Raw genomic sequence first — 57,543 nt, 5'->3', positions numbered from 1 at the left:
TTGGCGGGGATCTTGGTATGGTAAAACACGTATCTTCATTTGGTCGTAATGGTGTACACGATTTCCTACTAATTCGTGCAACTGCAATCATTATGACGCTATACACGATTTATCTGATTAGCTTCTGTGCATTTTCAGATATCTCTTACGCATCTTGGACCCAATTCTTTGGTGGTACCTTCACTAAAGTATTCACCATGTTGGCACTTGTCTCGATCCTGATTCACGCTTGGGTTGGTTTGTGGCAAGTATTAACTGATTACATTAAGTGCGCGAAACTACGTGGCGCACTACAACTTGGTGTTATTGCCGTGCTATTCGGCTATGTCTTCTCTGGTCTATTTATTCTGTGGGGTGCGTAAGTGTCTATTCCAGTTCGTGAGTTTGATGCCGTAGTAATCGGCGCTGGTGGTGCAGGTATGCGCGCTGCACTACAAATTTCAGAGCAAGGCCTATCATGTGCTTTGTTGTCAAAAGTATTTCCAACACGTTCTCATACTGTGTCTGCACAGGGCGGCATTACCGTTGCTCTGGGTAACTCGCACAAAGACGATTGGCAATGGCACATGTACGATACCGTTAAAGGTTCCGACTACATCGGTGACCAGAACGCGATTGAATACATGTGTAAAAATGGTCCTGAGTCAGTTATCGAGCTTGAAAAAATGGGTCTTCCATTCTCTCGTTTCGATAACGGTACCATCTACCAACGTCCATTCGGTGGTCAATCTAAAGAGTTTGGTGGTGAGCAGGCTGCTCGTACAGCCGCTGCTGCAGACCGTACTGGTCACGCACTTCTTCACACGCTTTACCAGCAAAACGTAAAACACAAAACAACCATCTTCTCGGAGTGGTACGCTTTGGATCTTGTGAAAAACCAAGACGGCGCAATCATGGGTTGTACTGCGATTTGTATGGAAACGGGTGAAATCTGTTACTTCAAATCAAAAGCAACCATTCTAGCTACAGGTGGTGCAGGTCGTATTTACGCATCGACCACTAACGCGCACATCAACACGGGTGATGGCGTTGGTATGGCACTTCGCGCAGGCGTTCCAATGCAAGACATGGAAATGTGGCAGTTCCACCCAACAGGTATTGCTGGCGCGGGTGTTCTAGTGACGGAAGGTTGTCGTGGTGAAGGTGGTTACCTTCTAAATAAAGATGGTGAACGCTTCATGGAGCGCTACGCACCAAACGCGAAAGACCTTGCTGGTCGTGACGTGGTTGCTCGTTCAATGATGATTGAAATTCGTGAAGGCCGCGGCTGTGATGGTCCTTGGGGGCCACATATCAAGTTGAAACTTGATCACCTTGGTAAAGAAGTACTTGAATCACGTCTACCAGGTATCTGTGAACTGTCTCGTACATTTGCACACGTTGACCCAGTGAAAGAGCCAATTCCAGTAATTCCAACTTGTCACTACATGATGGGTGGTGTACCTACTCAAGTCTCTGGCCAAGCAATTAAGCAGAAGGCCGACGGTAGCGAGATGGAAGTACAAGGCCTTTACGCATGTGGTGAGATTGCTTCTGTATCGGTACACGGTGCTAACCGTCTGGGCGGCAACTCATTACTAGACTTGGTCGTCTTTGGTCGTGCTACTGGCTTGCACCTTGGCGAAACGCTAGCAGCGCAAGCGGAAGCTCGTCCTGCAACAGAATCTGATATTGAAGCGTCTCTAGCGCGTACTATGCGTTGGGAAAACAGCACTGGTGGTGAAGATCCAGTTCAGATTCGTAAAGACCTACAAGCATGCATGCAAAACAGCTTCTCGGTATTCCGTGAAGGCGATGCGATGGCAACCGGTCTAGAAGAGTTGAAAGTGATTCGCGAACGTTTGAAAGACGCGCATCTAGCGGACAAGTCTTCAGAGTTCAACACGCAGCGTATCGAGTGTCTAGAACTTGATAACCTGATGGAAACCGCGTTTTCAACTGCCGTTGCAGCGAACTACCGTACAGAGAGTCGTGGCGCACATGCTCGTTTCGATTTCCCTGAGCGTGATGATGAGAACTGGCTATGCCACTCTATCTACAATCCGGAAACAGAAGCGATGACTAAGCGTGATGTGAACATGACGCCAACGCATCGTGAAGCTTTCCCGCCGAAAGTACGTACATACTAAAGGGAGGATACGACTATGAAATTAAACTTCTCTTTATACCGTTACAATCCGGATGTGGATACTAAGCCTTACATGAAAGAGTATACCCTTGAGGTAGACGAAGGCTCAGACATGATGGTGCTTGATGCATTGATTCTGCTAAAAGAGCAAGATCCAAGCATCGCGTTCCGTCGCTCATGCCGTGAAGGGGTATGTGGTTCTGATGGTTTGAATATGAATGGTAAAAACGGCCTAGCGTGTATCACACCGTTATCTGCTCTACAAGGCGATAAGATAGTTATTCGTCCACTACCAGGGTTACCTGTCGTGCGCGATCTTATCGTTGACATGACGCAGTTCTATGATAACTATGCGAAAGTTAAACCATTCTTGATTGATGATGGTGCATTACCACCATCACGTGAGAATCTACAATCGCCTGATGACCGTGCGCATTTAGATGGATTGTACGAATGTATCATGTGTGCATGTTGTACAACGTCTTGCCCATCATTCTGGTGGAACCCTGATAAATTCATCGGCCCAGCTGGTCTTCTCGCAGCGTACCGTTGGCTAATTGATAGCCGCGATACGGCAACAGATGAACGTTTGTCTGATCTTGATGATGCATTTAGCGTTTTTCGTTGCCATGGCATCATGAATTGTGTAAGTGTTTGTCCTAAGGGATTAAATCCGACGAAAGCCATCGGTCACATTAAGTCGATGTTGGTTAATCGTTCGGTTTAATTTACTCGCTCTTAGGAATGTCGCAGTGTTGCGGATCACCCGATATGACCGCTTCACTGCTTCAGTAATATTCGAGTAAAGAATACAAAAATTGCCGACCGTATTTTTAGTCGGCTCTTATAGCTCGGCAAAGACCGAAGCAAACGTGAAAACTACTGGTTAAGGGAAAATATGCACAACGGCGTGATGAAGGCATGGCTCGAGTCTTCACACTTGGCTGGCGCCAATGCAACGTATGTAGAGGACCTCTACGAACTGTATCTAAGTGATCCCGATCTGGTAAGTGAGGAGTGGAAACGTGTTTTTGAAGGCTTGCCTAAGCCATCAGAAGAAGTGGCAGAACAACCACATTCACGTGTCCGTGACTACTTCCGACGACTCGCTAGAGAAACAAAGCATTACAATGTCCAAGTTAGTGACCCAGATGTCGATGCAAAACAAGTAAAAGTTCTACAGCTAATCAACGCATACCGTTTCCGCGGGCATGAAGCTGCAGAATTAGACCCACTAGGTCTATGGCAACGCCCAACCGTGGCGGAGTTAGACCCTGCTTTTCATAATCTTACCGAAGATGACTTCGAAGAAACTTTCAACGTAGGTTCTTTTGCTGTTGGGCAAGAAACCATGAAGTTGAAAGATATCTATGAAGCCCTCAACAAAACTTATTGCGGTTCCATCGGTGCTGAATACATGCACATGACTGACACAGAGCAAAAGCGTTGGATTCAGCAACGCCTTGAGTCTGTCGTAGGCCAGCCATCATTCAACAAAGATGAGAAGCGCACATTCCTAGAAGAGCTAACAGCCGCTGAAGGTTTGGAGCGTTACCTCGGAGCGAAATTCCCAGGTGCAAAACGTTTCTCTTTAGAAGGTGGTGATGCGTTGATTCCGATGACGAAAGAGTTGATCCGTCATGCGGGTACAAGTGGAATGCGTGAAGTGGTTATCGGTATGGCTCACCGCGGTCGTTTGAACATGCTGGTGAACGTACTTGGTAAGAAACCTCAAGACCTGTTTGATGAGTTCGCCGGTAAACACGACGAAACTTGGGGTACGGGTGATGTGAAATATCACCAAGGTTTCTCTGCTGATTTTGCGACTCCTGGCGGTGATGTTCACTTAGCACTTGCATTTAACCCGTCGCACCTAGAAATCGTAAACCCAGTAGTCATGGGCTCAGTTCGAGCACGTCAAGATCGCTTGGGTGATAATCAAGGTAGCAAAGTGCTTCCTATCACCATCCACGGTGATTCTGCAATCGCTGGTCAGGGTGTGGTTGCCGAAACGTTCAACATGTCTCTTGCTCGTGGGTTCCAAGTTGGTGGTACGGTACGTATCGTCATCAACAACCAAGTAGGCTTTACGACGTCTAATCCTCGTGACACGCGTTCTACGATGTACTGTACCGATATCGCGAAGATGGTGCAGGCGCCAATTTTCCATGTAAATGCCGATGACCCAGAAGCAGTTGCTTTTGTTACTCGCATTGCATTGGATTACCGTAACGAGTTCAAGCGCGATGTCGTGATCGATCTTGTGTGTTACCGTCGCCACGGTCACAATGAGGCAGATGAGCCAAATGCGACTCAGCCTTTGATGTACCAGAAAATCAAAAAGCATCCTACACCACGCAAATTGTATGCAGATGTTCTGATCGATAAAAATGAGTCAGATATCGAGACGGCGACTCAGTTAGTCAATGAGTATCGCGATGCATTAGATCGCGGTGAAGTGGTTGTTAAAGAATGGCGTCCAATGGCGTTGCACTCTGTAGACTGGTCCCCTTACTTAGGGCATGAATGGGATATGGAGTGGGATTCAAAATACGACAAGACACGCCTTGTTGAGCTAGGCAATCGTCTGTGTCAGTACCCAGAAAGCCATAAACTGCAAAGCCGTGTTAATAAGCTATACAACGATCGTCTAGCAATGATGACCGGTGAAAAAGCCATTGACTGGGGTATGGCTGAAACATTGGCGTATGCTACATTGGTTGACGATGGCAAGCGTATTCGTCTTTCTGGTCAGGACTCGGGTCGTGGTACTTTCTTCCACCGTCACTCGGTTCTTCATAACCAAACCGATGCAAGCACTTACATTCCATTAGCGAATATTCATGACAACCAAGGGCCATTCCAAGTCTTTGACTCAGTATTGTCAGAAGAAGCTGTGTTGGCGTTTGAATACGGTTACGCAACAGCCGAACCAGGTGGTTTAACTATCTGGGAAGCACAGTTTGGTGATTTTGCCAACGGTGCACAAGTTGTTATCGACCAGTTTATCTCGTCAGGCGAGCAAAAGTGGGCGCGTTTGTGCGGTCTTACTATGCTTCTACCTCATGGTTATGAAGGTCAAGGCCCTGAGCACTCATCTGCACGTTTAGAGCGTTACCTTCAGCTTTGTGCTGAGCAAAATATGCAGGTTGTGGTTCCTTCAACACCGGCTCAGGTGTACCACATGATTCGTCGTCAGGTTGTACGCCCAATGCGTCGACCTCTCATTGTTATGTCGCCGAAATCTTTGCTGCGCCACCCTCTATGTACTTCAACGATTGAAGACTTGGCGGATGGTACATTCCAATCTGCAATTCCAGAAGTAGATGATTTAGAACCAAGCAAAGTGAAACGTGTCGTGTTCTGTGCTGGTAAGGTTTACTTTGACCTACTAGAGCAGCGCCGTAACAACGAGCAAGACGATGTTGCTATCGTGCGTATTGAACAGCTTTACCCATTCCCAATGGAAGAAGTACAAGCAGCAATTGCTCAATACACTAACGTTGAAGACTTCGTGTGGTGTCAGGAAGAACCTCAGAACCAAGGTGCTTGGTACTGTAGCCAACATAACTTCCGTGCCGCTATTCCTGCAGGTGCAAATCTTAAATACGCAGGTCGCCCAGCTTCTGCTTCGCCAGCAGTTGGCTACATGTCGGTGCACTTGAAACAACAAAAAGCGTTGGTTGAAGACGCTCTGAACGTGAACTCAAAAACTTCGAATTAAGAATTAGAAGTTAAAGGAAGAAACAGATATGACAATTGAAATTCTGGTTCCAGATTTACCTGAATCAGTTGCTGATGCAACCGTAGCGACATGGCACAAACAACCAGGCGACGCAGTAGAGCGTGACGAGGTTTTGGTTGACATCGAAACAGACAAAGTTGTGCTAGAAGTTCCAGCTCCGGAAGCTGGCGTTTTAGAAGCTATTGTTGAAGCAGAAGGTGCGACAGTACTTTCTAAACAAATCATTGCTAAATTGAAGCCAGGCGCAGTTGCAGGTGAACCAACTGCAGACAAAACAGAAGGTACTGAAGCATCTCCTGATAAGCGTCACAAAGCTGCGCTTAGCGAAGAAAGTAATGACGCATTAAGCCCAGCAGTGCGCCGTTTGTTGGCTGAACATGGCTTAGAAGCAAGCCAAGTGAAAGGCACTGGTGTTGGTGGTCGTATTACGCGTGAAGATATTGAAGCGCATCTTGCGAACGCTAAATCTGCGTCAAAAGAAGACTCGCCAGCAGTGGTTGACGTGCCGGCAGCGGCTCGCAGTCAGAAGCGTGTTCCAATGACTCGCCTTCGTAAGACAGTCGCTAACCGTCTGCTAGAAGCGAAGAACAACACGGCAATGCTAACGACGTTTAACGAAGTGAACATGAAACCAATCATGGACCTTCGTAAGCAGTACAAAGATCAGTTCGAAGAGCGTCACGGTATTCGTTTGGGCTTCATGTCTTTCTACGTGAAAGCAGTAACAGAAGCGCTTAAGCGTTACCCAGAAGTAAATGCTTCGATTGATGGCGATGACATTGTTTACCACAACTACTTCGACATTAGCATGGCGGTATCAACTCCACGTGGTCTAGTTACACCTGTCCTAAAAGACTGTGACAAGCTTGGTTTCGCTGATGTTGAAAAAGGCATCAAAGAGCTGGCTATTAAAGGTCGTGATGGCAAGCTAACGGTAGACGAGCTAATGGGCGGTAACTTCACTATCACAAACGGTGGTGTGTTCGGTTCACTAATGTCTACACCAATCATCAACCCACCTCAATCAGCGATTCTTGGTATGCATAAGATCCAAGAGCGTCCGATGGCAGTGGATGGCAAAGTTGAAATCTTGCCGATGATGTACCTAGCGTTATCTTACGATCACCGCCTAATTGATGGTCGTGAATCAGTTGGCTTCCTAGTAACGATTAAAGAGTTACTAGAGGACCCAGCACGTCTCCTATTAGACGTTTAATATCGCTAAAACGTCTAGTTATCGTAGGTAGCTAGACGTTAAAAATTTCAATGGCTAGACTAGCTCAACGTTTGGCCTTCATTTGAATCCTTCAGTATGAGAACTCATGATGAAGGATTGATTTGAGAAGACCCTACAGACGTACAAGCAGCCAAGACTGCAGCGTTATGGAAATAATAAATCCCTTAAGGGAAAAACAAACGGAATATCGAAATGAATTTGCATGAATACCAAGCCAAACAGCTGTTTGCAGAATTCGGTTTGCCTGTGCCAGAAGGCTACGCGTGTGATACACCACAAGAAGCTTTTGAAGCCGCAGGCCGTATTAGTACAGCCAAGAAAGTAGTTAAATGTCAGGTTCACGCTGGTGGCCGTGGTAAAGCGGGTGGCGTAGAGCTACACGATACAAAAGAAGGCGTTAAAGAGTTTGCACAGAAGTGGTTAGGTAAAAACCTAGTGACTTACCAAACTGACGCTAACGGTCAGCCAGTAACAAAAATCCTTGTTGAAGAAGCTTCAAATATTGCGAACGAACTATACCTAGGTGCGGTAGTTGACCGTGCTAGCCGTAAGATCGTTTTCATGGCTTCTACCGAAGGTGGTGTGGAAATTGAAAAAGTTGCGGAAGAAACGCCGGAACTCATCCACAAAGCAGCAATTGACCCACTAGTAGGTCCACAAGCTTACCAAGGTCGTGAGCTAGCGTTCAAACTTGGTCTTGAAGGCGACCAAATCAAACAATTCGTTAAGATCTTTATGGGTCTTGGCACTATGTTTTCTCAGTACGATCTTGCTCTGCTAGAGATCAACCCACTTGTGATTACTGGCGAAGGCAACTTGCTATGTCTTGACGGTAAGATCAACATCGACTCAAACGCACTGTATCGTCAGCCTAAGCTTCGTGAAATGCACGATCCTTCACAAGAAGATGAGCGTGAAGCACACGCAGCTCAGTGGGAGCTGAACTACGTAGCACTAGACGGTAACGTTGGCTGTATGGTTAACGGTGCAGGCCTAGCAATGGGTACGATGGATATCGTAAACCTACACGGCGGCAAACCAGCTAACTTCTTAGATGTAGGTGGCGGCGCGACGAAAGAGCGTGTTGCTGAAGCATTCAAGATCATCCTATCTGATGACAATGTGAAAGCGGTACTTGTTAACATCTTCGGTGGTATTGTACGTTGTGACATGATCGCAGAAGGTATTATCGGTGCGGTTAAAGAGGTAGGCGTAAGCGTACCTGTTGTTGTTCGTCTTGAAGGTACTAACGCTGACCTAGGTCGCGAAGTTCTTGCTAATTCTGATGTTGATATCATTGCTGCTGAGTCGCTAACTGATGCTGCTCAGAAAGTTGTTGCTGCTGCGGAGGCTAAATAATGTCTGTATTAATTAACAAAGACACTAAAGTAATCTGTCAGGGGTTCACTGGTGGTCAAGGTACTTTCCACTCAGAGCAAGCTATCGCATACGGTACGCAAATGGTTGGCGGTGTGTCTCCAGGTAAAGGTGGCCAAACTCACCTAGGTCTTCCTGTATTCAACACAGTTCGTGAAGCAGTAGAAGCGACTGGTGCAACAGCGACAGTCATCTACGTACCAGCACCTTTCTGTAAAGATGCAATCCTAGAAGCGATTGACGCGGGTATCGAGCTAATCGTAACGATTACTGAAGGTATCCCTACAACAGATATGATCGACGTGAAAGTGAAGCTAGAAGAAACTGGCGTTCGCATGATCGGTCCTAACTGTCCGGGTGTTATCACTCCTGATGAGTGTAAGATCGGTATCATGCCTGGTCACATTCACAAGAAAGGTAAAGTAGGTATCGTATCTCGTAGCGGTACTCTAACTTACGAAGCAGTTAAACAAACCACTGACGAAGGTTTCGGCCAGTCTACTTGTGTTGGTATCGGTGGTGACCCAATCCCGGGTTCAAACTTCATTGATATCCTAAAACTGTTCCAAGAAGACCCTGAGACAGAAGCGATCGTTATGATCGGTGAGATCGGTGGTACTGCAGAAGAAGAAGCAGCAGCATACATTAAAGAAAATGTAACGAAGCCAGTGGTTTCTTACATTGCTGGTGTAACTGCACCTCCTGGTAAGCGTATGGGCCATGCTGGTGCGATTATCTCTGGTGGTAAAGGTACTGCTGAAGACAAATTTGCTGCACTAGAAGCGGCTGGCGTTAAAACTGTGAAATCTCTAGCAGAGATTGGCCAAGGTCTACGTGAAGTGACGGGTTGGTAATCGACCACACTACTTAATAAGTATTAAAAAGCCTGCGATTTCGCAGGCTTTTCTTTTTCCGTTTCCGTGGGTTTATGTTTGTTGTTAGCAAGGTCTTTCGCGTTTAATACTCAATGCGATTATGCTTTGCTTTTAATCAGCTGGCTCAGCATAAATAAGGATGTTGCGCTGATCACTACGGAAGGGCCGGCCGGTGTATCGAAGTGCCATGATAGGCTAAGCCCCATCAGTACTGCCACTGAGCCAATAATGGATGCGAACAATGCCATTTGCTCTGGTGATGAAGAGACTTTACGTGCTGTTGCTGCTGGGATAATTAGGAGCGAAGTCATGATCAACGCGCCAACGAACTTCATACCTACTGCGATTACTACACCCACCATTAGCATTAACACCAATCTAACTAAGTCTGTATTCACGCCCTCAACAGCGGCAAGTTCTTCACTAACAGTGCTAGAAAGCAGTGGGCGCCAGAAGACGTACAAACACGCGCTTACCGCAACAACACCTGCGTAAATAAACATCAGATCTTGTGGAGAGACGGCAAGTAAGTCCCCAAATAGGTAGCTCATTAAATCGACGCGCACGTTTTCCAAAAAGCTAACCGATACTAAACCGATAGAGAGTGCACTGTGTGCCAAGATACCTAACAACGTGTCTGTAGCCACAAGTTGTTGCTTTTGCAGAGTGACAAGCAAAACGGCCAGAGCTAAACAGCAGACGAGTAGCGCAAGGTAGAGATTTACGTTGAGCAAGAAGCCCAGCGCTAGGCCCATTAACGATGCATGAGCTAGGGTATCTCCGAAGTAAGCCATTTTACGCCAAACGACAAATGACCCAAGTGGACCGGCAATGATCGCGATACCAATACCAGCAAGAATAGAAGGTAGGAGAAACTCAATCATGATGGTGATGTCCGTGTTTATGGTGGGAGCATGATGTCGCATCACCGCTTACTGGCGTTCCGGATAAATCGTGATGATGGTGCTCATGGTCGTGATGATAAAACGCGAGAGATTCTCTCGCTGCATTGCCAAATAGCGCGATGTAAGAAGGGTGCTGAGTAATAGTGGCAGGTGAACCTGAGCAGCAAACATGGTGATGCAGACAAATAACATCGTCCGTTTTCGCCATCACTAAATGTAAGTCATGCGATACCATAAATACGCCACAATCAAAGCGGTGACGAATGCTCTCAATTAAGTCATAGAGATCGATTTGACCTTGGATATCCACCCCCTGAGCTGGTTCGTCTAATACTAATAGCTGAGGACGCTGAAGCAGAGCGCGCGCCAGTAACACTCGTTGGTTTTCACCACCGGATAAGCGATGCATATTACTATTAAGTAAATGTTCAGCGCCAACAAGCCTTAATGCATCAATGCACTCCTGCTTACTGCATTTTCCTGCTAAATTTAGGAAGCGGGTTACATTCAATGGAAGGGAGTCATTGAGCTTCAACTTTTGAGGAACGTAACCAATTTTCAGTTTTCTTTGTCGGTTCAACTTGCCGCTAGTCGGCTTTTGAAGACCTAAGATAACTTTGACTAACGTTGATTTTCCCGCTCCATTGGGACCAATTAGGGTAGTTATTTTGCCCTTTTCTAATTCCATACTAATGTTATCGAGAACTCTGCGGCCATCGAACTCGACGCATAACTGCTCAAGATGGACTAAGGAAGACATGAATGAAACTCATTTGCAAATCAATAATGTTATAATGTAACATTATCTCACTTTCCACGCCATATCCCAAGTAAAACTATGAAAAGAGCATTAATTCTTGCTGCCTCAGCAATGTTAACACTGCCAGCACAGGCGGTAACGGTACTGACGAGTATCAAACCTATTCAGTTGTTAGTAACAGAGCTTACTCAAGGAGTAACTTCACCAGACGTGCTATTGCAGTCTAACACATCACCCCATGACTATGCTTTGCGTCCATCGGATGTTAAAAAGGTCGCTTCGGCTGATTTGGTTATCTGGTACGGACATGATCTTGAACCGTTTCTAGAGAAAGTTGTTTCGGATAGATCGAATACTTTGACTATTAGTCAAATTCCAAATCTAGAATTGCGTGAATTTGATAGTGAGCACAACCATGACCATGATGGGCACGATCATGGCTCACATGATCCGCACTTTTGGCTAGGTGTAAGCCAAGCACAACAAGTGGCCAAGGCTGTTGTGAATCAACTTGTATCACTTGATCCGGAAAATGCAGCTCAATATCAAGCGAACCTCAAAAAGTTTGAACTCGAGCTAAAAGACACTGACCAACAGATAAAGCAGAAGCTGGCACCAGTAAAAAACAAAGGTTACTTTGTATTCCATGATGCTTACGGTTATTTCGAAGATCGTTATGAACTAAATCAAATGGGGCATTTTACTGTGAGCCCAGAACGCAAGCCAGGAGCGAAGACCTTAATTCAAATTCGTCAAAAGCTAAGTGGTGGAGATGTGGCTTGTGTATTTTCTGAACCTCAGTTTACCCCGGCTGTCGTTCAGAGCGTAATGAGAGGCAGTGATGTCGCTAAAGGCGAGCTTGACCCGTTAGGGAGTACAATTGAAGCAAAACCTGGCAGTTACTTTACTTTTCTCAACAATATGGCGAATAGTTTTGAGCAATGCTTGAACAAAAAGTCAGATTAAGTGCTGTCGTAATGTAGGAGTAGTCTTTTTAACGTGATCCAGTAGTAAGAATTACAACCTTTGGTAAGGCGAGCCTTTTCTCAGAAAGTAATTGAGATATCATTACCAATAATTATCAGCTCAAAATAACCGTATCAATCCATGTTTTACAAACGATGAACGGTCACTTTCAGAGCACAAATTGATACAAAAGGTTTTCGTCTTGCTACGCCAATTAGCCCTTGCTCTGTTGGGCTTTGTCTTATCCTACCAAGCATTTGCGCTTCATAATGCAAATGCAATCTTTTACCCTTTGCCAACTCAGGCAAAGGGTACTTTTATCGCGGCTAAAAAGTTGTTCTTGGGTGAAAAGGGCGGTTTGTGGATTCATGACGTACACGGGAGAGTCCTGTTTTACGATGGTCAAACTATATTGCCTAAATCAGGTAGCTTCCTACAAACGTCGGCTAAGCAGTTGGCTTATCATAAAGGTGCTTTTTGGACCTTTATTGAAAATGAGGTCTATCGAACCTATCCAAATCAGGAACGACGTTTAGTCTTTAGTTTAAATCCAGGCTCACAAATAAGAAAAATAGGGTCTTCAAAGAACTATATTTGGGTGAGTGATGGCGCGCATTTCTATACCTACAATATCGACACTAGCGAGTTAAACTCTTTCTCTCTATTGCAGCTCTATCAACATAGTAATAATAGCTACGTTTACATTAATGATGCGGTGCTAGTTGAAACCAAGTGGGCACTAGCAACGACTTCCGGCTTCTATCTTTCTGAAGGTGATAAGTTTGACCATGTCGCTGCCTCAGGTCAAAACTACATTGAGAAAGTCTATTATTCACACACGCGAAGAGAAATTCTGATAGGTACATTGCGTGGCGCTTTAATTTTCAACATTTACCAGCCTGATAAAGAAGTGATTAGAATTGGCGGCTCACATGTTTTGACATTCGCAGAGACAAATCAAGAGTATTGGGTGGGGACCGAGCATGGTCTTTATTTGTACTCATTTTTTTCAGGTGAGGTCACCGAAGTCGCGCCTGCAAGTTTTCTTGAGTTAGAGTTAGATAACACGAAGATTTATTCGTTGTTGAGCGACAATATGGGAGGGATGTGGATTGCGACTAACCAAGGTATTCGTTATTACTCGCTATTTAGTAAAAAATTTGAACGAGTGACCTTTAGTAGTTATGACTCACACACCCTATCAGGACGAATTCGGCAAACTATTGAAGGTCCTGATGGTGCGCTTTGGTTTGCTGATGACCGAAAGATTTATCGTTCAGGAAAGAGTGGGATTAACCAAGTCTTAGAGTTGGAGTCGCAGATCAATGAATTTGCGTTTCAAAACGGTATGCTTTGGCTTGCGACCTCAAAAGGGCTGGAAATATTTGAGCTAAATGGTCTCAACAAGATTACATATCCTTATTTACAGGTTATGGCCGGACATGCCGTAGAGCATGTGACCGTTGATGGTGATGACCGTCTTTGGGTATCAAGCGGATACCATCTTTACAATGTTGATACTGCTGCACGAAGCGTACGAAACTTTGGAAGTGAGTGGCTAGTAAGTCAGTATTTGCCTGCTAAGGTTACGCGCCTATATGATACTGAAGATGCCCTATTAATAGGCACCGATCATGGCGTATACCAATACAGTAATGACAACATCCAGTTTATCCGTTTTTCAGAAAAGTTTGGTGAATCATTAGACATGACCACGGCGGTTGATGGCAGCCAGTGGTTTGCTTCATCTTATGGTGTGTTTAAAACTGATACACGAAGCGATGAAAAACGTGTTGTTGAAATGAGTGAGCCCAACGCCAGACCTGCTTGCTTGATCAGAGACAGGCAAGGTGTATGGTTAGCTTCCTCTGTCGGTTTAAGCTATTACCACCTTTCGGGTGAGTTAGTGAAACATTACTCATCGTCATCAGGCTTAATGAACAATGAGTTCCTCCCTGGTATTTGTAGCGTTATACAGCAGACAGAAGTTGGTGAGCGAGAGCTTGTTCTGGGGTCGAAGTACGGACTCGTAAAAGCAGAAGCATCCAAGCTGCTTGTATCTAATCCCCCAGAGTCTAAGTTTATTGTTAGCCAAGTTGTGCTTGAAAATGAAGTTCTGCAAGTTGGTAGTGCCGATCTGAATGGGCTCACACTGCCATATGGATCTTCGCTGAGTTTTTTATTCGGTGTGATGCCAAAACCAGACAGTCAAAACTTGTACTATCGATTGAACAACGATGACCCATGGCAAACGTTAGAGGGGGGCCAACTGACACTCGAGCACCTTAGTTCCGGTGAATATCACTTGCAGGTCAGCAATGAGTCTCAAGTTGCCGCTGGAGTCGTTGGTTTAGAATCTCACTTTATCGTCCTTCATCCTTGGTATCTATCGCGATTTGCTATTTTAGGCTTTGTCGTAGCTAGTATTGCGGTCGTTGCAGTACTCGTATTCTGGCGCTCGCGCTACGTTGTACAGGCTAACCGTGATCTAGCAGCTCAAGTGACTCTCAAAACGAATCAGTTAAGACATCAAAGTAGAGTGTTGCTTACGAGCAACCAGCAATTACGTAAACAGATTCAAGTTAGAAACCTACTCGTAGACCATGTAGCTCTATCCATAAAATCAAGCGTCGACTTTATTGTGGCGAAACTACCTATGCCTCTCGATACTGCGACGGAGGATCATTTGGCTAAAACGAATTGGCAGTTAAATGAACTCAAAAGCGTTCCAAGTGATGTAAGTGGTGGGAGTCAGAACTACAACTTGAGTCAGATAACTCAGTCAGTGGTTGATGTATGGCAAGATGACTTTGCAAAAGCGGGTATTTTGGTAGAGCTAGAAGATGAGAGTAAGCAGAGCCGGGTTGCTCTGGAAAGCTTTAATCTTGATGTTATTTTCAATAGCATTTTTGCCAATATCATCAAGCGCTCTTTCCGAGGTCAAACGGTTAGAATTATGCTAGAAGAGGGGCATGATATTGTGTCATTGAGCTTTCTTGATTACGGGACGCAATTACCTAATAAAGTCGCGACTGGGCTTCCATCTAACTTAAATCACTCTGAGTTGAGTATTGACCACCTTGCCCAACTAGTGACAACGAGTGGTGGTTATTTGGCTGTCTTCTCTTCTGATGCTCAAAACAAAGTCGAGATTACATGGCCATCTGCGAAGGAAAGGAGTTATCTGGATGAACCGCAGCAAGAACTCAATCCTGTAACTATTGCAGAAGATCAAGTCACACCAGAGAAAGAGTGGTTGCAAAAAGTCTATCAATTAGTGGCAGAGCATTACCATGATCCTGAATTTGGCACTGCGTCAGCCGCTAAAATGCTGTATATGTCTGAACGCTCTTTGCAGAGACGTTTTAAATCTGCCTCGTCAAGAACGTTAAAAGACTATGTCACAGAGGTTCGTTTGGAAACGGCGTGTGAAAAGTTATTGGCGGGTGAGAAAATCAGTGAAGTCGCCTTTAACTGTGGCTTTAATGATCCATCTTACTTTAGCCAAAAGTTTAAGCTACATTTTGGTTTGCCCCCTTCCAAGTTTGCTTTGACTCAAGAAAGCCAAGAAATTAACTAGAAAACCTTCATTATAAGCTCCCTAGTTAATAGTTAAGATGCTGGGGAGCTGCATACAGTGCTCTATTATTGCTGCAGTTGCTAACGCAGTGAGTTTCATTGTTTCTTCATCACATCTAGCCTACAAATCCATTCTCAACACGTAAGCACGATCACGTTCTATCTGTTAGTCGCGATGTTCATAGCAATAAGCATAAATGGCTTCAAGAGAATGATTTACTGATAGTTGCAACAAATAAATGACAGTTGTATTGCTGTATCAAAAGAGCGTTGTTCATTTGGGGGAGTGATGGCATGCGACATTCGTGAAAACGAAAACTGTGTTGAAAAGATGGATAAGGTAAAGAAGTTTTGAAAGAGGTGAAAAAAATATCGTGGTATAGCCGGGGGGACTATACCACGGGTGTCAAGGACACCTTCGCTTGCTGCCGGAGTGACATGTTGCCATGCCACCTCTGGAATTTATTAGAGAGGTTGCCCTCTCGATGGAGTAACTATACGAGAGGTTACTTATTTTTCTTATAAAAATAACGCCATGTTTATATGAGAAAAGCGACAACGTTTTGTTTTTTAATTAACCCACTGTTTTAATTTGCATTTTTTGTTTTCTATCTTGGTTTGTGACATTTTTGTTTCGTTAGGTGTCATTTTTAATTGTTAATTTTGACGTAAATAACGAGAGGAAATTTACGAAGTTAACGTTTGAAAGCGTGAAAACATTTACGGAATCTTTGATTTCACACAAGGATTGAAGGGGTATAGGGGAGTAATATTGGCAACCTAAACTTATTAAATAATAATATTTCTCATTAGCAATACTCTTAAGGGCCACTATGAAGTTATCAGAGATTAATCCTGGCGATACGGTGACGATTCGGTTGTTAGATGGTCTTTCATCAGATATCAGAAAGAAACTCATGGTAATGGGGCTGCTTCCCAATACAGAAGTCAAAGTGATTCGACGTGCGCCAATGGGCGATCCTTTACAAGTCGAAGTCCGTGGTGTGTCTGTCGCATTGCGAGAAACAATTGCTCAGAAAATTGAAGTGGAGCGAGTGTAATGCAATATCAAGTGCTAACCGTAGGTAACCCTAATAGTGGTAAAACGACGCTATTTAATGGTTTAACTGGCGCAAAACAGCAAGTTGGTAACTGGGCAGGCGTCACGGTTGAAAAGAAAACGGGACAATTCAAGCATGCTGGGGATGAGTTTTTGCTCACTGACCTTCCGGGTATTTACTCATTAGACAGTGGTAATGATAGTAATAGTATTGATGAATCCATCGCATCGCGTGCGGTTCTAACTCATCCTGCTGATCTCATTATTAACGTGGTGGATGCTACAAGTTTAGAGCGCAGCTTATATATGACGCTGCAACTTCGCGAACTTGGTCGCCCTATGATTGTTGTCCTCAACAAGATGGATGCGCTAAAGCGTGAACGTCAGATGATTAACGTTGCAGAGCTTGAGAAAACGTTAGGTTGTCCGGTTGTCAGTTTATCTGCAACCAATAAAACTCAAGTGGCAGAGTTTAGAGAAAAGCTCCATAAATCCATCGTTCAAGGAGTGCCACTTAAAGAATTGTCTTTGCATTACGGTGAGAAGATGGAGTCGGCAATTCAAACGGTTTCCGCACTTTTTAACGACCAAAACGTCGCTCATCGTGCACTAGCGATTCGTGCGCTTGAAAAAGACACAATGGTGCTCAATAGTCTTTCTGATATTGATAGAAGCAAAGTCTTGGAAGTCATTACGACGTTAGATTTGGATATCGATTTGCATGTCGCGGATACTAAGTACACGCATCTGCATGAACAGTGTAAAAAAGTTCGCCGAAGCGAAGGCAAGTTAAGTCGTAGTGTGACTGAAAGACTCGACCAGTTTATTTTGAACAAGTGGATTGGAATTCCTTTCTTCTTTGTTGTTATGTACCTGATGTTTATGTTCTCGATTAACATCGGTAGTGCATTTATCGACTTTTTTGACATTGGTGTGGGCGCATTGTTGGTTGATGGTGGGCATCACTTGTTAGACGGTCATTTGCCTGTGTGGTTAGTGACGGTTCTTGCTGATGGTATCGGTGGTGGTATCCAGACGGTTGCAACCTTCATTCCGGTTATCGCGTGTTTGTACCTGTTCCTAGCGGTACTTGAGAGCTCAGGTTACATGGCTCGTGCTGCGTTCGTGCTCGATAAAGTCATGCAGAAAATCGGCCTACCGGGCAAAGCATTTGTACCGTTGGTTCTTGGTTTTGGCTGTAACGTACCATCAATCATGGCGACTCGTACTCTAGACCAAGAACGTGAGCGTAAACTGGCTGCATCTATGGCGCCATTTATGTCATGTGGTGCTCGTCTGCCTGTATACGCGCTATTCGCTGCGGCATTCTTCCCAGGTTCTGGCCAGAACATTGTATTCGCACTTTACCTACTTGGTATTGTGGCAGCGATCTTCACAGGTCTTTTCCTTAAGCACACGCTTTACCCAGGTAGCAGCGATAGCCTAGTGATGGAAATGCCAGATTACGAGCTTCCGACGCTACAAAACGTGGTGATCAAAACTTGGCAAAAGCTAAAGCGCTTTGTACTTGGTGCAGGTAAAACCATCGTTATCGTTGTTGCTATTCTGAGTTTCTTCAACTCATTGGGTACTGATGGCAGTTTTGGTAATGAAGACAGCGAAAACTCGGTGCTTTCTAAAGCTGCGCAAGTTGTAACTCCAGTATTCGCGCCAATCGGTGTTCAAGAAGATAACTGGCCAGCGACGGTTGGTATCATTACCGGTATCTTCGCAAAAGAGGCGGTAGTTGGTACGCTTAACAGTCTATACACCACGCCAAGTGACGGTGAAGACGCAGAATTTGATCTAATGGGCAGCCTAGAAGAGGCAGTAATGAGTATCCCTGAAAACTTAGCCGGTTTGAGCTACTCAGATCCACTAGGCATTGAAGTGGGTGACTTAACTGACTCAAATGCCGTTGCAGAAGAGCAAGAAGTCGATGCTTCTATCTTCGGTAACATTAAATCGCAGTTTGCTTCTGGCAATGCCGCATTTGCTTACCTAATCTTTATCCTACTGTACACTCCTTGTGTGGCGGCGATGGGTGCTTACGTACGTGAGTTTGGTCATAAGTTCGCACGCTTTATCGCGGTTTGGACAATGGGCTTGGCTTACCTATGTGCGACGTTCTACAACCAATTGACGCATTTCGCAGATAGCCCAGTAACAAGTGGTATTTGGATGGCTGTGATCGTAGCTATCTTCTTTGGCACATACCGTGTGTTCAAACAAGTTGGTAAGAAACAAAACGGTGCATTAGAGGCGCAAATAGCATGATTTTAAAAGAGCTTTATCAATACATTGCAGACAAAGGAACCGTCTCCCAGTCAGATCTGGCTAAACAGTTTGGGATGAGTGAAGATGGTGCTGACGCGATGTTAAGTGTGTGGATTAAGAAGGGCAAAATTAGCCGCCTAGTTGACACCAATAAAGCTCATGACGTGACTCGAGTTCGCTACTCAGTGACTAAACAAGATGGTTTGTCTCTGACAGTCACCATGTAGCGACTATCAAAATTAGTCACCTAAAAATTATCACGTAAAAACGACAAAGCCGCATCAGCAATGATGCGGCTTTTATTTTGCTGGTTATTGTTTGTGAATACAGCGAAATTAATGTTCTTCAGAGTGTTTAGTTGCGCCTAACCCTAGGAACTTTAAACCAAGACTTAAAACTAAAATCGAAATAGGTAATGTTAAGATCGTCCAATCTAAGCTGTCGAAGTTAATCAGCACGAGCTCTAAGAACTTCACAAACAAGATCACGATGATGACTTCAGCCAAAATGTTTTTTAGATGGCCGATGTTTGGGGTTCTGATCCAATGCAAAACCGACTGCTCTTGTGTTTTCGCTTTAGCTTTGTTGGAAATAAATAGTGTGTAGATGCCGTGAGCAAAGATGAACAAAACTAGTGCGACAAGAAACGTATCCAGTGACTTGATCAAATAAGCGATCGCGATGTCTGCTTTATCTAAATGTGCGAGTGCTTCTGGAGGTGTTTGATTGAGAATGAAGACCGCAAATGCTGAATAGGTTTTTGCTGCACCCATAAGAAAAAGCAAGAATGAAGCAGCCATAGAACAGATGATGGCGATCCAGCTGACGTATCGGAATGTGTTGAAGACTTGTTTCATGATGACCCTCTCTAACTGAGCTGGTAGTCTAAACAAGTTTTATTTTAGTGATAATCCCAGAAAAATGAGAAAGATTGTTACAAATACGTATTAATCTTTCTCTGTCTATTTCAGCCGTATTCAAAGGCGAATTATTTTCGCTAGCAGTGCTTATGCTTTTTGGAAAATAGAGCTCAGTGACAGCACATTTTTAATGCGACCAAGCAATTCGTTTTGCTCTTCTTCTGTACGGAATTCACCTTTGGTGTTCCCCCAAACCGGTCCCGGCCATGCTACGTCATCTTTGAAGCGAGCAATATGGTGAATGTGCAGCTGTGGCACCATATTACCTAGTGCGCCAAGGTTTAGCTTGTCTGGACGGAATGTTGCTTCCAGTGCTTGGCTTACCGCTTGAGACTCTAGCAAAAACTGTTGCTGTTCTTGCATTGGCAAGTGGTGAAGCTCTTTTAGGTTTGCACGTTTAGGTACCAAAATAACCCATGGCACGGCATTGTCTTTATGCAGAAGTGCCACACTCAGTGGGAAGTGACCGATAACGGTAGTGTCTTTTGCCAATTGAGGGTGCAGTTCAAAACTCATTATATTATCCGATTTGAATTGAATGACATCAGTATACGCCAGATAAAACAAAAGGTTGACGCTTTCACGCCAACCTTTCTAAATCGTCTCGATTCTAGAATCGCTTACATACGCTCTAGAGTATCGATACCTAGTAGAGACAGACCTTGCTTGATGGTCTTCGCTGTTAGCGCTGCTAGTTTCAGACGGCTTTGTTTCACAGCTTCGTCTTCAGCAACTAGGATAGGGCACGCTTCGTAGAAACTAGAGAACTGACCTGCTAGTTCGAATAGGTAGCTACACATGATGTGCGGTTGGCCTTCGCGAGCGACAGATTGAACCGCTTCTTCGAACTGCATAAGTTTAGCAATAAGTGCTTTCTCTTTCTCATCAGTGATTTTGATGTCACCTTGGAGAGCGTCCATAGCAACACCAGCTTTAGCGAAAATAGAAGCTACGCGAGTGTATGCATATTGCATGTATGGTGCTGTGTTACCTTCAAACGCTAACATGTTGTCCCAATCGAACACGTAGTCAGTCGTACGGTGTTTAGATAAGTCAGAGTATTTAACCGCTGCCATTGCAACTGTTTTAGAGATCTTCTCTTTTTCTTCCGCATCTAGTTCAGGGTTTTTAGATTCGATCAGTTGTGCTGCACGAACTTCTGCTTCATCTAGAAGGTCGGCAAGACGAACGGTACCACCCGCACGAGTCTTGAATGGCTTACCATCTTTACCAAGCATCATGCCGAACGCGTGGTGCTCAAGAGATACTGACTCAGGTACGTAGCCTGCTTTACGAACAATTGTCCAAGCTTGCATTAGGTGCTGGTGTTGACGTGAGTCGATGAAGTAAAGCACACGGTCTGCGCTTAGCTCTTCATAACGATATTTTGCACATGCGATGTCTGTTGTTGTGTATAGGAAACCGCCATCGCGTTTTTGAACGATAACGCCCATTGGTTCGCCATCTTTGTTCTTGTATTCATCTAGGAATACAACTTGCGCGCCATCATCTTCAACGGCAAGACCTTGTTCTTTTAGGTCTGCAACGATCTTAGGAAGCATGTCGTTGTACATGCTCTCGCCCATTACGTCGTCACGAGTCAGTGACACGTTTAGACGGTCGTAGTTGCGCTGGTTTTGGATCATGGTTACATCAACGAGTTTTTTCCACATTTCTGCACAGTACTCGTCACCGCTTTGCAGTTTCACAACGTAGTTTCGCGCCTTTACTGCGAAGTCTTCATCTTCATCGTACAGCTTTTTCGATTCGCGGTAGAAGCCTTCAAGGTCCGCAAGTTCCATAGAAACTTCGCCAGACTCTTGTTGTACACGTTCAAGGTTTGCGATAAGCATACCGAACTGAGTACCCCAGTCGCCGATGTGGTTCGCACGGATCACTTTGTGACCTAGGAACTCAAGAGTACGTACTACCGCATCACCGATGATGGTTGAACGTAGGTGACCAACGTGCATTTCTTTAGCAACGTTTGGTGCAGAGTAGTCAGCAACGATAGTTTGAGCTTCGTCTGCCGCAACGCCAAGACGTGAATCAGCCAGTGCTGCTTCCGCTTGTTTTGCTAGGAACTCTTCGCTTAGGAAAATGTTGATGAAACCAGGACCAGCGATTTCTGTCTTGCTCGCAATACCATCTAGGTCTAGAACATCCAGTACTTTCTGTGCAAATTCTCGTGGGTTAGTACCCAGTTTTTTAGCAACGCCCATTACGCCGTTTGCTTGGTAGTCACCAAATTGTGGCTTTGCTGATTGGCGTACTGCCGCAGGACTGCCTGCAGGTGCGCCAGCGGCTTCTAGAGCCTGAGATACTTTGTCATTAATAAGTGCTTGGATATTCACACGCGTTTCCTTCAATTCAAGGACGAAGAACTCGGCGAAATAAGTGCCGAGTTCTGTTGGAGTTCACAAAAATGGGGCTAATGATAACAACTTTATTGCTTTTCATACAGAGAGGAATTGGGGAAATTTATACTTTTTCGATTGAATGGAAATGTGGCTTAGTTTGCGTTTACTATTGCGCTCAGAGTAATGAGATAAATCGCCCCATAAGAGAGCCACAATGACGACTCAACTAGTTGAAAAACGCCTAGCGCCTAAATTGATGATCCAAGATCTGGATGAATTTATGGCGAAGATTGAAGAGCTTGCATCCCTGTTAAAACTGGATCTGAGCTTTGCTCAAGCTGACCATATTGCGCTGCGAATTAATGATACTGAAACAGCAAAAGCCGCGCATGAAGCATGGAATCAATACGGTAAGGTGATTTCACAAGCGAAAATCAACGGTCGTCCAATCATCGTTATCGAATTCGACAAAGCGTTGGAAAGCCGTGGTTGGAAGATTGAGTGTCTGGAACTGCCATACCCTGCGGAAGGCAAAATCTACCCAAATGAAAGCTGGGAACATGTGGAGTTTGTGATTCCGTCTCATGCCGAAACTGCAGACGAGTTTCTTGCTGATTTGAAACACACTTACCCAGCGTTTGGCGCGCGTTTTAATGAGTTGGAAGAGCTAGGTGTGAAGATCAAACTGTCGAGCCCGAAAGGGGATGGCGAACGCTTGAATAACCCAACAGTGGCGTTTAAGTACCAAGGCATTTGTATCAAGCTGCACCCGCATTCACTTAAGCGTATTGTGGAGTCTGAGCAGGCGTAACTTGCTTTACGTCGTGCGCTGTTAGTCAGAGGGGTCACTTAAACTCACAGTGTGCGGATATGAGATTCCTGATCTCGCTTAAGCTCGTCGGAATGACGCGCTTGAGTTGTTTGCGTTTGGTTAAGTGATGCGTACTAATTAGCTTTCATGCTCATGCCTCATTTACGTCATTCCCGAAAGCGACGAAGGAGCGTAGTCGGGAATCTCTTACAAGCACTTCAATAAAACATCCACCGACAGATAAAAAACGCGTAACGAAAAGACAATGCCTTCTCAAATTACGCGTTTTTAGCAGCTAGCAATCAGCTGCGAATTTAAAGAATAACCGTCTTATTGCCGTAAACAAAGACGTGGTCATTGATCACTTTATTCAAAGCCTTACTCAATACGTTCTTCTCTACATCGCGTCCCGCTTGCGCCATATCTTGGGCATTGAATGTATGGTCGACAGGAATTACGTCTTGCTTGATGATCGGCCCTTCATCTAAATCATTAGTCACGAAGTGTGCTGTTGCACCGATGATTTTCACACCGCGATCGTAAGCTTGTTGATATGGCTTCGCGCCAATAAAAGCAGGTAAGAAGCTGTGATGAATATTAATGATTTTGTGGTGATATTTCTCAACAAACGTCGGCGTTAATACGCGCATGTATTTAGCTAGCACCAAAAAGTCAGCATCGTATTGATCGATCACTTCTAGCATCTTCTGCTCGTGTTCTTCACGGCTAAGGTTTTCATGGGTCACATGGTGGTAAGGAATGTCGAAGCGCTCAGTGAGAGTTTGCAGTTTGTCGTAATTCCCCACCACAGCGGCGATCTCAACATCTAGGCTTCCATCGTAGGTTTTCATCAGAATATCGCCTAAACAATGCGCTTCTTTTGTGACGAGAATGACGATGCGCTTACGGCGAGAGCCAACCAATTTACGCTTAGCACCTTGCGGGAGAGCTTGGTCCAAGTCGGCAAGAAACGTTTGATCGTTGAAGTACCCCTCCAACTCCGTTCTCATGAAAAAGTGGCCACTGGTATTATCAACAAATTCGTTATTGTGAACGATGTTGAGTTGGTGCTTGTAACAGATATTAGTAATTTTCGAGATGAGACCCGGGGCGTCAGAACAGTGGGTCAACAGTGTTTTCTTTTCCATAAATCAGGTACTTCCATGCATTAATATTTTAGCGTACGAATTTGTTATTATTCCCTGGCGGGTGTAACTGTACTGCCATGTTTCACCATAAATAATCTATTCTTACGTTGGTTTCAACAAAATATCCGCGTGTCGCCGCAAGCTGGTCAGATTGTGGGCTGATGTCACTCCTATTCCTCTGATATACTCTCGATAATTTTTCAAACTCAATACCAAGCATGATCGCAAAAACTTTTTCCTCTGATGGCGCGTTAGGTAAGGCCATTCCTGGCTTTCAAGCTCGTCAGCCACAAATCGATATGGCGGAAGCCGTCAGCTGTGCGATCAAAGATCAAACCCAGTTGGTGGTGGAGGCAGGAACCGGAACCGGTAAGACCTTCGCCTACTTAGTCCCTGCGCTGTTAAGCGGTAAAAAAGTGATCATCAGTACAGGCTCGAAAAACTTGCAAGAGCAGTTGTACCATCGTGACTTACCGCTCATGGTCAATGCGCTTGGTTTTTATGGCCAAGTGGCGTTATTAAAAGGGCGTTCTAATTATCTGTGTTTGGATCGTTTGAGCCGCCAAATGGTCGAAAGCCACACTAATGAATCTGACCCGACGTTATTAACTCAACTGGTTAAAGTGCGTGCTTGGTCATCAGAAACCAAAACAGGTGACCTTGGTGATTGTGATGATCTGCCAGAAGACAGCATGATCATTCCGACTATCACCTCAACCAATGATAACTGTTTAGGTAAAGAATGTCCGAGCTACACTGATTGCTTTGTATTGAAAGCGCGTAAGCGAGCCATGGATTCCGACATTGTTGTAGTGAACCATCACTTGTTTCTTGCTGATTTAGCGATCAAAGAAACAGGATTCGGTGAACTGATTCCAGAAGCCGATGTGTTTATTTTTGATGAAGCTCATCAGTTGCCAGATATTGCGAGCGAATATTTCGGCCAGTCAGTTTCAAGCCGCCAAATTCACGATCTTGCCAAAGACATTGAAATAGCCTATCGCACCGAAGCCAAAGATATGCGTCAATTGCAAAAAGTGGGCGACAAACTCATGCAAAGCGCAATGGACATGCGGATTGTATTGGGTGAGCCAGGCTTTCGTGGCAACTGGCGTGAGGCGTTGCAATCAGGTTCTATTAAGCGAGAATTATTGCGCTTAACTGACAGCCTCGAATTGGCGATTGATGTACTCAAAATAGCTTTAGGGCGCAGTCAATTACTGGATACGGCCTTTGAACGAGCCAATTTGATCAAAGGCCGTATCGACCGGGTATGTGATGTCGATATTACCGGTTACTCATACTGGTACGATACCTCACCTCGTCATTTCGCTCTGCACATTACGCCTCTTTCTGTCGCGGACAAGTTCCATGAGCAAATAGAGATTAAACAAGGCGCGTGGATTTTCACGTCAGCAACCCTAGCTGTATCGGGCGACTTCAAGCACTTTACTGAGCGCCTTGGCCTCAAGCCTACAAAGCAATTTTCTCTGCCGTCCCCCTTTGATTATCAAAAACAAGCGCGCCTTTGTGTGCCAAGGTATTTGCCAGAGCCAAACAGTAACGGCTTAGCGGATAAGTTAGTCCGAATGCTTGCTCCGGTGATTGAAGAAAATGATGGTCGCTGCTTCTTTTTATGTACCTCGCACAGCATGATGCGTGAACTAGGTGAGAAGTTCCGAGAAGTACTTGAGCTGCCTGTGTTAATGCAAGGGGAGATGAGTAAGCAGAAAACCTTGGCGGAGTTTATGGAACTGGGTAACGCTTTACTCGTGGCGACGGGCGCTTTCTGGGAAGGGATTGATGTTAGAGGTGATGCGCTGAGCTGTGTTATTATCGACAAATTACCGTTTACCGCCCCTGACGATCCGTTACTCAAAGCCCGTATCGAGGATTGTCGATTACGTGGCGGTGAACCATTTGCTGAAGTACAAATCCCGGATGCAGTGATTACGTTAAAGCAGGGAGTCGGGCGATTAATTCGAGATCAGAAGGATCACGGTGCGTTGATCATTTGTGATAATCGCCTTGTCACGCGAGACTATGGTGGTATTTTCCTCGGAAGTCTACCACCTATCCCAAGGACGCGAGACTTAGATGGAATCAAAGCATTCCTGAAAGCAGAACAATCTGTCACAGACGCAAGTGCTGAGGCATAACCCAATAAATGAGAGTTGTAGAGAGTTAAATGAGCGCAAAAATTCTTGCTATCGATACAGCGACTGAAAACTGTTCAGTTGCGTTGTTGGCTAATGATCAAGTGATTTCACGTAGCGCGGTTGCACCACGCGATCACACCAAAAAAGTACTGCCAATGGTTGATGAAGTACTCAAAGAAGCTGGCCTGACTCTACAAGAGCTGGATGCGTTAGCGTTTGGACGTGGTCCAGGTAGCTTTACTGGCGTTCGTATCGGTATTGGTATCGCACAAGGTTTGGCGTTCGGTGCTGACTTACCTATGATCGGCGTTTCAACGCTGGCTGCAATGGCTCAAGGTAGCTATCGCTTACATGGTGTGACCGATGTCGCTGTGGCTATTGACGCACGTATGGGTGAAGTTTACTGGGCACGTTACACTCGCCAAGCAAACGGTGAGTGGGCAGAGATGGATGCAGAGTGCGTAATTCCACCAGCACGTCTCGTTGAAGAAGCACAAGCAGACGACAAAACGTGGACGACAGCAGGTACTGGTTGGGATGCTTACCAAGAAGTATTAGCAGACCTACCGTTTAATTTGACGCATGGTGACGTTCTGTACCCTGATTCACAAGACATTGTGATTCTTGCTGAACAAGAATTTAAAAAGGGTAATACCGTGCCGGTCGAAGATTCGAGCCCTGTTTATTTACGTGATAATGTGACATGGAAAAAACTTCCTGGTCGCGAATAGTCCGTTTTTCATTAACCTGACAAAAAGCAGGGCGTTTGCCCTGTATTTTTATGGAGTGCTATGGCGTCGATTAATGGCTTGCCTCCTTCTTTGATTCCCGGTGCAAATCGCACTAATAAAGCCAGTCAAAAGAAGCCGGTAAATAAATCACAAACAAAGCAGCCTGTAGGTCAGCCTTCAAAGGTTGCTAACGCCGTGGCGCACTCCATAAAACACGTGGATGAGTCCCAAATTCACCGAGCTCAAGTGCAATATGACCTTCCTGAAGGGGGCGCACGTAAAGCAATGGAGCAGTACATGGATGTCATGAATCGAGCTAAAAAAGAGGAACTGGCTCAATTACTTGGTGTCGATATTTACGTGTGAGATCTCCCCAGCTTGGGGTTACTAATATTGAAAGGTGGTTTATGAAGGTTTTTGGACGGTTTTTTCTCGCATTATTTGCTACGGTTGGTTTGTCTGCGTGTAGCTCGTTGCCAGAGGAGCTAAATGCAAGCACAGAATTGGTCGTTACAGACTATAAAGCTTTTGCTGAGTCTCAGGGGCAAGTGAGTGAAGATGTTCGCCTTGGTGGAATCATCGCTAAAGTGGATAACTTTAAAGATAAAACGCGTCTAGAGATTGTAAACCTTCCTATCAGTAAGTCTGGTAAACCTGATATTGATGAAGAGCCTACGGGGCGTTTTGTCGCCTATTTTGATGGCTATTTAGAGCCTGTCGCCTTTAGTGAAGGCCGTTTGGTGACGGTTGTAGGCAAAGGAGCAGGGGAAGAAGAAGGAAAGATCGGTGAGCACGGTTACATCTTCCCGGTAATTAAGGGGGAAGGGTACCGTTTATGGAAAATTGAAGAACGTGTACGCATGTATGACTCGCCAACCTACTTTTACCCATGTTACTCGATTAACTGCCGCATGTGGCGTAATGATTTCCCACAAGACGGTAAAGTGATAAAACAGGTCAAATAATCTGCGATGCATGAGCGTCAATTCGAGCTTCCTGCCGGCAAAATGGCAGCCCTTGAGATAGGGAACGAGAAAACGGCTGACTTGTCAGTCGTTTTTCTTCATGGGTGGTTAGATAATGCGGGCAGCTTTAAAGCGCTCATGGAGCAGTTGAACCAACTTAATCCTCACTTACACCTCCTCGCCATCGATCATTTTGGTCACGGTTTATCGAGTCATAAATCTCACGATAATTATTACCCCTTTCACGACTATATTGCCGATTTGTATCAGTTTTTGGACGAATTATCACCAAACAGACTGATATTAGTAGGGCATTCACTTGGTGCTTTAATCGCAAGTTGCTATAGTGCTGCGTTTCCAGAGCAGGTCGAAGGTCTTGTGCAAATTGAGGGAGCAGGACCTCTTACTGAAGAGCCTATTAACAGTTTGCCTCGTCTTCGCGATGGCGTTTTAAGTCGAATAAGACAGCAAAACAAGCCAGAGCGAGCCATTGCCTCCTTCGATCTGGCGTTAAAATTACGCATGCAAGCCAACCAATTAACCGCTGAGCAGCTTCTACCGATAGTCGAGCGTGGAACAGAGCAGCGAGGAGATAAATGGTATTGGCGGCATGACGCCAAGTTAAAATGTGCGTCGCTTTACCGAATGGCGCAAGCGCATGCTAACTCGATTACCAGCCAAATACGTTGTCCTCATTTGATTGTATTAGGCGATCAAGGATTTCAGAATTTACCATCTAACCAAGCTGATTGGGGAGAGAACCCACCGCAAGTGGTTTCTGTCAAGGGTGGTCATCACTGTCATTTAGAGCAAATACTCGAGGTCGCAACGCGAATTCTTGGTGTAGTTAACAAAATTTAAACAAGTGTTTGAGAGTTGCGTGCTCAAGCACGTTCGCTGTGCTGTAATAGCTTTCAAAATAAAAAGGACGCTATTTTTTAGCCAGTTATAAACGAGGAGTAACATCGTGGATAAACCATGGCTTTCACGTTATCCAAGTGACGTACCTGAAACCATTAATCCAGAGCAATATGAGTCTTTGGTAGAAATGTTTGAACAGTCTGTACAAAAATATGCAGACCAACCAGCATTCATGAACATGGGCTCGGTTATGACCTTCCGTAAATTGGAAGAGCGTAGTCGCGCATTCGCAGCGTATCTGCAAAACGAGTTAAAACTGCAAAAGGGTGACCGCGTTGCTCTGATGATGCCAAACTTACTGCAATACCCAGTAGCATTATTTGGTATTTTGCGTGCAGGTTGTATCGCCGTAAACGTTAACCCACTTTACACTCCTCGTGAACTTGAACACCAATTGAATGACTCAGGTGCGACGACGATTGTGATTGTGTCTAACTTTGCGAATACACTAGAACAAATCGTCGATAAAACACCAGTCAAACACGTAGTGTTAACCAGTCTTGGCCAAATGCTGCCACGTGCGAAAGGTACGATTGTCGATTTCGTGGTGAAATACGTAAAAGGTATGGTTCCTAAGTACGATCTACCGGGCGCAATTTCAATGCGCAAAGCACTGCGCAAAGGTCGTCGTCTACAATACGTTAAACCGTTTATGTCTGGGGATGACATTGCATTCCTGCAATATACGGGGGGGACGACAGGTGTCGCGAAAGGTGCGATTCTGACTCACCGCAACATGATTGCGAACGTTCTACAGGCAAAAGGCGCGTACGGACCGGTTTTATCTCCGGGGCGTGAATTAGTCGTGACAGCGTTACCGCTGTATCACGTATTTGCTCTTACCGTAAACTGTCTGCTGTTTGTCGAAATGGGTGGTCGTAACTTACTTATTACCAACCCTAGAGATATTCCAGGGTTCGTGAAAGAGCTACAAAAGCATCCGTTTACTGCGATTACGGGCGTGAATACCTTATTTAATGCATTGGTCAATAATGAAGATTTCCATGAGTTGGATTTCAGTAATCTACGTTTAGCTGTTGGCGGCGGCATGGCAGTGCAGCGCTCAGTGGCGGAAAGATGGCAAAAGACCACGGGTTGCTACTTGCTCGAAGGTTACGGTCTAACAGAGTGTTCTCCGTTGGTGGCGGCATATCCGCATGATCTTGTTGAATACAATGGCTCTATTGGTCTGCCGGTACCATCAACAGAAGTTCGTATCGTGGATGAAGAAGGCAACGCTCTTGCGAATACTGAAACTGGTGAACTTCAAGTTCGTGGTCCTCAGGTTATGCAAGGTTACTGGCAACGACCTGAAGCAACGAAAGATACGATTAACGAAGACGGCTGGCTATCAACTGGCGACATCGTTAAGTTCGATGACGAAGGCTTCCTGCATATCGTTGACCGTAAGAAAGACATGATCTTAGTATCAGGCTTTAATGTTTACCCGAACGAAATCGAAGACGTTGTAGCACTACACGGCAAAGTACTTGAAGTTGCTGCTATTGGTCAGCCGCATGAAGTGTCTGGTGAATTAGTGAAGATTTATGTCGTGAAACGCGATCCGAGCTTGACCAAAGACGAAGTGATCGCGCATTGTCGAGAACACCTAACTGGCTACAAAGTTCCGAAGTTGGTTGAATTCCGCGAAGACTTACCTAAAACCAATGTCGGTAAGATCTTGCGTCGTGTTTTACGCGAAGAGAATGACGCTGAACTTGCGAAGAAAAGCGCATAAGCCGATTTCGTCGAGTCGAGAGATTTAAAAAATGATAGAATGCCAGCGTTTTGCTGGCATTTTTTATAGCGAGAAGTATGTGAACTATCAAATTATTACTAAAAACAAAGACCTAGAAGAGGTTTGCACTCATGCCCGAGAGGCAGACGTAGTGATGCTGGATACCGAATTCGTTCGTATTCGCACTTTCTACCCGCAGTTAGGTCTGATTCAGCTTTTCGATGGTAATCGCCTCTCGCTGATTGATCCGACTGAATTAACGGATATGACGCCGTTTGTAGCGCTATTAAAAGATACTTCTGTGCTAAAAGTGCTGCACGCATGTGGTGAAGATTTAGAAGTTTTCCAAAACGCTTTTGGTTGTACACCATTCCCTATGGTGGATACGCAGCTGATGGCCGCTTTTCTCGGTCACGGCCTATCGACAGGCTTCGCATCGCTGGTGGAAGAATATTTAGGCGTAGAGCTCGACAAAAGTGAATCACGTACCGACTGGATGGCTCGTCCACTGACACAAAAGCAATTAGATTATGCTGCCGCAGATGTTCATTACTTGTTACCGTTATACGAAAAGCTGTTCGATAAGGTGACGCAAGCAGGTTGGTGGGAAGCTGTACAGCAAGAAAGTGATTTACTCGTTTCGAAACGTATTCGCGTAACCAATGAAGAGAATGCCTACCTTGATATTAAGGGCGCTTGGCAATTAAAACCTTCTGAGCTGGCGATTTTAAAGCCATTGGCGACGTGGCGTTATCGTGAAGCAATCAAACGAGATTTAGCGCTGAACTTTATCTTCAAAGAAGGTGATCTATTAACGGTCGCTCGTCTTGGTTTAACGAACTTTAAGAAGATGGAAGCAGAAGATATTGATATCCGAGCGATTAACCGCCATGGCGCGAAGATTGCCGCGATTGTTAAACAAGCGAAGCAAACACCTTCTGAAGAGTATCCTGCGAAAATTGAGCGTTTAATGGACTATCCGGGTTACAAGCAGGTCTTCAAAAATATGAAAGACTTGGTGAAATCGGCTTCGCAGAAGTCAGGTTTAGCCACGGAGTTCCTTGCCTCTAAAAAGCAGATCAATCAGTTGATCAGTTGGGTTTGGAAAAAAGATCGTGACCCAGAAGTATTGCCTGATTTGATGCAAGGGTGGCGTTTGGATTTACTCGGCGACAAGATGAACAAAGCATTAAAGTAATGAAAGATGAAAAAGGTTGGCCTCGATGCCAACCTTTTTCGTTCTAATTAGAGCATTCGTCTTGCGAGAGAAACTGATTACTTTTCTTCGTCTGGTAGCTTCACATTCAGCTCAAGAACTGAGATATCGTCGTCTTTGTGCTCAAATGTTAAGTCAACCATATTTGGATCAATTGCCACGTACTTGCTGATCACCTTCAAGATGTCTTCTTTTAATTGAGGCAAGTAAGACGGCGCAGGATCATTTTGGCTGCGGCGCTCTGCGACAATGATTTGCAAACGCTCTTTAGCTAGATTCGCAGAAGTTTTCTTCTGTGGACGGAAAAATTCTAATAATGACATGTCTAGCCTCCAAAGAGTCGTTTAAAGAGTCCTTTCTTCTCCTCAGTAAGGAAACGAAATTCAACCTGATTGCCTAATAAGCGATCAACGGTGTCAGAATAAGCCATACCCGCATCGGTGTTATCGTCAAAAGTGACTGGCACACCTTTGTTTGACGCGTTAAGCACGGCTTGGCTTTCTGGAATCACGCCCAGTAGTGGAATATGTAAGATCTCCTCTACGTCTTCAACGCTTAGCATTTCGCCTTGAGTGACGCGAGATGGGTTGTAGCGAGTCAGTAACAGATGCTGTTTTACTGGCTCTAGCCCTTGTTCTGCACGCAGTGACTTAGAATCTAAAATACCGAGAATGCGGTCAGAGTCACGCACAGAAGAGACTTCTGGGTTCGTTGTGACAATGGCTTCATCGGCATAGTACAAGGCCATTAACGCGCCTTGTTCGATACCTGCTGGTGAATCACAAATAATGAAATCAAAGCCCATTTCATCAAGTTCGCCGAATACGCGCTGAACACCATCTTTTGTCAGTGCGTCTTTATCACGAGTTTGAGAAGCAGGAAGAATAAATAGGTTGTCCGTGCGCTTATCTTTGATCAGCGCTTGGTTTAATGTCGCTTCACCGTTAATGACGTTTACAAAGTCATACACGACGCGGCGCTCACAGCCCATGATTAGATCGAGGTTACGCAAACCGATGTCAAAATCGATCACCGCGGTCTTTTTTCCCTTAAGAGCTAGACCAGAGGCGATGGCTGCGCTTGAAGTGGTTTTACCAACGCCACCTTTACCAGACGTTACTACAATAATGCGTGCCATTTTTTTTCCTTTTTAGATTAAATCGCGAGAACTTCTAAATGTAATGATTCATCGGCTTTACTGATCATTACTTTCTTTTGCCAGTACTCGCTTTCAATTTGATCGCTTAACCAGTAGTCACCCGCAATGGATACCAGTTCTGCTTGTAAATCGTGGCAAATAATACGCGCTTCCTGCTGACCACTTGCTCCTGCAATCGCACGACCTCGAAGTGTGCCATGGATATGAATAGAGCCGTCAGCAATGACTTCAGCACCTGCACTTACGTGCGCTAGCACCACCAAATCACCATCTTTTGCGTAGATCTGTTGTCCTGAGCGGACAGGCGTACGAACTACTTTCGTTGGTGCCATTTTGGCAGGTGCTTGGCTTGGCGATTTGCTCGCCGACATAATGGCGAAGCCAGCTTCGGAAGCAAGGTTTTGTACACGCTTGTCTTTACAGCCCGTTACACCGACCGGAATAAAACCGGCATCTGAGATGCCTTGTTTAAGCTTAGGGAAATCAATGTCGCCTTGTACTTTTGCTATATTGATTACCAAAGGCGCGGATGCAAAAAAAGAAGGTGCTTGAGAAACTTTTTCTTGCAAAAATTCGACAGTCTTTGCGATCTCATTGTCAGAAAGGTGTAAAACTGACAATGTAAAACTGCTACCTTTAAGGTCTGGTGAATGGGTCATCGTGGACTTCTTGCCTTTATTGAAAGAGCGTTGCCTTAAACTAGGTATGTCATGTTATATTTCATCCTTTGACGCAGCAAGTTCTCTCGTGGGCAAATAGGTGAATTAATCTCAAATTTGCTATTAAGTTTGCGAGAATTTGACGTTTACAACCTAATCCGCACTCAACGCGGCTAAATCAGCATAAAAGGCGTGTCATGCTTTGTTCTATTTATAAAAGCTCGAAAAAAGAAGGTACTTATCTCTATATTCCGAAAAAGGATGATTTTTCACAGGTTCCTGACACCTTAATGCAGATGTTCGGTAAGCCTATCGCTGTCATGACGATTAAACTTGATGGCCGTAAATTGGCACAAGTTGATATCGAAAAAGTGAAGGCTTCATTACAAAATGATGGCTTCTTTCTTCAGGTTCCACCGCCGCCGGAGAACCTATTAGAAAAGTACAAAGAACAAAAAGCCCAGCAGAAAGGCGAATAACGTCATCGTTTTTCATCTGGGATTTCTGCCTTGCTCAAGGAGGGCAATATGAAAAAGATACTGGCTACCATGCTTAGCGTTGGTATGTGTACCTCGGCTTTTGCAAGTAGCGAGGGTTTTGATGAATACTTGAATAAGCTGCGTGCTGAAGCTCGTGATAAAGGTATCTCAGAGCAGGTCATTAGTGCTGCTTTTGCTAATGTTGAGTACAAGCCGCGAGCAGTAAAAGCGGACCGAAACCAACCAGAAAAGAAACTGACATTGGATGAGTACATTCCTCGCGCGGTGCCTGAATGGAAGGTGAAGCAAGCCAGACAACTCTACAAAGAGCATTACACCGAGCTAAAGCGTATAGGCGATGAGTACGGTGTCCACCCGCGCTTTATTGTGGCGCTTTGGGGAGTTGAAAGTAACTTTGGTAAGTTTACCGGCAACTTTAAAGTGATTGATGCACTATCCACAATGGCATTTGAAGGCCGTCGTGAAGAGTTTTTCCGTAAAGAGACTATGTCGGCACTTCAGATCCTCGATCAAGGCCATATTGAGCTAGAGAACTTTAAAGGCTCATGGGCTGGTGCGATGGGTCAATGCCAGTTTATGCCAAGCTCTTTCCTTCGTTTTGCTGCTGACGGCAACGGTGATGGTAAAAAAGACATATGGCAATCTGAAGCGGACGTGTTTGCATCAACCGCTAACTATTTGAGCAAGTCTGGTTGGGATGATAAATATACTTGGGGTCGCCAAGTTAAGGTTCCTAAAAATATTGATCGCAGCCTAGAAGGGCGCACGGCTGAAAAAGGCAAATACCTTCAAGAGTGGAGCCAATTAGGTATCACAAAATATGACGGTAGCCCGTTGCCAAAACTGGATGAAGACATCAAAGCATGGTTGATCATGCCGGACGACGAGAATGGTCGTACGTATCTGGTTTACAATAACTACAACGTATTGATGAAGTGGAACCGCTCTTACTACTTCGCACTTGCTGTGAGTCACTTGGCTGACCGCATTAAATACTGATCTGCCATCAAACAATTTGGCATTCAGTCTTCAATACAAGGGCTCTTCGGAGCCCTTTGTTTTTTCTATAACCAAATCGAGGTAAAGCGTGTTATCTGAACGTGCCGCACAAATGGTGATTTTCTCCGCTCTTCTTAAACACAAAAGCTTCACAGCTGCTGCAAAGAGCTTAGGCGTGTCGGTGTCTCATGTGAGTAAACAGTTGAGTCAGTTAGAAGCGTCTCTTGGTATCAAGCTTGTTCAACGCACTACGCGAAGCTTTACGCCGACTGAGGCAGGGAAAACCTTTTTTCATCACTGTGAGCAAGTGGTACAAGCGGTGAGCAGCGCCACATTAGAGATGGAAACCCAGCGGGATGAAGTGGCAGGTTTGGTACGTCTTGGGTTGTCGCAATCATTTGGTACCTTACACATTATTCCAGCGATTCAAGAGTTACGCGAACTGTATCCTCAACTTCAAGTGGAAGTACATCTGTTTGACTATAAGGTCGATATGTTAGCCGAAGGGCTCGATTTATGGGTAACCAACAACGAGCATTTGCCTGAAGGTTACATTGCGCAGCGTTTGACGGATTGCCAGTTTGTTGTTGCGGCATCGCCAGATTACTTATTGAAACATGACACGCCAGCAGAACCGGATGACCTATCTGCTCACAACTGCCTCATATACAGAAGCTGGGAGCGTGACTATACGGGGTGGGCGTTTACCAAAGATCAGCAAGAATTGAATGTAAAAGTCTCGGGTAACTATTCAGTGGATCTGGCAGAAGCCGTTCGGGATGCGGCTATTGCAGGTTGGGGTATTGCCTACCTTGCCACTTACTTGCTGGGGGATGAGTTTAGAACGGGTAAGTTAATACAGCTGTTACCTGACTGGAAAGCCAGCCAGTCGATGCCGTTTTATGCGGTATACCCAAGCCGCCAGCATATGCCAAAAAAAATATCCGCAGTGATTAACTTTATCAAACAGAAGATCGGCAACCCTTGTCATTGGGACCAACGTTTGGCGCCTTACATCTCTATTCCTAAATAACAGGATCAATGACGTTGTAGAACGACACATAAGGTGATTCACTTCACAAAAATTTTTCCTGAATCAGAAACATATTTTCCATATGGAAACAATTAAAATAAGCAAACGTTTATCTTCAATAAATTCAATTGGTTATTTTGTTGGTCAGTTATTGGTCGCTTAAACTTTTCACACTGTTAACATCCTCAACTTGCAGCATTTTGAGTCCGCTATACAATCCAGTGCCTTCCATATCCCCCTTCTGTCGGATTCATTTTATGAACTCAATTATTGGTATCGTAGCCATACTATTCCTAGCATGGCTACTTTCTACAAATAGAAAAAATATAAAGCTGAAAACGGTGTCGTTTGCGTTTGCTTTGCAGGTACTGTTTGCGTTGTTGGTTTTATATGTACCAGCAGGAAGAGATGCGCTGAATTCAGTGAGCAGTGTTGTGTCGAATTTGATCAACTATGGTCAAGAGGGCATTGCGTTTTTATTCGGTAATTTGGCGACAGGGGGCTTCACCTTTGCGATCAATGTTCTGGGTATCATCGTTTTCTTCTCCTCTCTTATCTCAGGTCTTTATCACATTGGTGTGATGCCAAAAATCATTAACTTTATCGGTGGTGGTATTCAAAAGCTGCTGGGTATCGGTCGTGCTGAGTCTTTGTCTGCTACGGCGAATATCTTTGTTGGTACCATTGAAGCACCATTAATGGTAAAGCCTTACCTAAAACACATGACTGACTCGCAGTTCTTTGCAGTTATGACAGGTGGTTTAGCGTCAGTTGCTGGCGGAACGTTGGTTGGTTACGCATCACTGGGTGTCGACCTCAACTATCTTATTGCTGCTGCATTTATGTCGGCACCTGCCGGCTTGTTGATGGCAAAAATTTTAATGCCAGAAGATACGGATAAAGTAGCAGATATCGACATTAGCCAAGTTGAAATTCCACGTGCAACCAACGTAGTAGAAGCATTAGCCGATGGTGCCATGGCGGGTGTACGCATTGCTGTATCGGTCGGTGGTACGTTACTGGCGTTTATTAGTGTCATTGCAATGCTAAACGGCATGTTAGGCTGGATAGGTGATCTTATCGGGACACCATTAAGTTTTGAGCTCATCCTAGGTTTTGTGTTTGCGCCAGTCGCTTGGTTGTTGGGTATACCATGGCAAGAAGCAACCACAGCAGGCTCGCTGATTGGTAACAAGATTGTGGTGAATGAGTTCGTCGCTTTCATCCAGCTTGCAGAAGTGAAGTCTCAACTTAGTGAACACTCACAAGCAATCGTGACGTTTGCTTTGTGTGGCTTTGCAAACATCTCAAGCATGGCGATGCTGATTGGTGGGTTGGGCTCATTGGTACCAGAAAAGCGTGCATTTGTTTCTAAGCATGGTTTCCGTGCGATTATCGCTGGTGTCATGGCGAACTTAATGAGCGCTTCGATTGCGGGTGTGATTTTAAGTCTGTAATTGAAATAGATATCAACAATTAGCAAAAAGGCTCCTTGCGGAGCCTTTTTCGTATCTGAAGCTTTACGTTATTTGTCTGTGTGGAACTGTTCGCAAGCGAGCATCGTGTTCTCAATTAAACTTGCGACGGTCATTGGGCCAACTCCACCAGGAACAGGAGTAATAAAGCTCGCACTTTCACGTGCTTTGTCGTATTCCACGTCGCCAACTAGTTTGCCTGAGTCAAGACGGTTAATACCGACATCGACCACCACTGCGCCTTTTTTAATCCACTCACCAGGGATAAAGTTAGGCTTACCAACCGCAACCACGACAACGTCAGCTTGACGCACATGACTCTCTAGGTCTTTGGTAAAACGGTGACATGTTGTTGTTGTGCAGCCCGCAAGCAGCAGCTCAAGTGTCATTGGACGACCAACAATGTTTGATGCGCCAACCACAACCGCATGTTTACCACGTAGCTCAATGTTGTAACGGTCGAGTAGGGTAATGATGCCCTTTGGCGTGCAAGAGCGAAGCTTTGGAATACGTTGCGCAAGACGGCCAACGTTATAAGGGTGGAAGCCATCCACGTCCTTCTCTGGGTGAATGCGCTCTAAAACATGTGTTGTGTTTATACCTGCAGGAAGGGGTAATTGCACTAGAATGCCGTCAATTTCATCATCGTTGTTTAATTCATCAATCAGCGCTAGTAACTCTTCTTCTGAGCTAGACGCAGGAAGGTCAAAAGACTTAGAAACAAACCCAACTTCTTCACATGCGCGGCGTTTGCTACCGACATAAACTTGAGAAGCAGGATCTTCACCAACTAGAACCACTGCTAAACCAGGAGCACGTAGCCCAGCTTCAACACGTGCTTTAACACGTGCAGCCACTTCGGATCGAACAGTTTGGGAAATGAGAGTTCCGTCTATATTTTGAGCAGTCATGACTTTCCTTATAAATTAAGAAGGCAGATTATCTGCGGCGCATTGTCGCAGAATTTCTTATCAACATCCATACGCAAACGTTTGCTTTGTGGTGTTTTTGAACATTAAGCGTTTTAATGGACTTTTTTTAGGCATTCAGATCAGAATGTTATGAAAACCCGTTGATTTACCCGTTTGAACTCGTATAATCCTGTCCCTGTAGCGCGCCCTTAGCTCAGCTGGATAGAGCACGTCCCTTCTAAGGATGTGGTCATTGGTTCGAATCCAATAGGGCGTGCCATTTATTCAAAAGCCCCGATAACTCTTTGAGTTGTCGGGGCTTTGTCGTTTTTAGGTTTTTGGCTGTAATTGCCACTCTATCTACAACTTTTGAATGGCATTCTAGCCATTGCAATTTCTAGCAATCTGGATAGCCACCAACAAAAAAGCGCTGGTTAACCAGCGCTTTTGCATTTACTAAGGGCATTACATCTTTTTAAAGATGATGGAGGTGTTGATGCCGCCAAAGGCGAAGTTGTTACTCATCAAATATTTCACGTCCAGCTCTCGGCCTTGTCCGGCGATGTAGTCTAAATCACCACATTGCTCGTCGAGGTTTTTTAGGTTGAGCGTTGGGTTGAACCAGCCTGTGTGCATCATTTCTAAACCTAGCCACGCTTCAATCGCGCCACAGGCGCCTAGTGTGTGGCCAAAGTAGCTCTTGAGTGAACTTATTGGCACTTTGCCCAGAGCATTCGCTGTTGCGTTGCTTTCCGCAATATCGCCGCGGTCGGTGGCAGTGCCGTGAGCAGATACATAGTCGATCTTCTCAGCAGGAATCCCCGCGTTTTGCAAAGCCATTTCCATACAGATTTGCATGGTTTCCATCTGTGGTTGAGTGACGTGTGCGGCATCACAGTTGCTGGCAAAACCGATGATTTCTGCATAGATTTTCGCGCCACGAGCGACGGCGTGTTCGTACTCTTCCAGAACTAGCGTTCCCGCACCTTCACCAATCACCAAACCATCGCGATCGGAGTCATAAGGTCTTGGTGTGCTTTTCGGGTCTTCATTCTTCAGACTGGTGGCAAAAAGGGTATCGAAGACAGCAGATTCCGTTGGGCACAATTCTTCAGCGCCACCAGCAACCATCACCGTTTGGTAGCCGTGTTTGATCGCTTCGTAGGCATAGCCGATTGCTTGGCTGCCAGAAGTACATGCACTGCTGGTTGGGATCACTCGGCCTTTCAAACCGAAAAATAGACCAACGTTCACTGCCGTAGTATGCGGCATCATCTGCACGTAAGTCGTTGCGGTGATCGCTTTAGTGGTTTTCTCATTTAGCATGACACCAAATGCACCGATTGCGTCGGTACTGCCTGTTGATGAGCCGTATGCGATACCCGTTTGACCGTTGGTTAGCACGTCGTTACCAATCAAACCTGCTTGGCTTAGTGCGTTTTCTGTTGCGACGGTCGCCAATTTGGAAACACGCCCCATGCCGCGTACTTGCTTGCGCTTGTAGTGCTTTGGCAGTTCAAAATCTAAAATTGGTGCCGCGAGCTTGGTGTTCAAACCATCATACTGTTCGTAAGAAGGCATGTATTGCGTCGCGTTCTGGCAGTCACGCAGTTTTGGTTCGACAGATTGCCAATCGTTACCAAACGCAGTCACGCCTGACATTCCGGTTACAACAACTCGACGGCTCATACTAGGCCTCCGTTTACCGAAATGACTTGGCGAGTTACATAGCCTGCGATGTCAGACATAAGGTAACTGACTAAACCAGCAACTTCTTCTGGCTCTCCCATGCGGCGCAAAGGAATTTGCGGCATCGCGTGTTCTTTCACGTGTTCGTCTACCATGCCTGTGTCGATAAGCCCTGGAGCAACGCAGTTTACGGTAATTTTGCGTTTTGCCAGTTCAAGAGCGAGTGATTTTGTTGCACCAATTACGCCCGCTTTCGCTGCGCTGTAGTTAGTTTGACCACGATTCCCCATTAGGCCAGAGACTGATGCAAGGGTAACAATTCGGCCTCCTTTGCGCTTTTGCACCATTGGCATAACACAAGGGTGAAGAACGTTGTAGAAGCTATCTAAGTTGGTATGAATCACACCATCCCATTCTTCTTCGGTCATCGCAGGGAAAGCGGTATCTTTTGTGATGCCAGCGTTGTTTACGACGCCATAGTAAGCGCCGTGTTCGGCGATATCGGCTTCTAGCTTCTCACGACAATCTGCACGGTCACTGATGTCGAATTGGATAAGACGACCGCTACCACCATGCTGTTCGATGGTGTTTAGGGTGTCTTGCGCGCCTTGTTGATCGCCCATGTAATGGACAATGACTTGGAAACCATCTTTGGCTAATTGAACGGCAATGGCTTTACCGATGCCTTTGCTGGCACCTGTAACGAGGACTTGTCGGGTCATTGTTGACTCCTGATTTTCATTTCTTGTAATTTTTCTTCTGATGGAACGTAAACGTTCAATTGGCAAGTCGCTACAACAGTTCCTTGTAGCTCAATACGGGCTGAAAAAACCGCCATACCGTTATCTTCCATAACTTTTTCAGCATACACATCGAGCACCTGTCCGCGAGAAAACGCATCGCATTCAGACGTGTATCGACGGCTACCAAGCAAAAAGCCAATCGGTGGCGCTTGTTCTTTCATTAATGCGTGGTAACCAGACCACGCCGCGACAGATTGCGCCATAAACTCAATGCCAACGTAAGCTGGCACAGTTTGAGAGGCTGAGTCGAAGAACGGGTTGTGTTCTACGATATCAACCTGGCAGTGAATCGTATCTTGTTGAACATCCAAAGCACGATCAACCAAGATCATTGGTTTGTCGTGTGGCAAAAGTTGTTCGATGGGAGGAAGTTTAGTCATGAGCGTAACCAAAAATAAGACTAATATTATTGCCACCAAAAGCAAAAGAGTTGCTGAGAATCGCTTTGTTACCCAGTTTGGTTGGCGTCTCAACTAACGATATATGGATATCGTCTGCCTTGGTTTCGCAGTGTTGTATTGGCAAATCAAGGTTGTACTTGAGAATATGCCAAGCGATCGCGGCTTCCGTTGCACTTGCTGCGCCTAATGTGTGTCCGGTAAGTGGCTTTGTCGAGCTTACGGGAACGGAGTCACCAAAGCAGCGATGAATGGCTTTGCTTTCCATCGCATCGTTTAACGGCGTTGCTGTGCCATGCGCGTTGATGTAACCAATGTCTTGCGCTGTAAGTCCTGCATTGGCCAACGCTTTTTTCATCGCTTCTTCTGCGCCTAACCCTTCTGGATGTGGTGCGGAAATATGGTGTGCGTCTGAGCTGTCGCCAGCTCCGAGAAGAGCAACGGGCGCAGGTGTTTTGCTTAGCAACATTAATGCTGCGGCTTCACCGATATTGATGCCGTTGCGATGTTGGTCAAACGGCTTACAAAGGGTATCGGATAGAGCTTCTAAACCGTTAAAGCCGTTTAGTGTGAGGCGACAAATGGTATCCACACCACCCACAATAACCGCATCAACAATGCCAGAGCGAATCAGGCGTTGCGCGGTTAAAAAGACACGCCCACTAGAAGAACAGGCGGTTGAAACTGAGTAATGTGGGCCGCTCAAATCAAAGTAGGCGGCAATAAAATCGCTGCAGTTGCCAAGCTCTTGTTTGGTGTAATGGTAGTCGGCAGGAAAATTACCCTTTGCCAGCTTTTCACCAAATGCGATTTCGCCATCTGAAATGCCAGATGTGCTGGTGCCGATCACGACTGCGATACGGTCACGACCATATTTAGCAATGGCGTCACGCACGTCGCCTTCGATTTGCTGCAAAGCCGAAAGTGCGAGGCGGTTGTTTCTCGTATCAAACTGGCTGAGTGCGGGTGGTAATTGCGGTAACGTCTGTGCGATTCGACCGATTACTGTTTGGCGGCCTGAATTTAAAATATCTCGGTCAACCACCATGTTGGATGGCTTCGCTCCCGATAAACACTGGTGGATGAGCGCATCATCTTGTCCCATGGCAGAGTGAAAGCCACAGGCCTGAATATACAAAGGTTGAGAAGAGCGAATAGGCATATTGTTATTCTAAATTGTTCTTAATTAATCTGATGTTGCAGTGTTTGAATAGAAATTGAAAACTGATGTTTGAGGTGATGAAAATCAATCTTACCCTCTAACTTGTTAGAAGAGCTGTATTGAATCTCAATGATCTTTTCACCGTCGCTATCAAAGATGGCGCGAGAATTATTTTTATCAATAATTCGCCACCTTACCTCATTTAACGATCCTTCCCAAGCGGAACTCGGCCAGAGCGTGATCATCAGGTTAAATAATACCTGTTCTGGCTGCGGTAGCGAACCTTGTAAACCGTTGAGCACTTCGGTTTGAATTTGTTCTCCATCGTAAGACAGTGAGAGTACTCTCGTCCCCCAGGATGAGAAGCCTGCCAGCACCACTTCGTTGTTGATCACTTGCAGTTGTACCGGAAGTTGCTCAGATTTGGTTTTACCATCTATTGCCCAAGAAGCCGTAATTAACTGACTGGCAGACAACTGATAGCCCAAGCTTGCGGGAGTGGGCAAGCTAACTTGGGTGTGCTCGGCAATGTCGACCTGAGGCGTCGATTGGTGAGGGACCAAGCTGCATGCACTTAAAAACAGGCTCAGTGCGAATAACGTCGCGCAGCGAAAGGCGTGATTGAAAATCATGACGTCGTTTCCTCTGTTTTAATTGCAATCGGAGAGAGCAGCCAAGCGACAAAAATACCACTTAACACCGTAATGCCAAAACTGTGAATCGCGTGAGTTTGGCTGAGTGACAGCAATCCAAATGACAGCACAGTGGTTATTGCCGAAAGGGTGATCGCCAATAGTGTGCTCACGCTGCGGGCTTTCTCGGCAAAGAACAGAGTGTAATCGATCCCGATACCAAGAATGAGCACCAAGCCAAGCAAGTTGAATAGGTTTAATGTTGTTCCCATCGCGACTGCCGTTGCCAGACCGCAGGCGCAAGCAATCAATGATGGCAGTAAAACTCGCCAACTGTGTTGCAGACCGTACCGCTTGATTAATACCAGAAAGATCACAGCACTGGCGGCTGCCAATAGTTCCATGATTTTGATTCGGTATTCACCAAATAGGGCGGATATTTCCTCAGCTTTGTTTAGATAAACAACATCAGACTGCGATTTGGCAAATGCCTTAACAACGGCGGAGTCTTGCAATTGGTTTAACACCACTACCGTTGCAGATTTTCCTTTGATCTTACCCAAATGGAGAAAACGCACAGGCGCTGATACTGGGTTTTGCAAGTACTGATCAACCGTGACAGGGATAAAGTCGGCGTCCATTTTAGGCTTTTTACTTAAGCTCAGTCCGGAAGCTAGTGGGCTGGATTGTGTCGCGTAAAGATCGCGAATCAATTGATAGTCTTGTTGCTGACGCTCCACCGAGCTCAAGTAGCGGCTCAGACTTTGGTAGCTTTCGATGGTGCTGTCCGCTTTCCACGCTTCTAATGTTGGCGTCAAAGACTCCAGCTTTTTCATTAGGTTTTCGTCATCGTCGGCGGTAACGACCAACATTTGCTGCGAAGATTGCATGCCACTAAGCGTCGTAATCAAGGTTTCTTGCTGCTTGAGATCGTTCGGCATCGTTTGCAGTAGACGAATGTCGTCATCGTAGTTCAATTGCAGCAAGAAAAAGCCACTCGCAACCACACATAACATCGGCAATCCGACTTTAATTCGAGGTTGATTCCAAAGCGTTAACCATTTCGCCAACAGTGATTGTCCCGGTAATGTCGAAATGGATCGCGATGGGTTACGAGCCAGTATCGGATACCAAGCCACCACGGTGACGTAAGCGGCAATCAGACCAATGGATGAAAACAGAGCAAGCTGCTGCAAACCAGGAAACGGTGCCACTAACATGCCCAAATAGCCGATCAAGCTGGTGATTAAGCCAAGTGTGATAGCTATGAAAATATGCTTTAATCCTTGCTCGCTATCCCATTCATTTCCCGCCGCAAGACGTTCGGTTAGGTAGTGGAATGCGTAGTCGATAGACACGCCGATTAAACTTGCGCCAAACACTAAACTGAACAGATGGACTTTTCCAAAAATCCACGTTGTCACTGACAACGCAACGAGCAAACCAATGGTGATGGAAAGCAGTGCCAGAGACAGCGGCATCACACTCCGAAAGACCAGCAAGAACAATGCAATGATACCGAGTAGAGAGAATACACCGATGGTGCTGATCTCCGATTTTGCACTTTGCGTACCAAAGTCGGCGTAAAATAGAACGCCAGTATGTGCGACTTCAGCGCCATATTTCTGCGCGACGCTTTGTTCTAGCGCTTGAATATCAGGGACTGCAAGCTGCCCAGTTAGGCTATAAGGCGAGTCTTTTAGTTCGGCAGTAATAAGCAAGTATTGAGCATCGCCTTTTTCGACGGACAGATAGCCGTTATCCAATCGGAAAGAGGACGATTGCTGGGTAACTTGGCTTAAATAATCACGAAATAGCAAGAAAGGGTCATTTTGTAACTCTTGCCCAGTCACCCCAGAAAACGGGTTGTACAGCGACTGAATCACATGCTGCACTTGCTGTTCTGGATTTTGGCTTAAACGCTCTCGTTGTTCAGGCGTCAGCAATTGGAAGCGGTGCTTAAAGTAGTAACTCGCCCAAGCTTGCTGTTCTTGAGGTGAGATTTTTCCTACCACATCGCGAAAATGATTACTTTGGCGTAACCCCTTATCAAATTCAGCGGCCGCTGCAAAAAGGGCATTTTTGTCCGGCGCTGTGATCACGAAAATGACTTTGTCGCTCATACTTGCCGAGACCGACTCAAAGGCTTGCTCAGCCACCGGGTTTTGTTGGTTCTTCGGCAGCAGTTTTAAAATGTTGGTCTCAATCGGAGATTCTGCACTCCAAACCCATTGTTTGAGTAGCAACGCGCCCGCTAAAACAACGAGATTGAGCCAAACCAGAGCAAAGGTGTGAGTGCCAAGACTGAGTTTAGAAACGGAATTGAGCGTCTTCGGCATCCGTGAGTTCCTGAGGTAGAGAGGTCTGGTTCGTAAACGTGATTTCGGTTTTATCGCCGCGCAGCTCTTGTAGGGTTAGGCGATCAATGTGCGTTTTACCGGAAAGAGTGATGGATTGAAACACCGCATTTAATGGCGACTGTTTGGGCACTAAAACGAGCTGCCAATGATTGTTCTCAACTGAAAAATCGAGTGTGAATTGTTCTTGCAGTGCAGAAGTATCCCCGTGGAACACGGATAAAAACACATGGCTAAAGTAGAACGCCATTGGGTTTTCTTCTGCAGAGATCGTTTTCGGAGCTTGGTCGGCAAAAGTCTGACGAAGTTTGTTTTCCGTCAATACCAAATTGACTGCGAAAGGTTCTGTTTGTTGCCACAACAAGCCATGTGTTTTGCTCAGTGTGAACTGACCTTTAGAGGTTAAAGGTTGACTAAACATTTCCAGATGACGCTGCTGCGTAAAATCTCCGCGTACGATTTCATGCTGAGACAACTGCTGTTGAAGCGACGCCAAATCCGTTACGTTTGCTGTCGGTGTGGCCAGTGCTGGAACAGAAAATATCAACAAAAAAGAGAGTAACCACTTTTGCATTAGTTCCGGCTCCCATGGTTGTGCCATTGCTCTACTTTATCTAAAAAGACTGCTGGAGACACAAAGCACATCTCTTGCTTTTCAATGGATACGGCGACTTGCGTTGTATGCGCTTTGCACATACGTTGATTCGTTTCGGCGTCGTAAATCACGTAATCCACACGTAAGCGGTTTTCCCACTCCGTGAGTTGCGCGGTAATACGAATGGTGTGATTAAACGGAATCGCCTTCACGTATTTAACGCGCGTATCGATGATCGGCCACATGTGCCCAGAGTCTTGCATATCGCGATAGCTGTATTGGAGCTTCTCCATCAGCACACGACGCGCTTCTTCAAAATATCGAAAGAAGTTGCCGTGATAAATCACGCCCATCGGGTCAGCATCTTGGAATGAGGTGACCATAGTCACCTCCGCTTCTAATGGGTAGAGAACCTGCTCTTGCATTATACCTCCACGTAGAGTGGCCAATGACGTTGCTGAATGCGTTCAATGAAATGACGCAAATCTTGTTCTAACGGGCGATCTTCAATCACAAACTCAAACTCGCTCAGTACGGCGTCACGAATTACTCGCAAACTCTGACTCATGTGGTGTTCGTCCAATTCGTTATGACGGCGACGAATCTCAACCGCTTGAACGCTTGCTAGGAGTGAAGCCGCAGCAACTTGCTCTGTTAACTCAAGTACGCGTAAGCAATCACGAGCCGCGATGGTGCCCATGCTCACTTTGTCTTGGTTGTGACATTCGGTTGAGCGAGAAAAAACGCTTGCTGGCATGGTGTTTTTCAACGCTTCTGCCGTCCAAGCTGAGATACCAATCTGAACCGCTTTAAAGCCGTGGTTGATCGGTTTACGCTCGCCTTCTGCACCGGTTAAGTTAAACGGCAGGCCGTTATTGAACTTGTAATCCATCAATTGCGCCATCTGACGATCCAGCAAATCAGCTAAGTTGGCAATGTTCACTTTCAACGTATCCATCGCCATTGCGATATGACCACCGTAGAAGTGACCGCCGTGCAGAACGCGCTCATTGTCGCCATCGATGATTGGATTGTCGTTGGCACTATTTAGTTCATTCTCAATCAATTGACGTAGCCAAGGCAGTGAGTCTTGCACCATGCCAATGACGTGTGGCGCACAACGTAGCGAGTAACGATCTTGCAGTCGGTCGCTATTGCGTGGCGGACGCTCAGCATTGAGATCATCACGCAGCCAAGCCGCAACTTGCTGTTGACCAGGATGAGGTTTTACCGCAAACAACGCTTCATCAAAGTGGAAGTCATTACCTTGCATACCCACAGAGACCATCGCGGTAATCTTGGTGCACAGCTGCGTTAGGTATTCTGCGCGTTTGTAGGCAAGACAGGCGAGGGCAGTCATCACGGATGTACCGTTCATTAACGCCAAACCTTCTTTTGGTTTTAGGCGAATTGGCTCAATGCCCAGCTCTGCAAACACTTCTTGTGTTGGTCGCACATCGCCTTTGTAAAGCACTTCACGCTCGCCAATTAAGGTCGCTGCTAGGTAAGACAGAGGCGTTAAATCGCCACTTGCGCCCACAGAGCCTTCTTGTGGAATACGCGGCGCAATATCGTGATTGATAAGCGTAACGATTTGGTTCAACAGACCGTGAGACACGCCAGATACGCCTTGCGACAATGAACATAAACGTGTCGCCAACACCGCACGAGCTTGCTCATGAGAAAGGATTTGACCTAAGCCACAGCCATGGAAGCGCGTAAGGTGCAACGGAAGTTCATCCACAAGAGCAGGTGGAATCGCCACAGTGCATGAATCGCCGTAACCCGTGGTCACGCCGTAAATAACGCCTTCTTCCTTCAGTAATCGTTCCAGAAACGCCACGCCACGATCAATTTTCGCGGTAAATTCTGGCGAGGTGTTCATGTGTGCCTTTGCACCTTGAGCAATGGCAACGACATCTTCGATGGTTAAAGATTGGGCACCAAAAGTGATGTTGTGATTATTGTTGTTTGTCATGTGGCTGATTACTTAAAGTCCAGAAGTTAAAAAAGTTGTACCACTGTAACGGCGCTTGCAGTGTGTGGTGTTCTAATCTTTGTGCGTACTGTTGAACAACGTGTTCTAGTGCCTGCTGACGTTCCTTGCGCGGTAGCGTGATTTGGTCACTAAAGTGTTCAAAGTACACATTAAAATGCGGAGTGTTTGCTTCATCGTCGCGTAGGCCGAAGAGTAGATAAACCGGCGCTTTTAATACCGAGGCCAGCATGAATGGGCCTTGCGGAAATGGCGCTGGTTTACCAAGAAAATCTGCCCAAACGACACGATTTTCTTTGCTGGTAGAAGTGCGATCGCCAACGATCACCACCCATTCGCCTTGCTCGATTTTTTGTTGAAGCAGAATCGCGGTGTCTGGTCCCATTGAGCTGACTTGAATCAAATTCAGTTCCGAGTTTGGGTTTACCGCCTTCATTACCGCATTAAATTGTTCAGCGTGTTGGGTAAATACCAAGGCGTTGATTTTGACATGAGAGTGTCGACGACCAAGCGCGCGGCAGAGTTCGATATTGCCAAGGTGCGAGCCTAAAATGAGCACGCCTTGTTTTTTCTGCGCCATCTCTTCGAAATGATGCTGGCCGTGAATGGTTAGGTTATCGACGTTAAAGTCACCTTGCCAGGCAGCCAGTTTGTCGAGCATGGTTCGCCCAAAAGAAAGCAGATGATGATAGCTGTCCAACTGTTTTGGTAGTGCGATGCTCTGCTGCGTTGCGTAGTACTGCAAGTTTTGCAGGTAAACCTCAGACGCTTCACGGGCAGATTTACCCGTGAAGTGGTAGTAGCGCATGACTAATTTTAAAATCAGGTCAAACGCTTTTCTGCCGAACAAGCGGTAAACCGCGAGTAAGGTTTTGATGCCTAAAATCGTGCCTTGTTCTTTTCGTTTCGACCAGTGGGCATTATTGTCATCTGTGTTTTGGCGCTTTCTGGCGAGTAGCGAAGGAATGCGCGGCAACATGCCAAAAAATAGGCGAGTGTGCATCCAGCTTATCTTGACGTTGTCCCACAATGCGTCGAAGTGGGAAATGCCACCTTCAGGGTAGATCACGCGCGTTGGAACAAAATCAATGTCGACGCCTTCCCAATACATTCGCACTAGAATTTCGATATCAAAATCCATGCGTTTGCCGATGCTGTACTTGTTCAACACGGCGACCGTTTTCGCCACTGGGTAGGCGCGAAAACCGCACATGCTGTCTTTGATAGATAGTGACAAGGTTTCTATCCACACCCACACGTGCGTAGCGTAGCGACCATACAAACGGGATTTAGGTACGCTCTCGTCGTATATCGGTTGGCCCGAAATCAGGTTATCTGGTTTTGTTTCGCTGGCGCTGAGCAATTTCGGCAATGCTTCTAGGTCGTGTTGACCGTCTGCGTCGATTTGAATGGCGTGCGTAAAACCAAGTTGGTGAGCTTGATGTAGGCCTGCCATCACAGCGCCACCTTTGCCTTGGTTTTCTCTCAAACTAATCAGTTTTATCAGTCCTTGCTTGCTCAAAGCAGAAAGCGCTTGTTTGGTGTCTTCATTGCTGCCGTCGTCAACGGCCAGCACTGGCAAAGCGAAAGAGGATAACGACGCAACCACGTCTGCAATTGTGCTGCCGTGGTTGTAGCAAGGAATTAAAAAGCAGGGGCGATAATCACTCACGTGACTCACCCAGTTTCATTTTTCCTGACGAGTGAGTCACCAAGGTTTCACCGTTTGTCGATGTGTACTTAAAGGTCAATTTCTCGCGCTCATTGTCCCAAGATAGTGAGAGGCAAACGTCGGCGTTTGGCAGAATCGGCTCTTGAAATTTGATGACTTCCATTCCTTTAAATACCTTGGGAGTATTCAAATATTGAACGGCGTAGAACAGCGCCCAATCAATTTGAGTGACGCCGGGTAAAAGAGGGAAGTGATTGAAATGACCTTGGAAATCTAAGATGTCAGCATCCACTCGCAGCGACAGCTCCGCGGTATGGTCACTCACTTCAATATTCTGAATAGTTGGTTTTCTTTTTTCCATGTTACTAGCTTTATTGGAATAGTTTTTCAATTTCAGCAACTTGGCGTTTGCCTTGGCTGTTCAATGGAATTTCGTCGACCACTCGGAATTTTCTCGGGATAGCGATCGGTTCTAGCCAATTGCGCAGTGCCTTGCGAAGCTCAAGCCAAAATTTGCCTTTACCAAGTTCATTAAGCACATCGCTGCCTTGATCGTTAAGTACGATGATCGAGACTAACGTGAGGCGACCAGATTCTTCCATTGGGATCACCACGCTTTCTTGAACCCACGGCAATTGCTCTAAACGTTTTTCCACTTCGACAAGGGAAATACGCTTTTCTTCGACTTTGACGATTCGGTCAGTGCGTCCACGCAATTCAAAAGAAATACTATCATGGAAATAGCATTCATCCGCAGTTTGGTACCAAGTGTTTTCATCAATGTGTGGCGAGCGGAGCTTTAAACAATTTTCATGGTTAAGCTCGGCTTCAACACCAGGGAATAACGTCCAGGGAGTACTGGCTTCGTGCTGCTGACGGTAAGCGATGCCGCCGGTTTCTGTGCTGCCAAAAACTTCAATAGGAAGTGACCCAAACAACAACTGGCTGTGCTGCGCGGCTTGGTTTGGCAAGGGACCACCAGAAGAAAATACGCACCGAATCGCAACCGGATTGTGCTCTTCACTGAGTCGTTTTAGTAACGCAGGGCTGCTTACTAGCGTGGTGTCAGCATCAGCGTGATGGACAATTTGCTCTGGGAACTCAAGGTTGTGTGCTGAAAATGGACGTGCGGAGCACAAAGGCCACAATACGCGGAACAGCAAGCCGTAAATGTGTTGATGAGAAACGGTGCTTTCAACGCGTGTGCTGGCAACCGTGTCGCCCCACAGGTTATCTAGAATAGCAACTTCGATATCGAGCTGTTTCAGCGTTTTTGCAATGGCTTTTGGTGTGCCGCTTGAACCCGAAGTAAATAGCGTTACTGGTATTTCTGCCAGGTTTAATTCACGCCAAAAATAAGGTTGTTTGGCCTCTGGCTCGCTAATCACGGTGGTTTCTAGCAATGATTGAGCTTCGATCAAAAGCGAGCTCACGAGTTCTGGAGCCGAGACATCGGCATCATGCAGCAACAAATCGTAGTGCTCACTGAGCTCTTTGAGTGCTTCTGGTTGGTAATTACCAGGTAATACAATGGATTTTCCTGCATAACAACAAGCAAAAAAGCCAACGGCAAACAGGTAGCTGTTGCCAAAACACAACGCAATGTTTTGCGTTGGTTGGGTTTCTAGCTGTTGAGTAAGTGTTGCGACGTGCTGTTGGAAATCACCCCACGTGATAACCGTATCGCGATCGTAAGAGACTGGGGATTGCTCAGGCCTCTCCGCGATGAACAAGGTCGCTAGGGAGGTAAAGCTCGAATACGTTGTATTCATACGATTAGTGTTCCTTTCGAACAAATTGACGCACGATCCATTCTCCAGCGAACAAGCCACCAGCAAGTAAGTAGCTGATGAGGCCGTTATAAAGCGTCCATATTTTTACTGGTAGGAAACAGGTATAGAGTGCAACGGCAGCGTTGAGCGTAAAAAAGGCGCACCAAACCATCGTCACTTTGCGAGTGTAAGCCACGCCACTAGCCGGAAGGTCGGGTTCTTGCAAGCGAGCAAGCCTCTCTATGATCGATTGCGGCTGTTTTAAGCTCAGTCCAAATACACACAGCATACATACATTGACAACGACAGGGTAAAACTGAAGCCACCCATGTTGTTTAAACACCATGCCAAGCGTAATTAGGACAATGCCAACAGCGCCCGTAACGAGCGCCAAGAACTTAAACTCTTTTAGTGGGGGCTTATTTGCGACGAAAACACGCAAAAGTAACGCAGCAATTAACAAGCCCCCAACTAAGTTCAAGCCAAATTTATCTATACCGAAATAGACGGCGAAGGGGTAGGCAAACAGTACAATTGCAGACAGACCAGTCAGCAATTGGCGCATTAACTTTCCTTCAATAATTCAGTGACAGCGTTAACCACATCGTCAACGGTTCTTACTGCACTAAACTCTGCTGGCTTGATTTTTTTGCCAGTGACATTCTGTAGGTGTACGACCAAATCAACGGCGTCAATGCTATCAAGATCGAGATCTTGGTATAAGTGCGCATCTGATTGAATGTCGGCTGCGTCAATTTCGAACAGCTCAACAAGCGCATCTTTAACTTGTTCAAATACTTGATCTTTATTTACATCAGTCATGAATATACCTACAACTTATTCATTAGTTTGAGAAGAAACGTATTTCGCTAGATTTGCTACAGACGCAAAGTGTTCGCGCGTATTTGAGTCGTCGGCATCAATAACGATGTTGTATTGTTTTTTTATTGCGAGTCCAAGCTCAAGCGCGTCGATAGAATCTAAGCCAAGTCCATCACCAAAAAGTGGTGCATCCGTTTCAATATCATCTACGGTTAAATCTTCAAGGTTTAAAGCATCAATAATAAGTTGCTTAATGTCGTTGTGTAACTGTTCCACTGGGACCTGCTTATTAATAAAAGTTTTCTGGAAAAATGTTTTCAGCTAGGTGCTGTTGTAAGCGTCGCGCCGCTATTGTCGGCGACGTAGTTTGCTTTATAAAGGGGGTAATCTCAACTTTATCCTTAACTTCAACCCTGAAAAAGGGCTTTGTTGCCGGTACTTGATACCATTTTTTCTCTTTTGTGAGGAAACTTGGCGTTACCGTAATATGGACAACTCTTAAATCTCGTTCTGTTCTTACCGCAATTTGTGCTGCACCGCGTTGTAATTTCGGCTCTACACCTGGTGTTGTTCTTGTTCCTTCAGGAAATATAAGCAACACGTTGCCTTTGTTAAATCGTTCATCACAAAGTGCTAATAAATCATCCGGTGCTTCATTGGGAATATATCCGGCTGCTTTTACGATGTGCTTCATAAAAGGATTCGACCATATTGCCGATTTTACTAAACAGTCGCAGCGATTTAATTGTGAAGCAATGAGAACGTAATCGATTAAACTAGGGTGGTTGGCAACAATTAAACAATTACGATCTTGTTGAAGAATATCGGCACCAATAATTTGATAATCGATTGCGCCACTCAACTTCATCAATTTACAAAATGTGTTGAATGAATATCGAATCGCACCTTGAACTTTATATTCGCGTTCCGTTTGGTCTGAAACAAAAATACGAATGGTCGGAATAACAATGAAGCTCAGTACTAAACCACCTAACCCAAATACTGAAAAACAAAAGCCTGTTGCTAGCACACGCCAATACTGATTTAAGTGACTCATTGCTTGTGCCATTCCCAAATTTGTTTCGGAGCGTGAATAGTCCACTGATTTTCATCTGACAAGTAGTGTTGCAAAAACGCTAAGCCTTGTGGCAACGGGTGGTTTGAGCATTTTGCACTGATGCCGCTTTGCACCGTGAAGCCATCTCCATGAGAAAGTATCAAGCCAAGTCCAAACCCTTTGTATTGTTGGTTTTCATATTCTAAATAAGAGTCAGGCATAGGCTCATCAAAATCAACAAGCAGTACTTTTTTGTCAGGATTGTCGGACAAAAACAGCCAAGCTTCTAATATTGCGCTTTGGAATGTGTTTTCTGCCGCAGCGATAGAAGTTAGGGGAATGGGTTGTTTAGTTGCGATAGTGGCAAGCCCTGCGGCGGTATTGTGCACCGATTGAGAAAAAGCCATCGGAGACGCCTCTTCTCCATTAATTATATCTTCAACTAGTGCGACGCTGCGATGCAGTTCACCATGACGGCTTGAAAATACAAGGTAATCAACTTGATGTTGATTAAGCATTTCGATTGCAGTTTGTACCGCCAGTTTACTGAGTGGGCTCATTCTTCTGCGCATCATCGCAGGAATATTTGCAACATTGATTTTGCCATCTTCTGGCCATTTTATCTCTGTTGCCCATTGTTTCCATTCATTGGATTCGGATAAACCGAATGAATTCGCTGTCCACGCATCAATATTGAACGAAATGTTGATCTTCGAGTTTGGCATATTGGGTTAAATTGTTTATTTTACAGCTCGATACAAATTGGGGTTGACCCAAATTCACAATAAAAAGGAAATTATCATGTCGCGTTTTAAGCTGTATGTCTCGTTATTATTAACTTTGCTTCTTGTTGGTTGTGGACGAGTACAACCTGTAATGAATGTGGAGGATACTCCAGTTGCTTATGATCTTCAAAATAAACAAGTAAAAATGGCCATAGTGCAATCAGCAACTAACCGAGGCTGGACGATCGAAGAAGTAAGCCCTGGTGTTCTTATTGCAAAAATCCACGTTCGTAAACACTCTGCAGAAGTAAAAATCCCATACAATAATAAATATTACTCAATTATTTATCTCAACTCAGTAAATCTCAAAGCAAGTGATGGCAAAATCCACCGCAATTACAATCGTTGGGTAAACAACTTGAATGTTGATATTCAGCGAGCTATTGCATTGTTGGGCAATCAATCTCAACAATAAAACTATTAATTGCAGTTAGGTTTTTCCGTGTTAAATCAAAATAATGACCCTTTTAATGCTTTTGAAGCGAAGACAGAAGCTCAGAAGTTATCTTTTGCACCAATCGTGTTCCAGACCGCCAAAACGCTTCGAGATTTAGGTATTTTAGCCGCTTTAGACAGCGCTGGCGCTCAAGGCATGAGTGCCACAGATATTGCCGAGAAAACGGGAGTATCAGAATATGGTGTTAAAGTACTGTTGGATATGGCGATTAGTGCGCATATTGTTTTATGGGAACGACCTAACTATTCGCTTGCAAACCTTGGTTTTTACCTTCTTCATGATGGTATGACGAATGCAAACATGGATTTTACGGCAGATGTTTGTTACGCCGCGATGATGCATTTGACGGAAGCAATTCAAGAAGGTAAACCGTCTGGTTTGAAAGAGTTGGGCAATTGGGAGACCATCTATCAAGGTCTATCGACGTTACCAGAACAAGCCAAACAGAGCTGGTTTAAGTTCGATCATTTCTATTCGGATCGCTCGTTCCCACTTCTGCTTAAAGAGGTATTTGCAAGCAAGCCAAAGCATCTTGTGGATATTGGCGGAAATACGGGAAAATGGGCGATTCAGTGTTGTAAACATGACCCTGACGTTCAAGTGACGATTGTTGATTTACCGCAGCAATTAGAAGTAGCGATGAAGAATGTTTCAAAAAATCAGTTCGTCGAGCGTGTACGTCCATACCCTGCAAACATGCTTGATAAAGCACAAACATTGCCGGAGCATGCTGACGTTTGGTGGATGAGCCAGTTCTTGGATTGCTTTTCCCCAATTGAGATCCTCAATATCCTTAAAAAAGTTAAAGCCCAGTTAACGAAGGGAGATACTATTTACGTATTGGAGCTGTTTTGGGATGCTCAAAAATACGCGGGAGCTTCCTATAGCCTTAATGCCACTTCTCTTTATTTTACCTGTTTAGCTAACGGTAATAGTCGCTTTTATCGCAGTGATGATTTCTTAGAAATTGTCGAAGCGGCAGGTTTATCTGTCGTTGAAAGAACCGACAATATTGGCCTTGGTCATACCTTATTAAAACTACAAGCAAACTAAATTCAGAATGAAAACAGAGCTCAAGCAAGTTGTTGTCGTAGGAGCGGGGCCATCAGGTTCAACCGTTTCTGCGTTGTTAAAATCGCGTGGCATAGATGTTGTTGTCTTAGAAAAAGCGACTTTTCCACGTTTTTCCATAGGAGAAAGCCTACTCCCTGCATGTATGGAAGTTGTTGAACAAGCAGGAATGACTCATGCAGTAAAGCAGTTTGGTTTCCAGTATAAAGATGGTGCTGCATTTCGTCGTAATGGCGTATACACCCAGTTCGACTTTACAAACAAATACACACCAGGACCGGGCACGACGTTTCAGGTTCAACGTGCCAACTTTGATAAAGTATTGGCAGATAGCGCTGAAGAGCAAGGCGTAGAGATTCGTTATCAGCATGAGCTGCTCAACCTAGTGTTTGAAGGGAAAAAGTCTCGATTAGAAGTGCTCGACTCAAATAAGAAGGCTTATCAAATCGAAGCAGATTTTGTGCTGGATGCAAGTGGCTTTGGGCGTGTTTTGCCACGCTTGTTGGAGCTAGAAGAACCTTCTTGTCTTCCGCCTAGAAAAGCGATCTTTACCCATATCGAAGATCATATCTCTCCCCAAGAGCCGGAATACGATCGCAACAAAATTTTAATTTCAGTTCATCCTGAAAATCACGACGTATGGTACTGGCTAATCCCATTCTCTAATGGTACCTGTTCGTTTGGTGTGGTGGGTGAGCCAGAATTTTTCGAACAATACCCAGAAGATAAGATTGCAGCGTTGCAGCAGTTAGCCAATGAAGAGCCGGGTTTGGCTGCTTTATTGCGAAACGCGAATTACCCGAATCCAGCAGGCGAGTTGGGTGGCTATTCTGCTAACGTCAAACGTTTAGCGACAGAGCACTACGCGTTGCTTGGTAATGCAGGTGAGTTTCTTGATCCTGTATTTTCATCGGGTGTCACTATCGCCATGAAATCGGCAGAGTTTGCAGCGGACTGCGTGGTTCGTCAGCTGAATGGTGAAAAGGTTGATTGGCAAGAAGAGTACTCGCAACGCTTAATGGTGGGAGTGAACACATTCCGCACTTATGTGGAAGGCTGGTACAACGGCACGTTGCAAGATGTGATTTTCTATCAAAACCCGAACCCACGTATTAAACAGATGATTAGTGCGATTTTGGCTGGATATGCTTGGGATACGAATAATCCTTACGTAAAACAAAGTGAGCAGCGTTTGTCGACGCTTGCAGAACTGGTTCGGGAAGCTGAACTGTAAGAATATACATTCGCTTATCCGAGAATCAGTAAACCTAGGTCTTACCAAAAAATTGGTAAGACCTTTTTAATGCCTCTTTACTTTTACTTCTAGCGTGTTGGAGACACATTGACCACTTACATCGGTGTGTATCGAATTTGAGAATTTTTATGGTGACATTGATCACATCTAGAATTCCTGTTGCTGATATTTATATTAAATTTGTAGGAAATGGATTACATTCTGGGAGTGTTCCCTACATCCGGCTTCGTTGTGAAAACGGTTTATAAGCAACTGTATAAGTTAGTAAAGTTCCAAAAACTACATCAAAAAAAAGACAAGTTTCTTACCAAATCAATTCGCTTGGTGAGTTCGAGCCATCGACTACGCCAAACGCTTCCTCTACTTTCTAAAATTGTCGAAGAACATGACGCATCAACGGTCTCTT

At 45.3% G+C, this 57,543-nt stretch carries 56 protein-coding genes and 1 tRNA gene (2 of these 57 only partly in view); 30 read left to right on the top strand and 27 right to left on the bottom strand.

What is annotated here, in order from left to right; translation table 11 throughout:
- From sdhC to sucD, 8 genes are all read left to right on the top strand, one after another.
- Positions 1-24, top strand: partial view of a succinate dehydrogenase cytochrome b556 subunit gene (sdhC, locus tag J4N40_RS12270; RefSeq protein WP_017634811.1) — the 3' end only. Its footprint begins 369 nt before the window's first position; only the last 24 of its 393 coding nucleotides appear in the window; the start codon falls outside the window, past its left edge; it ends in the stop codon at positions 22-24.
- Complete coding sequence (gene sdhD / locus J4N40_RS12265; RefSeq protein WP_005382169.1) at positions 18-362, top strand: succinate dehydrogenase, hydrophobic membrane anchor protein; 345 nt, start codon at positions 18-20, stop codon at positions 360-362. The genes sdhC and sdhD overlap by 7 nt, the downstream gene beginning before the upstream one ends.
- A complete protein-coding gene (gene sdhA / locus J4N40_RS12260) occupies positions 363-2,129 on the top strand; it encodes a succinate dehydrogenase flavoprotein subunit (protein WP_005382172.1) in 1,767 nt (588 codons plus the stop codon). It abuts the gene before it with no gap.
- 15 nt (positions 2,130-2,144) lie between these two features.
- On the top strand, positions 2,145-2,855 hold the full coding sequence (locus J4N40_RS12255) for a succinate dehydrogenase iron-sulfur subunit (RefSeq protein ID WP_005382174.1): 711 nt from the start codon (positions 2,145-2,147) through the stop codon (positions 2,853-2,855).
- A gap of 171 nt (positions 2,856-3,026) precedes the next feature.
- Positions 3,027-5,852, top strand: a complete 2,826-nt coding sequence (gene sucA, locus J4N40_RS12250; RefSeq protein WP_250654266.1) for a 2-oxoglutarate dehydrogenase E1 component — start codon at positions 3,027-3,029, stop codon at positions 5,850-5,852.
- 28 nt (positions 5,853-5,880) lie between these two features.
- Complete coding sequence (odhB, locus tag J4N40_RS12245; protein WP_005382177.1) at positions 5,881-7,089, top strand: 2-oxoglutarate dehydrogenase complex dihydrolipoyllysine-residue succinyltransferase; 1,209 nt, start codon at positions 5,881-5,883, stop codon at positions 7,087-7,089.
- Between the two features lie 213 nt (positions 7,090-7,302).
- The gene (sucC, locus tag J4N40_RS12240) at positions 7,303-8,469 is read left to right on the top strand and encodes an ADP-forming succinate--CoA ligase subunit beta (RefSeq protein WP_005382179.1); all 1,167 of its coding nucleotides are present in this window, start codon (positions 7,303-7,305) and stop codon (positions 8,467-8,469) included.
- The gene (gene sucD / locus J4N40_RS12235) at positions 8,469-9,341 is read left to right on the top strand and encodes a succinate--CoA ligase subunit alpha (RefSeq protein WP_005382181.1); all 873 of its coding nucleotides are present in this window, start codon (positions 8,469-8,471) and stop codon (positions 9,339-9,341) included. Before sucC ends, sucD begins: the two co-directional genes overlap by 1 nt.
- A 119-nt stretch (positions 9,342-9,460) precedes the next feature.
- Here sucD and znuB read toward each other — a convergent pair whose 3' ends face one another.
- Both znuB and znuC read right to left on the bottom strand, forming a co-directional pair.
- Positions 9,461-10,246, bottom strand: a complete 786-nt coding sequence (gene znuB / locus J4N40_RS12230) for a zinc ABC transporter permease subunit ZnuB (RefSeq protein ID WP_005382183.1) — start codon at positions 10,244-10,246, stop codon at positions 9,461-9,463.
- Positions 10,239-11,027: a zinc ABC transporter ATP-binding protein ZnuC gene (znuC, locus tag J4N40_RS12225; protein WP_238765084.1), complete on the bottom strand. Its 789-nt coding sequence runs from the start codon at positions 11,025-11,027 to the stop codon at positions 10,239-10,241. Before znuC ends, znuB begins: the two co-directional genes overlap by 8 nt.
- Positions 11,028-11,105: 78 nt before the next feature.
- On the opposite strand from znuC, the gene znuA reads away from it, so the two are divergent.
- From znuA to J4N40_RS12200, 5 genes are all read left to right on the top strand, one after another.
- Positions 11,106-11,993, top strand: coding sequence for a zinc ABC transporter substrate-binding protein ZnuA (gene znuA / locus J4N40_RS12220; protein ID WP_033906913.1), 888 nt, complete (start codon positions 11,106-11,108; stop codon positions 11,991-11,993).
- A 202-nt stretch (positions 11,994-12,195) separates the two neighbouring features.
- The gene (locus J4N40_RS12215; protein ID WP_054575218.1) at positions 12,196-15,573 is read left to right on the top strand and encodes an AraC family transcriptional regulator; all 3,378 of its coding nucleotides are present in this window, start codon (positions 12,196-12,198) and stop codon (positions 15,571-15,573) included.
- An 832-nt stretch (positions 15,574-16,405) separates the two neighbouring features.
- The gene (locus J4N40_RS12210; RefSeq protein WP_005382190.1) at positions 16,406-16,633 is read left to right on the top strand and encodes a FeoA family protein; all 228 of its coding nucleotides are present in this window, start codon (positions 16,406-16,408) and stop codon (positions 16,631-16,633) included.
- Positions 16,633-18,909 (top strand): Fe(2+) transporter permease subunit FeoB, encoded by a 2,277-nt coding sequence (gene feoB / locus J4N40_RS12205; RefSeq protein WP_104975958.1) that lies wholly within the window; start codon positions 16,633-16,635, stop codon positions 18,907-18,909. Before J4N40_RS12210 ends, feoB begins: the two co-directional genes overlap by 1 nt.
- The gene (locus J4N40_RS12200; protein WP_005426709.1) at positions 18,906-19,136 is read left to right on the top strand and encodes a FeoC-like transcriptional regulator; all 231 of its coding nucleotides are present in this window, start codon (positions 18,906-18,908) and stop codon (positions 19,134-19,136) included. The genes feoB and J4N40_RS12200 overlap by 4 nt, the downstream gene beginning before the upstream one ends.
- Positions 19,137-19,244: 108 nt before the next feature.
- Here J4N40_RS12200 and J4N40_RS12195 read toward each other — a convergent pair whose 3' ends face one another.
- The 3 genes from J4N40_RS12195 to argS all read right to left on the bottom strand — a co-directional run bounded on the left by J4N40_RS12195 (position 19,245) and on the right by argS (position 22,183).
- Positions 19,245-19,766 (bottom strand): YqhA family protein, encoded by a 522-nt coding sequence (locus tag J4N40_RS12195; protein WP_042523163.1) that lies wholly within the window; start codon positions 19,764-19,766, stop codon positions 19,245-19,247.
- Positions 19,767-19,916: 150 nt separating this feature from the next.
- Positions 19,917-20,345, bottom strand: a complete 429-nt coding sequence (locus J4N40_RS12190) for an HIT family protein (RefSeq protein ID WP_250654265.1) — start codon at positions 20,343-20,345, stop codon at positions 19,917-19,919.
- A gap of 104 nt (positions 20,346-20,449) precedes the next feature.
- Positions 20,450-22,183 carry an arginine--tRNA ligase gene (argS, locus tag J4N40_RS12185; RefSeq protein ID WP_005388349.1) on the bottom strand — a complete coding sequence of 578 codons (1,734 nt, stop codon included), beginning with the start codon at positions 22,181-22,183 and terminating at the stop codon, positions 20,450-20,452.
- A gap of 220 nt (positions 22,184-22,403) precedes the next feature.
- Here argS and J4N40_RS12180 point away from each other — a divergent pair, with 220 nt between their 5' ends.
- Positions 22,404-23,000, top strand: coding sequence for a VOC family protein (locus tag J4N40_RS12180; RefSeq protein WP_250654264.1), 597 nt, complete (start codon positions 22,404-22,406; stop codon positions 22,998-23,000).
- A gap of 314 nt (positions 23,001-23,314) precedes the next feature.
- On the opposite strand, the gene purU is transcribed toward J4N40_RS12180, so the two are convergent.
- Entirely contained in the window at positions 23,315-24,148 is an 834-nt protein-coding gene (purU, locus tag J4N40_RS12175) for a formyltetrahydrofolate deformylase (protein WP_005382206.1), read from the bottom strand.
- Positions 24,149-24,366: 218 nt separating this feature from the next.
- On the opposite strand from purU, the gene yoaA reads away from it, so the two are divergent.
- The 7 genes from yoaA to rnd all read left to right on the top strand — a co-directional run bounded on the left by yoaA (position 24,367) and on the right by rnd (position 31,860).
- Positions 24,367-26,307 carry a DNA repair helicase YoaA gene (gene yoaA / locus J4N40_RS12170; RefSeq protein WP_250654263.1) on the top strand — a complete coding sequence of 647 codons (1,941 nt, stop codon included), beginning with the start codon at positions 24,367-24,369 and terminating at the stop codon, positions 26,305-26,307.
- A 29-nt stretch (positions 26,308-26,336) separates the two neighbouring features.
- The gene (tsaB, locus tag J4N40_RS12165) at positions 26,337-27,038 is read left to right on the top strand and encodes a tRNA (adenosine(37)-N6)-threonylcarbamoyltransferase complex dimerization subunit type 1 TsaB (RefSeq protein ID WP_033906910.1); all 702 of its coding nucleotides are present in this window, start codon (positions 26,337-26,339) and stop codon (positions 27,036-27,038) included.
- 60 nt (positions 27,039-27,098) lie between these two features.
- A complete protein-coding gene (locus J4N40_RS12160) occupies positions 27,099-27,404 on the top strand; it encodes a hypothetical protein (protein WP_005382213.1) in 306 nt (101 codons plus the stop codon).
- 41 nt (positions 27,405-27,445) lie between these two features.
- Positions 27,446-28,003 carry a Slp family lipoprotein gene (locus J4N40_RS12155; RefSeq protein WP_005382214.1) on the top strand — a complete coding sequence of 186 codons (558 nt, stop codon included), beginning with the start codon at positions 27,446-27,448 and terminating at the stop codon, positions 28,001-28,003.
- Positions 28,004-28,009: 6 nt separating this feature from the next.
- Positions 28,010-28,864 (top strand): alpha/beta fold hydrolase, encoded by an 855-nt coding sequence (locus J4N40_RS12150; RefSeq protein ID WP_047102882.1) that lies wholly within the window; start codon positions 28,010-28,012, stop codon positions 28,862-28,864.
- 106 nt (positions 28,865-28,970) lie between these two features.
- Positions 28,971-30,662, top strand: coding sequence for a long-chain-fatty-acid--CoA ligase FadD (gene fadD / locus J4N40_RS12145; RefSeq protein ID WP_033906908.1), 1,692 nt, complete (start codon positions 28,971-28,973; stop codon positions 30,660-30,662).
- 79 nt (positions 30,663-30,741) lie between these two features.
- On the top strand, positions 30,742-31,860 hold the full coding sequence (rnd, locus tag J4N40_RS12140) for a ribonuclease D (RefSeq protein WP_031777213.1): 1,119 nt from the start codon (positions 30,742-30,744) through the stop codon (positions 31,858-31,860).
- A 77-nt stretch (positions 31,861-31,937) separates the two neighbouring features.
- Here rnd and minE read toward each other — a convergent pair whose 3' ends face one another.
- The 3 genes from minE to minC are packed head-to-tail and all read right to left on the bottom strand — an operon-like array spanning position 31,938 to position 33,696.
- Positions 31,938-32,201, bottom strand: coding sequence for a cell division topological specificity factor MinE (gene minE, locus J4N40_RS12135; protein ID WP_005388332.1), 264 nt, complete (start codon positions 32,199-32,201; stop codon positions 31,938-31,940).
- Between the two features lie 2 nt (positions 32,202-32,203).
- Positions 32,204-33,016, bottom strand: a complete 813-nt coding sequence (gene minD / locus J4N40_RS12130; RefSeq protein ID WP_005388331.1) for a septum site-determining protein MinD — start codon at positions 33,014-33,016, stop codon at positions 32,204-32,206.
- 17 nt (positions 33,017-33,033) lie between these two features.
- Positions 33,034-33,696 carry a septum site-determining protein MinC gene (gene minC, locus J4N40_RS12125; protein WP_005382304.1) on the bottom strand — a complete coding sequence of 221 codons (663 nt, stop codon included), beginning with the start codon at positions 33,694-33,696 and terminating at the stop codon, positions 33,034-33,036.
- A gap of 197 nt (positions 33,697-33,893) precedes the next feature.
- Here minC and J4N40_RS12120 point away from each other — a divergent pair, with 197 nt between their 5' ends.
- From J4N40_RS12120 to J4N40_RS12105, 4 genes are all read left to right on the top strand, one after another.
- Positions 33,894-34,175 carry a YcgL domain-containing protein gene (locus tag J4N40_RS12120; protein ID WP_005382303.1) on the top strand — a complete coding sequence of 94 codons (282 nt, stop codon included), beginning with the start codon at positions 33,894-33,896 and terminating at the stop codon, positions 34,173-34,175.
- Positions 34,176-34,223: 48 nt separating this feature from the next.
- A complete protein-coding gene (locus J4N40_RS12115; protein WP_005388330.1) occupies positions 34,224-35,195 on the top strand; it encodes a lytic murein transglycosylase in 972 nt (323 codons plus the stop codon).
- A gap of 88 nt (positions 35,196-35,283) precedes the next feature.
- Positions 35,284-36,228 (top strand): LysR family transcriptional regulator, encoded by a 945-nt coding sequence (locus J4N40_RS12110; RefSeq protein WP_005382299.1) that lies wholly within the window; start codon positions 35,284-35,286, stop codon positions 36,226-36,228.
- A 257-nt stretch (positions 36,229-36,485) separates the two neighbouring features.
- Positions 36,486-37,685 (top strand): NupC/NupG family nucleoside CNT transporter, encoded by a 1,200-nt coding sequence (locus tag J4N40_RS12105; RefSeq protein ID WP_170897202.1) that lies wholly within the window; start codon positions 36,486-36,488, stop codon positions 37,683-37,685.
- A gap of 68 nt (positions 37,686-37,753) precedes the next feature.
- Here J4N40_RS12105 and folD read toward each other — a convergent pair whose 3' ends face one another.
- Complete coding sequence (gene folD, locus J4N40_RS12100; protein WP_054702170.1) at positions 37,754-38,614, bottom strand: bifunctional methylenetetrahydrofolate dehydrogenase/methenyltetrahydrofolate cyclohydrolase FolD; 861 nt, start codon at positions 38,612-38,614, stop codon at positions 37,754-37,756.
- 203 nt (positions 38,615-38,817) lie between these two features.
- On the opposite strand from folD, the gene J4N40_RS12095 reads away from it, so the two are divergent.
- Positions 38,818-38,894, top strand: a tRNA-Arg gene (locus tag J4N40_RS12095).
- Positions 38,895-39,079: 185 nt separating this feature from the next.
- On the opposite strand, the gene J4N40_RS12090 is transcribed toward J4N40_RS12095, so the two are convergent.
- From J4N40_RS12090 to J4N40_RS12010, 17 genes are read right to left on the bottom strand one after another with little or no spacing between them, the layout of a single operon-like run.
- A complete protein-coding gene (locus J4N40_RS12090; protein WP_005382295.1) occupies positions 39,080-40,303 on the bottom strand; it encodes a beta-ketoacyl-ACP synthase in 1,224 nt (407 codons plus the stop codon).
- Positions 40,300-41,025, bottom strand: a complete 726-nt coding sequence (fabG, locus tag J4N40_RS12085) for a 3-oxoacyl-ACP reductase FabG (protein ID WP_005388326.1) — start codon at positions 41,023-41,025, stop codon at positions 40,300-40,302. Before fabG ends, J4N40_RS12090 begins: the two co-directional genes overlap by 4 nt.
- Complete coding sequence (locus tag J4N40_RS12080; RefSeq protein WP_047009504.1) at positions 41,022-41,486, bottom strand: hotdog family protein; 465 nt, start codon at positions 41,484-41,486, stop codon at positions 41,022-41,024. The genes fabG and J4N40_RS12080 overlap by 4 nt, the downstream gene beginning before the upstream one ends.
- Positions 41,479-42,666, bottom strand: a complete 1,188-nt coding sequence (locus tag J4N40_RS12075; RefSeq protein ID WP_213903594.1) for a beta-ketoacyl-[acyl-carrier-protein] synthase family protein — start codon at positions 42,664-42,666, stop codon at positions 41,479-41,481. Before J4N40_RS12075 ends, J4N40_RS12080 begins: the two co-directional genes overlap by 8 nt.
- Before the next feature lie 20 nt (positions 42,667-42,686).
- Entirely contained in the window at positions 42,687-43,298 is a 612-nt protein-coding gene (locus tag J4N40_RS12070) for a DUF3261 domain-containing protein (RefSeq protein WP_053350454.1), read from the bottom strand.
- A complete protein-coding gene (locus J4N40_RS12065) occupies positions 43,295-45,637 on the bottom strand; it encodes an MMPL family transporter (protein WP_064376296.1) in 2,343 nt (780 codons plus the stop codon). Before J4N40_RS12065 ends, J4N40_RS12070 begins: the two co-directional genes overlap by 4 nt.
- Positions 45,609-46,229: a LolA family protein gene (locus J4N40_RS12060; protein ID WP_064376295.1), complete on the bottom strand. Its 621-nt coding sequence runs from the start codon at positions 46,227-46,229 to the stop codon at positions 45,609-45,611. The genes J4N40_RS12065 and J4N40_RS12060 overlap by 29 nt, the downstream gene beginning before the upstream one ends.
- A complete protein-coding gene (locus J4N40_RS12055; RefSeq protein WP_250654262.1) occupies positions 46,229-46,675 on the bottom strand; it encodes an acyl-CoA thioesterase in 447 nt (148 codons plus the stop codon). The genes J4N40_RS12060 and J4N40_RS12055 overlap by 1 nt, the downstream gene beginning before the upstream one ends.
- On the bottom strand, positions 46,675-48,228 hold the full coding sequence (locus J4N40_RS12050) for an HAL/PAL/TAL family ammonia-lyase (protein WP_064376293.1): 1,554 nt from the start codon (positions 48,226-48,228) through the stop codon (positions 46,675-46,677). Before J4N40_RS12050 ends, J4N40_RS12055 begins: the two co-directional genes overlap by 1 nt.
- Complete coding sequence (locus tag J4N40_RS12045) at positions 48,212-49,918, bottom strand: glycosyltransferase family 2 protein (protein ID WP_250654261.1); 1,707 nt, start codon at positions 49,916-49,918, stop codon at positions 48,212-48,214. Before J4N40_RS12045 ends, J4N40_RS12050 begins: the two co-directional genes overlap by 17 nt.
- Positions 49,911-50,279, bottom strand: coding sequence for an ApeI family dehydratase (locus J4N40_RS12040; RefSeq protein ID WP_017634794.1), 369 nt, complete (start codon positions 50,277-50,279; stop codon positions 49,911-49,913). Before J4N40_RS12040 ends, J4N40_RS12045 begins: the two co-directional genes overlap by 8 nt.
- Positions 50,280-50,289: 10 nt before the next feature.
- Positions 50,290-51,690, bottom strand: a complete 1,401-nt coding sequence (locus J4N40_RS12035) for an AMP-binding protein (RefSeq protein ID WP_250654260.1) — start codon at positions 51,688-51,690, stop codon at positions 50,290-50,292.
- A 4-nt stretch (positions 51,691-51,694) separates the two neighbouring features.
- Positions 51,695-52,255 (bottom strand): COG4648 family protein, encoded by a 561-nt coding sequence (locus J4N40_RS12030; protein WP_250654259.1) that lies wholly within the window; start codon positions 52,253-52,255, stop codon positions 51,695-51,697.
- On the bottom strand, positions 52,255-52,512 hold the full coding sequence (locus J4N40_RS12025; RefSeq protein WP_005382279.1) for an acyl carrier protein: 258 nt from the start codon (positions 52,510-52,512) through the stop codon (positions 52,255-52,257). The genes J4N40_RS12030 and J4N40_RS12025 overlap by 1 nt, the downstream gene beginning before the upstream one ends.
- Before the next feature lie 15 nt (positions 52,513-52,527).
- A complete protein-coding gene (locus J4N40_RS12020; RefSeq protein ID WP_005382278.1) occupies positions 52,528-52,788 on the bottom strand; it encodes a phosphopantetheine-binding protein in 261 nt (86 codons plus the stop codon).
- A 13-nt stretch (positions 52,789-52,801) separates the two neighbouring features.
- On the bottom strand, positions 52,802-53,569 hold the full coding sequence (locus J4N40_RS12015; RefSeq protein ID WP_085569950.1) for a lysophospholipid acyltransferase family protein: 768 nt from the start codon (positions 53,567-53,569) through the stop codon (positions 52,802-52,804).
- Positions 53,566-54,294 (bottom strand): beta-ketoacyl synthase chain length factor, encoded by a 729-nt coding sequence (locus J4N40_RS12010; protein WP_085569949.1) that lies wholly within the window; start codon positions 54,292-54,294, stop codon positions 53,566-53,568. Before J4N40_RS12010 ends, J4N40_RS12015 begins: the two co-directional genes overlap by 4 nt.
- A 76-nt stretch (positions 54,295-54,370) precedes the next feature.
- Between J4N40_RS12010 and J4N40_RS12005 the strand changes: the two genes are divergently transcribed.
- The 4 genes from J4N40_RS12005 to J4N40_RS11990 all read left to right on the top strand — a co-directional run.
- Positions 54,371-54,769 carry a hypothetical protein gene (locus J4N40_RS12005; protein ID WP_005382272.1) on the top strand — a complete coding sequence of 133 codons (399 nt, stop codon included), beginning with the start codon at positions 54,371-54,373 and terminating at the stop codon, positions 54,767-54,769.
- Between the two features lie 27 nt (positions 54,770-54,796).
- Positions 54,797-55,864 (top strand): class I SAM-dependent methyltransferase, encoded by a 1,068-nt coding sequence (locus J4N40_RS12000; RefSeq protein ID WP_033906896.1) that lies wholly within the window; start codon positions 54,797-54,799, stop codon positions 55,862-55,864.
- Between the two features lie 7 nt (positions 55,865-55,871).
- Positions 55,872-57,116: an NAD(P)/FAD-dependent oxidoreductase gene (locus J4N40_RS11995; protein WP_171344878.1), complete on the top strand. Its 1,245-nt coding sequence runs from the start codon at positions 55,872-55,874 to the stop codon at positions 57,114-57,116.
- Between the two features lie 210 nt (positions 57,117-57,326).
- Positions 57,327-57,543, top strand: the 5' end (the start) of a protein-coding gene (locus J4N40_RS11990; protein WP_238843471.1) for a transglycosylase SLT domain-containing protein. It continues 524 nt past the right edge of the window; only the first 217 of its 741 coding nucleotides appear in the window; its start codon is at positions 57,327-57,329; its stop codon lies off the right edge, out of view.

The sequence above is a fragment of the Vibrio sp. SCSIO 43097 genome, from assembly GCF_023650755.1.
GTDB lineage: Bacteria > Pseudomonadota > Gammaproteobacteria > Enterobacterales > Vibrionaceae > Vibrio > Vibrio alginolyticus.
Note: the sequence above shows the minus strand (reverse complement) of the source record. Positions and strands in the feature narration are given on the sequence as shown.

What these genes read in the sequence shown, in the direction of transcription:
- sdhD (WP_005382169.1), top strand. Translation starts at nt 18, where the DNA reads ATGGTAAAACACGTATCTTCATTTGGTCGTAATGGTGTACACGATTTC.
- J4N40_RS12255 (WP_005382174.1), top strand. Translation starts at nt 2,145, where the DNA reads ATGAAATTAAACTTCTCTTTATACCGTTACAATCCGGATGTGGATACT.
- sucA (WP_250654266.1), top strand. Translation starts at nt 3,027, where the DNA reads ATGCACAACGGCGTGATGAAGGCATGGCTCGAGTCTTCACACTTGGCT.
- odhB (WP_005382177.1), top strand. Translation starts at nt 5,881, where the DNA reads ATGACAATTGAAATTCTGGTTCCAGATTTACCTGAATCAGTTGCTGAT.
- sucC (WP_005382179.1), top strand. Translation starts at nt 7,303, where the DNA reads ATGAATTTGCATGAATACCAAGCCAAACAGCTGTTTGCAGAATTCGGT.
- sucD (WP_005382181.1), top strand. Translation starts at nt 8,469, where the DNA reads ATGTCTGTATTAATTAACAAAGACACTAAAGTAATCTGTCAGGGGTTC.
- znuB (WP_005382183.1), bottom strand. Translation starts at nt 10,246, where the DNA reads ATGATTGAGTTTCTCCTACCTTCTATTCTTGCTGGTATTGGTATCGCG.
- znuC (WP_238765084.1), bottom strand. Translation starts at nt 11,027, where the DNA reads ATGTCTTCCTTAGTCCATCTTGAGCAGTTATGCGTCGAGTTCGATGGC.
- znuA (WP_033906913.1), top strand. Translation starts at nt 11,106, where the DNA reads ATGAAAAGAGCATTAATTCTTGCTGCCTCAGCAATGTTAACACTGCCA.
- J4N40_RS12210 (WP_005382190.1), top strand. Translation starts at nt 16,406, where the DNA reads ATGAAGTTATCAGAGATTAATCCTGGCGATACGGTGACGATTCGGTTG.
- feoB (WP_104975958.1), top strand. Translation starts at nt 16,633, where the DNA reads ATGCAATATCAAGTGCTAACCGTAGGTAACCCTAATAGTGGTAAAACG.
- J4N40_RS12200 (WP_005426709.1), top strand. Translation starts at nt 18,906, where the DNA reads ATGATTTTAAAAGAGCTTTATCAATACATTGCAGACAAAGGAACCGTC.
- J4N40_RS12195 (WP_042523163.1), bottom strand. Translation starts at nt 19,766, where the DNA reads ATGAAACAAGTCTTCAACACATTCCGATACGTCAGCTGGATCGCCATC.
- J4N40_RS12190 (WP_250654265.1), bottom strand. Translation starts at nt 20,345, where the DNA reads ATGAGTTTTGAACTGCACCCTCAATTGGCAAAAGACACTACCGTTATC.
- J4N40_RS12180 (WP_250654264.1), top strand. Translation starts at nt 22,404, where the DNA reads ATGACGACTCAACTAGTTGAAAAACGCCTAGCGCCTAAATTGATGATC.
- purU (WP_005382206.1), bottom strand. Translation starts at nt 24,148, where the DNA reads ATGGAAAAGAAAACACTGTTGACCCACTGTTCTGACGCCCCGGGTCTC.
- yoaA (WP_250654263.1), top strand. Translation starts at nt 24,367, where the DNA reads ATGATCGCAAAAACTTTTTCCTCTGATGGCGCGTTAGGTAAGGCCATT.
- tsaB (WP_033906910.1), top strand. Translation starts at nt 26,337, where the DNA reads ATGAGCGCAAAAATTCTTGCTATCGATACAGCGACTGAAAACTGTTCA.
- J4N40_RS12160 (WP_005382213.1), top strand. Translation starts at nt 27,099, where the DNA reads ATGGCGTCGATTAATGGCTTGCCTCCTTCTTTGATTCCCGGTGCAAAT.
- J4N40_RS12155 (WP_005382214.1), top strand. Translation starts at nt 27,446, where the DNA reads ATGAAGGTTTTTGGACGGTTTTTTCTCGCATTATTTGCTACGGTTGGT.
- J4N40_RS12150 (WP_047102882.1), top strand. Translation starts at nt 28,010, where the DNA reads ATGCATGAGCGTCAATTCGAGCTTCCTGCCGGCAAAATGGCAGCCCTT.
- minE (WP_005388332.1), bottom strand. Translation starts at nt 32,201, where the DNA reads ATGTCATTATTAGAATTTTTCCGTCCACAGAAGAAAACTTCTGCGAAT.
- minD (WP_005388331.1), bottom strand. Translation starts at nt 33,016, where the DNA reads ATGGCACGCATTATTGTAGTAACGTCTGGTAAAGGTGGCGTTGGTAAA.
- minC (WP_005382304.1), bottom strand. Translation starts at nt 33,696, where the DNA reads ATGACCCATTCACCAGACCTTAAAGGTAGCAGTTTTACATTGTCAGTT.
- J4N40_RS12120 (WP_005382303.1), top strand. Translation starts at nt 33,894, where the DNA reads ATGCTTTGTTCTATTTATAAAAGCTCGAAAAAAGAAGGTACTTATCTC.
- J4N40_RS12115 (WP_005388330.1), top strand. Translation starts at nt 34,224, where the DNA reads ATGAAAAAGATACTGGCTACCATGCTTAGCGTTGGTATGTGTACCTCG.
- J4N40_RS12105 (WP_170897202.1), top strand. Translation starts at nt 36,486, where the DNA reads ATGAACTCAATTATTGGTATCGTAGCCATACTATTCCTAGCATGGCTA.
- folD (WP_054702170.1), bottom strand. Translation starts at nt 38,614, where the DNA reads ATGACTGCTCAAAATATAGACGGAACTCTCATTTCCCAAACTGTTCGA.
- J4N40_RS12090 (WP_005382295.1), bottom strand. Translation starts at nt 40,303, where the DNA reads ATGAGCCGTCGAGTTGTTGTAACCGGAATGTCAGGCGTGACTGCGTTT.
- fabG (WP_005388326.1), bottom strand. Translation starts at nt 41,025, where the DNA reads ATGACCCGACAAGTCCTCGTTACAGGTGCCAGCAAAGGCATCGGTAAA.
- J4N40_RS12080 (WP_047009504.1), bottom strand. Translation starts at nt 41,486, where the DNA reads ATGACTAAACTTCCTCCCATCGAACAACTTTTGCCACACGACAAACCA.
- J4N40_RS12075 (WP_213903594.1), bottom strand. Translation starts at nt 42,666, where the DNA reads ATGCCTATTCGCTCTTCTCAACCTTTGTATATTCAGGCCTGTGGCTTT.
- J4N40_RS12070 (WP_053350454.1), bottom strand. Translation starts at nt 43,298, where the DNA reads ATGATTTTCAATCACGCCTTTCGCTGCGCGACGTTATTCGCACTGAGC.
- J4N40_RS12065 (WP_064376296.1), bottom strand. Translation starts at nt 45,637, where the DNA reads ATGCCGAAGACGCTCAATTCCGTTTCTAAACTCAGTCTTGGCACTCAC.
- J4N40_RS12060 (WP_064376295.1), bottom strand. Translation starts at nt 46,229, where the DNA reads ATGCAAAAGTGGTTACTCTCTTTTTTGTTGATATTTTCTGTTCCAGCA.
- J4N40_RS12055 (WP_250654262.1), bottom strand. Translation starts at nt 46,675, where the DNA reads ATGCAAGAGCAGGTTCTCTACCCATTAGAAGCGGAGGTGACTATGGTC.
- J4N40_RS12050 (WP_064376293.1), bottom strand. Translation starts at nt 48,228, where the DNA reads ATGACAAACAACAATAATCACAACATCACTTTTGGTGCCCAATCTTTA.
- J4N40_RS12040 (WP_017634794.1), bottom strand. Translation starts at nt 50,279, where the DNA reads ATGGAAAAAAGAAAACCAACTATTCAGAATATTGAAGTGAGTGACCAT.
- J4N40_RS12035 (WP_250654260.1), bottom strand. Translation starts at nt 51,690, where the DNA reads ATGAATACAACGTATTCGAGCTTTACCTCCCTAGCGACCTTGTTCATC.
- J4N40_RS12030 (WP_250654259.1), bottom strand. Translation starts at nt 52,255, where the DNA reads ATGCGCCAATTGCTGACTGGTCTGTCTGCAATTGTACTGTTTGCCTAC.
- J4N40_RS12025 (WP_005382279.1), bottom strand. Translation starts at nt 52,512, where the DNA reads ATGACTGATGTAAATAAAGATCAAGTATTTGAACAAGTTAAAGATGCG.
- J4N40_RS12015 (WP_085569950.1), bottom strand. Translation starts at nt 53,569, where the DNA reads ATGAGTCACTTAAATCAGTATTGGCGTGTGCTAGCAACAGGCTTTTGT.
- J4N40_RS12010 (WP_085569949.1), bottom strand. Translation starts at nt 54,294, where the DNA reads ATGCCAAACTCGAAGATCAACATTTCGTTCAATATTGATGCGTGGACA.
- J4N40_RS12005 (WP_005382272.1), top strand. Translation starts at nt 54,371, where the DNA reads ATGTCGCGTTTTAAGCTGTATGTCTCGTTATTATTAACTTTGCTTCTT.
- J4N40_RS11995 (WP_171344878.1), top strand. Translation starts at nt 55,872, where the DNA reads ATGAAAACAGAGCTCAAGCAAGTTGTTGTCGTAGGAGCGGGGCCATCA.